Raw genomic sequence first — 57671 nt, forward strand, 5'->3', positions numbered from 1 at the left:
AGGCTCAAAACTCCACTCCTTTGTCTTCAATCCCTACTCCCTACCTTATGACTTCCGCAGAAAGAGATCCCAAATTTGAAAATCTGCTCATTTATCTCAGACAAAGCCGGGGATTTGATTTTACAGGCTATAAGCGCTCAACTTTGATGCGTCGAGTGTGCAAGCGGATGCAGTCATTGACCATCGAAAACTTTGAAGAGTATTTAGACTATCTAGAAGTTTATCCAGAAGAATTCAATTATCTTTTTAACACCATTCTAATTAACGTTACCGCTTTTTTTCGAGATTCATCAGCTTGGGAATACCTAGCGGGAGAAGTACTACCTAATCTGATTAAAAATAAAAAGAATTCTGGACAAATACGCATCTGGAGTGCTGGCTGTGCTTCTGGGGAAGAAGCTTACACTTTAGCAATGCTGATGGCTGAAATATTGGGAGCAGAGGAATTTCGCCAACGGGTAAAAATCTACGCCACAGATGTAGATGAAGAGGCTCTCAATCAAGCTCGTCATGCTGTGTATTCAGCAAAAGATGTCCAGGCATTATCAGATGAATTGCGGCAGAAATACTTTGAGGTTGTCGGAAATCGCTATGTCTTTCGTCAAGACTTGCGCCGCTCAGTAATTTTTGGTCGCCACGATCTGCTTCAAGATGCGCCCATTTCACGCTTAGATTTACTGGTCAGCCGCAATACATTAATGTACTTTAATTCTGAGACTCAAGGGCGAATTTTAGCCCGGTTTCATTTTGCCTTAAATGATAATGGCTATCTGTTTTTGGGGAAAGCAGAGATGTTATTGATGCATTCAAGTCTGTTTACCCCAATAGACTTAAAAAATCGGATATTTAATCGGGTATCTTCAGTGAATATCCGCGATCGCCTTTTAGTTATGGCAAATACAGCAGATGACGAATCTAGCAGCCGTTTGTCTCGACATCTGCGGCTGCGAGACTTGGGTTTTGACACATCACCAATTGCCCAAGTAGTCATTGATATCAATGGCGCTTTGGTAATGGTGAACGAACAGGCGCGGAATTTGTTCGCCCTTTCGCCTAGAGATTTAACTCGTCCCTTCCAGGATCTAGAACTTTCCTATCGCCCTATTGAATTGCGATCGCTAATTGAACGCGCTTATGCTGAACACCGCCCAATTACACTCACAAATGTAGAGCGCTATTTATCTAACACAGAAACCCAATATCTGGATGTGCGAATTACGCCTTTACAAGATACAGACACCAATTATTTAGGTATTAGTATCTCTTTTCATGATGTTACCCGTTATATTAAGCTCCAAGATGCTCTGCAACGTTCGCAACAGGAGTTAGAAACTACTAACGAAGAACTGCAATCTACTAATGAAGAATTAGAAACTACTAACGAAGAACTGCAATCTACCAATGAAGAATTAGAAACTACTAATGAAGAACTTCAATCTACTAATGAAGAATTGGAGACGATGAACGAAGAACTTCAATCTACCAATGAAGAATTACAGACAATTAATCACGAACTTAGCCAACGCACCACAGAACTTAATCGCACAAATATCTTCCTAATCTCTATTCTCAAAAGCCTCCAAACTGGAATAGTAGTAATTGACGGTAGCTTTAACATTTCAATTTGGAATTACATGCTAGAGGATTTATGGGGGCTACGAACTGATGAAGTTTTAGGAAAGTCTATTTTTAGCCTTGATATTGGGCTACCCCTTGAGCAGTTGCGATCGCCTATCCGCGATTCTCTAGCTGGTAAAAAACAATTTCAAGAAATGATCCTTGATGCTACCAATCGTCGAGGTAGGCAAATAAAATGTTACCTGGCAATCACCCCGTTGCTGGGCATGGATATACAGGGATCAGTTTTGATGATGGCAGATGTAGAGAGAATCAATAGTATGATTTCTAGTCAAGAAATGGAAGAACGGCGGCAGCAGGGATGAAAGGGGCAGGGGGCAAATTCCCCTTTAAATAAACCACTCCATAGCTTCCTGGGCGATCGCGTAAATTCTGACTTCTGAATTCTTCTTCAAACGTTTTCTGATACATTGACACCCATAACTTTAGCTGGGATAACAATGCTGTAATAGGCAGCATTGTTTAACCAGAATGATATTATTGCATTTCACAAAATACCTGATGCAGATACATCGGGGCGTACATCTGTAATATCCTATAGCTAATTTATCTGTTGCAAAGATTCTTAGAAATAGTATAGGACTAGTATTTGATTTATGAAAAAATCTAAGTATATGTAAGGTGTGTTAGGGCTTCCGTAACGCACCAGAATCTTCGGATGGTGCGTTAGCCTACGGCACAACTGAAATATTTTTAGAAATCAAATATGATTCCTATATACAGATATTCTGTAGGAGCGATTCATGAATCGCTCCTACAGAATATCAAGACTTTTATTATCTTTTCGCGCCAATTATAAGTTCATTGAAACGCTTGTTTTAGTTGCTCATCTGTCAGAGAATTAATTAAACTTAACGGTAGTGGTTGTTGACTAATCTTATTCGCATAATCTGAACTCAAATAAGAGAGATAACTTGGCTGTCCGGCGATATAACTTTCAAAAAAGGGAACACTTAAAGCCTTAACATAACGACGTGCCAAAGCTGGACTAGAACCAATTGCTTGTGTAGGAACAGGGACAGCCGCATTCGGTGATTCTGCAATAGTAGAAAAGTGTGTGCCGCCATTGATCAGTGCTAAATATTTATTTTGAGTTGTTAACCAAATAAAAGGCTGAATTTGCTCTGGTAAAGCAGGCGTAACAGTATCAGCACTGCCAGATACAATCATCACAGGGATTTTGATTTGGCTGAGGCTAGCTTGACCAAAAATACTACTATCAACAGGATTCATTGCAATTACTGCTTTTATCCTTGGTTCGGATAAGTTATTATAGCTACTACTTGGTAAATTGATGGCTAAACACTGAAGTAAAAGCGAAACATTTAATGTATTTTCAAAAGTCGGACAACTCGCTTGTAGTTTCTCAAAATTAATCTTTGCGCCTGCTAATGCTAATGCTGTATATCCACCAAACGATTGTCCTACTATACCAACTTGTTCTAAATTTAAACGCCCTCTAAATGTTGAGTTGGACTTTGATAACCGAGTCAGTTCATCTAGTAAATATTTGATATCCAAAGGTCTATCAATGAGTTCTCTAGGATTGGTAACTCTATCTGCTGTACCTGCCAATAAAGCTTCTATTTGTTTTGAATTACTGCCAGGATGTTCTGGAACAGCAACTACAAACCCATAAGAAGCGAGATGTTCAGCTAAATATGCAAAACTTGTTCTATCGGAACCCAGTCCATGCGAAATGATAATTATTGAACGAGGGTTTTGGGCAACAGGAAGGTAAATATCGACTGGAAAATTTCTGTTACGCGTTAAGTCATTGAGAACGATAGTTTGCTTAAAAAAGCGAAAACTTCCACTTTTTCCTAAGTCCATAAATGGAGACAGATTAACTGTAGAAGCAGTGTTTATTCCTTGTTGGGATTGTTGATTAATCAGTGCTACTGCATTTTGCGTTTGATTTGCCAAATTTTGCAATGCATTGACAATTTGTAAACTCTGACTTAAATTAATTGAAATTTCACTAGCAGGAAATTTATTTAAGACATTTAAAAGAGTAAAGTTATTTGAATCTGCGGCGGCTAAAATCAGTGCTGCTCGAATTGCATAAAACCCTGATAATCTAGATTCAGTCTGAATAACTTTACCTAATGTTTGTAATAAACGCTCGCCAGTCGGTGTATAAAGAAACTGCGAAACGGCTACTTCATTTAAGTTAATAGGAGTAATTAAGGTTTGACGTAGTTGAGTTAGTTGCTTTTTGTCTATATACTGACTGTATGCAGCCAACTGATCGTCCATTTTGCCAGTTTTGGCATAGGCTTCAAGCGAGCTAATAGGGATAGACCGTTCTAACGCACCGTAATTAAATCTTATCCGCTCTGCACCGAAAGCTGGATAAGCAGTTAACGCAGGTAGCAACCCTACGCTTAAAACCCTCAAAGCCAATTGCCAGATAGTTTGTCTACTTTTAATACGAGTCATTAAATACCACTTGAAATAGTACACCGAAGAAAAGCAGAGGGCAGGAGAAAAAAATATTTTTTGACTTTTGTTACTTTCTTTTAGAGCAAGTAAATTTATTTATGATGATTCCTCCTACCTTCTGCCTCCCCAAGCATAATTCATCAACGAATTAAAGCCATTATGCTTTTCCTGAACTCATTAATCTTAGCCATAAGAGCTTGGTTTATGACTCTACTAAAAGTTAAGTATTTGCTGAACCTGCTAATGCAGACACATCTGGAATAGAGTTATTATTTAAGATAGGTTGACGGGTTTTCAAATCAAATTTATAGCCACGTGGTAAGATATGAAGCTTTGCTCCACAAATCGCTAAAGGCTCATCCTTTAAAATTTGATCCATATTGTTATATGTAGCCTCTACATCAACAATTGTGACTGAACCTTCACCAATGATTTCAATTTGTTGATCGGTAACAACCATTGCGGTATTCTCATCAATACCAAATCCTAAATCAGCAGGCTCTTGTACCAAAGCTGAAATTAAACGTCCCAAGCGTCCACGTTGTAAAAAATGTTGGTCAATTACTACTCCTGGTAGAAAGCCTAAACCTGGGCCCATATTGACAATTTCCATCCGAGGGTTAGTTTGAGAATCACCTTCTACAATCATTTTATCTGGCATCACGGCGGCTCCTGCACTTGTGCCTGCAATAACTGCTCCTTCAGCAAAACGCTGATGAATAGCTGTGTCAAGATCGGTATCTTTAATAAAGCTTGTGATTCGAGCTTGATCTCCTCCGGTAAAGAATATCCCTGTAGCTTTGCTGACAGCTTCTAATGCCGTAGAAGAATATGCATCATCACGAGTTTCTGTATCAACAATCCGAGCATCTTCAGCCCCTAGCTTTTCAAATACTCTAATATAATTTTCTCCAACGTCTCTAGGTAGTTCTGTCGCTGCTGTCATAATTACTATTTTTGCCTTCGTACCTCCAGCGCGTCGGACAAACTCGCGCAGTATTTGGCAATCTTCCTTTTTATCTTCGGCTCCTCCAATAATTATGAGTTCTCGTTTGCTATTACTTTCCACAATAATGACTCCTGATATTAACTTAATTAATTTCACTTAACTATGGCAGCTAACATTATGCCATCAGCCTTCGGAGATATTGAAATACATCCTTTGAGACGTATTTTTTATTAAGATTGTTTAATTGAGAGGGATTAATCTAGAATCAAAATGACAATCACAAGATTTTAATAGCTCTTGCTGAATCATTTTATTTTATAAGTAAAATATGATTTATTAACAAGATAAATTTTTGCAAATCTAGTTTTAGGTATAGGGGAAATAGTTTGCTTGTAAATATTATTCAGTTGGTTATTGGCTCAAATATGTACTATCTCAATGATTAAAAAACCGCAGAGGTGCTGAGAGCGCGGAGGGAGAGGAAAGAAAATAAAAAGGTAGTAAAACTCTGATTTCAAAGCTGTCTGAAATTACGCATTGTTTAACTGGACATGACGCGAATTGTGGACAAAAGAAAACCGACAGCAATCTATTTGCTATCGGTCAATGTGAAATTAGGTAGTTAGGCTGAAAAAAGATCCCAAGCGTGTTTCGAGTTGATTGATTGTGTAGGGTGAATCATAAAAATCGCTTTTTTGCTAACAGCTTAATACAATCCTTTTAGGAGCAATTTATTCGTTTGTATTGAATACTTGCGCCGCCAGTAATGCCAAGGCTGCCGTGCCAGCGATCGCACCCCACTGAAGAACCGGATTTTTTTCTAGCCAGTCGGAAACACTAGGTATAACTAAGTTTCCATAATCGCCGTTAACTCTGTCATCTTCGGCAACAGATTGGTAAAAATTATTTGGTGCATCTTCAGATTTCGGCTCGGAACTATGCTGTAACTTGAAGCCAACGAGCAGTAACAGTGAATCTACTAATGGTGGTGAGATACGCTGTACCAAATCTAATATTTTAGCTACATCCCCAACCAAGTAATCACGAGTTGGATGTTCGGCTGTATAGAGGATTGCATCAGCTACAAGTTTAGGCTCGTAGTAAGGTGGTATCCCAGAAGGCTTTACGCCTAACTTCGTCCGGCCATTGTTCCAGAAGGGGGTATTAATCACTGCTGGTTTTACACTTGTGACACTGATAGGCCATTTTTCATGTTGCAACTCAACGCGCATCGCCTCGATAAAGCCCTCGACTCCGTGCTTGGCTGCCGAGTAAGCACTTTGGTAGGGGAGCGATCGCCTACCTTCCATTGAAGAGACATGGATCAATGCCCCCCGTCCCTCATGCTTTAGATGGGGTAAGGCCGCCATTGCACCATACACCTGTCCCATCAGATCGACATCAATAACATGCTTAAACTCTTCTGGTGTTGTATTGTCGAAGGTGGCAAAAACGCCGATCGCAGGGACATGCACCCATGTATCGAGTCGCCCGTAGACTTCCACAGTTTTATCTGCGATCGCTTTAACTTGATCAAATACTTCTACATCCGCCACAATATAAGTTGCCTCGCCGCCAAAGCTGCGAATCTCTTCTACTAAAGACTTTAGCTTCGACTCACCACGAGCGGAGACTACCACTTTTGCCCCGCGTCTAGCAAACTCAAGAGCTGTGATCCGTCCGATACCACTGGAAGCTCCAACGACGGAAACAACCTGCTGATTGATTGGCTTTAATTTCATAAGTGTTACTCCTTAAAAAAAATAATAATTCAGGATTAAAACAATTCTGGCGTTACATATTTGCGGGATGATTTAGCAACTTTCAAAAGTCCTCCTTTGGTTGCCGCAATTGTTTTTCCATATTTCTCATCACGTTGGTGAATTAAAAACTTAAATGAAAAAATAAATGCAGGTAATCTATTAAATAAATTACTATTTATAATCTTGCTAACAATTGGTTTTGATCGAATAATTTCTTTGTACAAAAAGAAAGTGTATCTAAGAAACAAAATTAATTTGCTTAACAATAATTTACAATACATTTTTTCCTAATAAATCAATCTTTAGAAGTAAATAATTGTATAGTCGTCTACCCAAGGAAAGGACATTATATTAAAACAATCTTGTATTTTATACCCTTTCTTTATGAAGCTGCCCCAAACAAATCTCTTAATTTCTTATTTCTTGGCGTACTTGGCGGTCTTGGCGGTTCGTTCTTTACTTATTGCACTATTAGGCACATCTTCATACAGAATTGGTATTAGAATACAAATATTTGAGAAAGCGAATGTTTATTTTATTCTCGCATTTTCAGCAAATCTGACCTTTAATTAATTTGTTTTCTTGATAGAATTCCTTGATAAACTTAGTAAATTTCAAGACTCAGAAAAATATGGCAGGGCTTTTGATAAACTCAAAGCACTACCATACATTTTGCTGAGGTTTGTATTACATTTGAAATTATTTAATGTCATCAAAAAAAGAAAATTTTTCTGCTTCAATAGATAGGACTAAAACCGAATAAGTCCGAAATAAGCAGTTGCAGCAACTAGGATAATTGTTATTACTCCCAGGCTTGTGCTAAGTATAAATTGGGTAGAGGTTTTTTGATTCAGAGCTTCTTTGCTTTCACCTTCAAGTGTTGTCCGTTCGGTATTGTTAGAAGTGCTTACGTTGTTACTTGTCATGATTATTATCCTGTTTGATTGTTTATTACAATTTCGCTTTTAATCCCACAAATTACATCTAGCTTTAGGATTAGCAAAAAAGGTAGAAATAATATGAACAAAGTGCTAATTTACCTCACCATTTGAAGGTTGTGGAGAATCATAAACGCCCCAATATTCAATACCGCGATCGCGTAATATTGGTTCAACGCCATGAATCTCTTCTTCTGAGCCTTCTAGGATGAGCAAATAATAACTCTGCTGGAGGCGATCGCTATAAACTCTGGCTCTCTCTTCGGGTATGCCTAAATCGCCTAATGCCTTGAGTAAATTCTGGTTTGCTGCGGCTCCGACAGCAACACCTGCAACGCTGCTGACTAATGCTACACCTACAGAACCTGCTGCTAGCACGGCTCCTAAGCCAGGAAGTGCCAGACTACTCAAACCAACTAACACGCTACCCCAAGTACTTGCTGCCAGTGTCTCTCTTACGGCTCCGCTTGTATTGGCATCTTGATCACCGATGCGATCACCGAAGGTGGGGCGTAGCCCATCGCTTATCTGCGCTTCACCTACGCGATCGCCCTCATCCGCATCTTTAGCAATGACAGAAACTTTCTCCATAGGAAAGTTTGCAGTTTTCAATTCATCAATTGCTTGCTCTATTCCTTGAGAATTAGCAAATACTCCTAACGCACGTATTGTATCTTTAGTTATCATATTTTCTCCTTCGCAATTGTATTAGTGCCTCCATCTATAACCTTGGCGTTAGACTTTACATCACCAGTAGGTTAAGTACTAAGAGGCTACTAAGTTGTTCTTTATTGATTTCCCCAAGGGATGATAAATCATCAGTGAAGAATTAGCGAACCAAGTGGAGTACGTCACGCACTAAACTATAGCCAGCTAAATCCCAAAGTACGTAAGAAATAAAGCCAATCATCGCTAAACGCCCATTCCACAACTCTTGTTGCGGATTCCAGCCAAAAATCCAAGCATTGCGATCGACACCGTTATAGGCTTTAGCTTCAGTAGATAATTCAATCGCTTTGTTAGTTTCAATTGCCATTGTAAATATTCCTTAATAACTCTCCTACACCCACATCTTAGTTACTATTACGGTTACAGTTCTCTGTCTATTGGGGAATCTGAAAGCGTCACAGGAAGTATCTGTAAGGATTTTATAGACTTTTGATCCTTTCGGCGAAGAAGTATCAGGAACTTGCTCAAAAAACCTCACAAAATTTGCCCAAAAACCTCACCCTGTCTTATAGGATATCCCTCTCTTTAATAAGGCTACCGTGTACACAAAAGTCTTTTAAAGCTGCTTTATACCTTAACCTGCAATGCTATTGCATCGACTCGTTATGCCATTGCATCGACTCGTTATGTCATTGCATCAACCCGTTATGCCATTGCATCGACCCGTTATGCCATTGCATCAACCCGTTATGCCATTGCATCGACCCGTTATGCTATTGCATCGACCCGTTATGCCATTGCATCAACCTGCAATGCCAATAAACTTGTAAAAATTAGTCTACTCTACGTTGTTACGTAGCAACTTTAAAAGTCTTGTGTCTACACCTTAGCTTTTTAAAAGGGAATAATCTTCTCAAAGTCCTCCTTTTTAAGGAGGATCTAAAATTTGTGATACATCACCCACCACTTTACAAACAGCTTCTTAATCCGATTCACTTCTCAAGACAGATGCAAACGCAGACTTAATTGAACCTCCCGCTTCCTTGATTTTCTGGGCGATGGGTTGCTCATTATGCAAAAACACACGCGCACAGTTGCGTCCCGGCAAACCGGAAATTGAACCACCCGGATGAGTTCCAGCACCAGTAAGATACAAGTTATCAATTGGTGTTTTGTAGTTAGCTAATTCCGGCAACGGACGGAAGCAAAGCATCTGCTCTAAGGTCATATCAATATGGTAATAATTACCTTTGTAAGTCCCTAACCGTTCTCCCAACTCAGCCGGACTTTCGACATGACGGGCGATGATTGAATGTTGCAGATTAGGCGAATACTGCGCGAGTTTATTAATCACCTTATCTGCAACTTTGTTTTTCAGTTCATCCGTCCAACCCGTACCTTTTAAACCTGTACCATCTGCACCAGCAATTTGATAAGGTGCAAAAAACTCTATCCATAATGTGTGTTTACCTTCCGGTGCCATCGATGGGTCGAGTCCGGTAGGCATTACTACATACATTGATGGATCTTCATCAGGAATTTTGCCCAGAGTAATCAGACTATGAGCTTGTTCTACATGATTGACGGAATCAGCAATCAGAATAGAACCCATCAGATAGTTATCTTGGTGATTGTGGTGGACAAAACGCAACGGTTCGGATAAAGCACAATCAATCTTGAGGATGGTTTCATTGTTGTTGACGATGCGGCGATCTAATCTTTCGCGCAAATTCTCATCCACATCACTACTATCCATCAGTTGCAAGAATAACCGCTTGGCATCAATACTTGAAATTACACCTTTATTCGCACAATATTCTTTGCCACCAGCAACTCGCACACCGACAGCTTTACCATCATCTACCAATACTTTTTCTACCCTTTGGTCAGTGAGAATCGTACCACCTCCACTTTGTACCATCTTCACCAAAGCTTCTACAAGTCCACCACTACCACCACGCGGTCTTGCCATACCGGGATTATGACGCAACATCATCATCATCGCCCCAAAGGACATAGCTTTTTGGGAAGGAGGGGAACTCAGTTCGGCTGAGAGTCTAGCCAGAGGTGCTTTGACAAACTCCGAATCGAAGTATTCGTTAATATTATCTGTGGCACTGCTGAGTAGGGTACGGAGTAAATCAAGGGTTGTGTTAGAGCCACCTAGAAGGGAAAATAAGTCTTGCAGACTATTGAGATTGTAATTACCAGCAATATCAACAATTGATTTGGGTGGTGCATTGAAGAAAGGTGCAATCCCTGTGATAAAGCGCTGCCAAAAATCGGCATACTCAGCATATTTTTCAGCATCACGCTGACTGTAACGGGCAATTTCCGCACAAGTCTTTTCCACCGATTTGTGAGCTAAGAAGTACTTCCCATCGGGATGGGGGCAAAAGGCAACCGGATCGCAGCTAAGATATTCCAAGCCGTACTTATGCAGTTCCAATTCTTGGATGACTGGCCCTAAGAAAATGAAGAGATGGTTAATCGCGCAAGGACTAAATTTAAACCCAGGTGCTTCATCAGGCATAAGTTCTTCAGTTGTAGAACCGCCGCCGGGGAGCGATCGCCCTTCTAATAACAGGACGCTGTAACCAGCTTTCAGCAGGTAGCCAGCACAAACTAAGCCATTATGACCAGCGCCAATAATTACAACGTCATACGATTCCATGAGTGCAATGTGGGGATTAAAGTATATTCCCTGATATTAGAAAGTACCGAAGATATCTAAATCTTTCGTGGGTTATAGAATATTTATATAGTTTATATAGTGGTTCTCAATCGAGTGAGTTGTGATTCTACTTCTCCTAAAAGGAGACAGTCCTGAAATTTTTCCCCACTTCCACTTCAGGCAGGGATTAGACCAGTTTTCAATAATAGTGAAGTACACAGGTAGGGGCACAGCAGTGCTCATTAGTGTCAACTTAACGTGAAACCCTTGTCAAAACGTGATGTTCAGTCCTCTGGCTTCCCATCACTATCCGCGTCACCCCACCCTAACCCTCCCCTTATAAAGGGGAGGGAACTAGATTTCTTTTTTCCCCCTTGACAAGGGGGGATTAAGGGGGGTAAAACGCCTGTGGAATAAGCATTTGAGCTTAAGTTGACACCAATGAGCAGTGTTGTGCCCCTAAGATCATCTGTACCTCACCAAGTTACAATCGGCTGTATTAGCTTACTTATTAAAGAATCCAGATTTTATCTTATTTGTCTTTAGTATCACTTTTTACTTCCATTGTGTTAACTATTTCTTCCAGTTCTTTAAGGTGTTCTGCATTTACCAATCCTTCCCTTTCTAAGCTAAATTTTCCTATAGAATATTGACTTTTTTGCTCTTTTAGAGTTTTGTTTTCATGATTAATTATTGCTAATGCCTTACCTTGATTAATTGCTTTTTTTAGCAACTCAAACCGTGATATTTCGTCAATCTGATGCAACAGCCTTAAGATAAAACGACTGATAATAAGTTCATCTCCAAAAGCAAGAATGTTATTAGAATCATCTTGACATAATGATAGTTGATCGCTGACATCAAACAAAGCTTCCACAACTGGGGGAATATAATTTATAGGAATTTCCTGTTCAGTAGAATTCTCTAGCTGTTCTATAAATAGCCTAGCTTGTGTTATGCCCCCTGGAAGTTTTTGTTTAGTAAGTTCTATCAGATGGTTTCTAAATTTTTCTGGATTTCCAATGAAGCTAAAAATTATTTTTCTCTGAATATTAGATAATTCACCTCCTGATAAGGACAAACGAAAGTAGATAGGAAATATTTTTAAACTACACACACGTAATTGTTTCCGCCATTCAATCTCGTCTTTTTCATCTACATAAGTATTACCCAAAATTGCTTTTAACTTGGGAAAAAGGCTCATAAGCAGATTTTTAACTGGCTGTTTGTCCTCATCTGTCAACTGAGCAATCCAGGTATTCAGAAGAATATTCAATTCCTCTATTGAAAGATTTAGTTCTCCAACGAAAACATGAGGATTTTGATGGATTATGCTATATATATTTGGGCTAAAGACCCGCAAAGACTCAATAGCAATATAATCAGCTGGGTTTACTTCATCTTTTACTGTTGGATAGGTCAAGGTTAAAGTGTTAATAAAACGAGCAACGTCACGGATGTGAGTAATAAAATGATCTATTCCTTGAAAGTAAATGTCATACCAGAGAGTTTGGTCAATTTGATGTTTTGGGGTTTCAAAAAATATATCACCAAGCTTTTTAAAGAGCAGCCTACGAAGTACGATTTTATCAGGAATAGGTAATTCAAAATTTACTTGAATAACTTTTTCCAAGTATGCGTCTCCAGATACTTCTTTAGTATCTACAATTTTTTTCAGGACAACTTCTTTATCAAAAACTAAAAGATAAACAACGTTAGCAAAATTCCGCATTGCTTTGAAAACGCGAAATAATTCCTTAATATCTTCAGCACCTAACCGATCAATATCGTCAATTGTTATGACTATTCGCCGTTGCTGTTGTACTAGGTTGTTTTCTACTTCTTCTTTTAATTGGGCAGCTTCCTTGTCTTTTTCATCTAATAATGCTGCTAATACCTTACCAGTCTGAGCATAAGGTAGAGGGATGTCTGAAATAATAGCGGCAAAATCAGCTAGTCTTTCTCTCAAGCCTTTTGGTACAGATGACTCTTTGCTTAAAAAGTTTTGTAATTGCTCAAAAAAGCGCCTTGTGATATTTTGGTGTCCAGACAATAACCAGGGATTAAAAGGAACGATGATTGGTTGCTCCTCCTCTGGCTTTTGCTGAAGATAGTGAACTACAAAATTTAATAGTGTGGATTTGCCAGAGTTCCAAGAACCATAAACTGCAATAACGAAGCCTTCAGGAAAGGTCATTTTGCAAATGCCGTCTGCTAGATACTTGGCGAAGTTGGCATATCCCAATAAGTCTTTTTCTGGATCAACTAAGGAGCTATCAGCCGAGATATCGTTAATTTCTGTCTGTGCCATAAAAGAGTTTTTACTTATGTTGCGATCACCTACAGTGGGCGCTTTGCGCCATCGCCTCTGGCGGGGCGTAGCCCATCGTGGCACATTTAGGAGGTTGAAAAATTATACCCCACGATAGAAATTTCCAGTTAAATAAGTTTACCAAGGCTTATGCAATTGATTCTAGATTAGTTATTCGAGATCGTCGAGATGAATAGGATAAGTACACAAATAGCATATCTTGTAAATCTTTCTCCACATCATCTAAAAGCATCACTCAAAGAAGTTAAACCGAACTTGAAGTTGTAACCGTTAGTTATATAAACAAATGCAGCACTATTTATATCTATGTGTACTAGTGAAAGCTAAATTTTAAAATTTTTATATGAAGGTATTACTTCTCAAGAATGATTTTGGAGGAAAATAAGATTTTTTGAACACAAAATATTAATTAGATGCTACAAATGTTTGTAAGTAAGAAAGCCTTTAGCCAAATCTTAATAGAGATTAACTTATATTAATTTACTTATTTGATAGAAGCTCAATCGTAGCTAAATCAGGTTAACACACCTGTGCCACCCTACGGAAATCTATAATGTTTCAAGATTTTCGGTAAATGCTATAAGCGATCGCAATGGCTTAGAAGTTCTTGATGGAATTTTATATAAGTTTTACTAGTTTTGTCTAATAGTTGCTATAACAATTTAACTCTTTAAATATTGACTAGATAATATGGTTCAGCCCCAAGAAGATGAGATTTCAGTAGAAGCTAGTTCTCTTCCTCCTGTCCCAATTCAAGAAATTTCAGATGATAGAACATTAACAGAGACGGTACTGTTCCCGACTCCAAACCTATTTATAAAAATTTCTAAGTTAGAAATTCGCAAAAGTTTGACAGCGCTAACTTATGAGAGTGTCTTTGCTGCGGTTTTTTATAGTATCATCGGTGGCGCGTTGCTCAGTAATTTCTTACTAGAGTTAGGTGCTGGCCCAGCAGAAATTGGTCTGCTTGCCGCTATCCCTCAGATGGTGAATCTACTCCAACCATTGGGAGCCTATTTAGTAAACCGGATTACCAGCTTTCGCTGGTATTTTATGTGTATTTTTATCCCATCTCGGCTGCTATGGTTGATTCTTCTACCTGCCATTATGTTTGTTGCTTCATCTCATATCGCTGGATACCAAGTAGTACAGTTGACATTAGCAATTCTCTTGGTAGCTAATATCATCGAAGCTTTTGGTCGTGCGCCTTGGCTTGGGTGGTCAGCTGTATTAGTACCTCAACGGTTGCGAGGGCGATATTTTGGCTTTCGCAATAGTATTCTTGGCTTGACTAACCTGATTTGTGTGCCCTTGCTAGGTTTAGCGGTATCAGCTTGGCCTGGTGGAAAACTTCAAGGTTATGGTGCAGTTTTGGTTTTAGGAATCATACTAGGGCTAATCAGTGTGGGCTGTCAGTTATGGATGACTGATATAAATCCACAGCATTTAAAAGTTACGGATGCAGACACATCGCAGCCGCAGGGGATAGATTTCAGCTTGTTTAAAGATACTAATTTTGTGAGGTTTGTGCTTTACCTGAGTATTTGGTGCTTTGCTGTTAACGTCAGCGCTCCCTTCTTCAACCTCTACCTGTTGGATAACCTGGATATTGATATTAGTGTAGTAACGATTTATCACGGTTTAGGAACTGGTGCGAATATGTTGATGCTGCTTTTGTGGGGGAAACTGGCTGACCGAATTGGGAATCGTCCGCTACTGTTATTAGTGGGAGTCTTGGTGGCGGTGACACCTCTGCTGTGGTTGGGAGTTGGAAGCGATCGCATTTCTTTTTGGATCTGGCTACCCTTGTTGCATATACTAGCTGGCGGAACGTGGGCAGCGATTGATTTGTGTACCAACAATATGATGATGGCAATAGCACCGTTACGTTATCAGTCGAATTATTTTGCGATCGCAGGAGCAATTGCTGGTATCACTGGAGCGATGGGTATTAGTGTCGGTAGCTTTCTAGCAACTTTGCCTGGTACTGCGGGTTTGCTGGGGCTGTTTGTTCTCTCAGGCTTACTACGCATTGCTGCACTTGTACCTTTAGTTTTTGTCCAAGAGAAACGCTCTATACCACTCGGAGAGCTAATGCAAGTTTTATTTCCAATCAAACAGTCACCTGATCTGATTGAAGTAGAATAATCGGTTTTGGTGTATTTCAACAATATCCCAGCAAACTATGTAGGGGAAATTTATGAATTGCCCTTACAGCGTAGGTCTATTTATCATCAAAAAACGATTAAGAAAAACCTAGAATTGCTTTATGAATTAGGCTTGAAGTGGATTGTTCTGAAGATAAAATATTGATAGTGGTACTGTTTAAAGGAGTAGTTGTAATCCCTTAGTTTGTAATTGCTGCTCGATATGCTGCATTTGTTCCATAGTTTCTCCAGTTGCGATCGCATAAAGCTCAGTGTAGATTTTTCCGTATTTGACTCTCTCTAAAGCCGATAGAATAATCAAGTCTTTGCGATCTAATTCTGGTTTCAGGGTTATGAGGATTGATTCTAATGTCCCTTCCATTCGGTAGCTACTGGAATATTTAGCTACTTCTTTTCCTAGTCCCAGTAGGGTATGGCGCTGTAAACACAATGGAGTTGAGCCATTAACCCGAAAATTGGCATCGATCGCATAAAATTGTCCGTCTTGGTCTTCTAGCACATCAAAGCCAATCACGCCGAAATATCCCTGTTTGTGAGCATACTCACCAACGTTGGCAATCATCTCAAAGAACTTGCTCATGTCAGTTTGGCGATAGTCAATCACTCCTCCTAAATAGTTACCTTCTGGAGTGACGAGTTGTCCGGTAGTGCCGATAAGGGTTATCTCTCCCGCTTTGTTGACATAGAACTGTACGCAGTAATTCTCCACCTCATTCTTGACGAACTCTGAAACAATAATCGTATCAAGCAACTTAATATCAAGATATTTCTTAATTTCTTCAAGGCAGTAGTTTAGATCGCTGGGACTTTTGATGATATAAGTGCCTTCTCCTGAAAGTCCGTGAGACGTTTTTATTAAGTAGGGAAATTCTGGTAACTGGATGTCTTTGACATTGACTTGGTGCAGATTGTAGCTCTTATATTTTGGACATTGCACCCCCAGTTGCTCTAGTGTTACTTTGCTGAGTAAGCGGTAATGAGTGTCTGGATCAACAGCATGTTTTTCGGGTTTGAGGTGATCAAAGGGAAATAAAGTAATGAGTTGATCAAAGCGTTGGCTGCGGCTGAGATCATCCAGATAAGTAGAGCAATCCATCATCTCAATATTGGAGTGTTTGAATCCGAAATGTTCTTGCCAGTATTCAAGGAGCGGCTTTGGCGGAGGATTAATCACAATTCCGGGAATGCGATCGCCTAAGACAGCCAAAATTTTCCAAGGTTCTTTCTGACAAATCTTGTCGAATGAGGTTTTGGTGGCTTCACTACTGCCATCTTGAATAAAATATTTTTGCCGATTGGGATAAGCAGCCCAACTCGCTGTTGCAGGGTAATTTAAGATAAAACCATAAGATGCATCTGTGATATCTTGAGCAAACAAATCAGACAGAGAGTTACCTTGAAAGTATTGAAAGTTATATTTTGAGTTCATTAATTCCTCACAAGTTTGACAAAAAAGCTACATATTTAGGGAGTATACCAGTAGTAGCGTTCGCCCTTGGCGTGCCGGAGGCATCATTCTATTCGCCCAATCTTTTCAAACAACCTCTAAATATTGCCATAAACTTTTTGCATAAAACTAACAATTTACAGTTTAGTTTTCAACTGTATATATTGTCATATTGGTCTTTTCTAATTTTGATTTAATCTACCAAGAGAAATAAGCAACCTAGCTAGATAATTACCTCAAAAGGAAGCCTTTATAAAATGCTTTATACACCCATGAAGTATCAACCATGAAACAGCCCCACCCGCAGGGCTTGCCGCAAGCTACCGCAGGGAACGCAGAGAGAAGGAAAAATATAGAGCAAATGCGCTAGTTATCTAGTATTTGCAGCAATTACACATTTGGGAATTGCACCCCCTTGGCATTTTCCCCAATACCACCTAGAAAAGATCGATGATTTTGCGATATAATCTTGTACCGCATCTGAATGAGAACCGCCATAAACGCCTATGCTATGTAAGTTAAAACTTTAAAGGGCGATGAAAATATGGTTTTTCATTACACGAATGCATTTGTCACCATAGCATCAATTAATTGCGAGGATTTAGTGAATTTCTACGCTAAATTGCTGGAACAAAAGCCAGTTTTTTTGGTTCCGAATGTCTATGCTGAGTTTAATTTGGATGGTATGCGATTAGGTATTTTTAAACCCAAGAACACAAACGAATCGGAATTTGAACCTGTCAGCAAGAGTAAGATCAGTTTGTGTTTAGAGGTGAGTAACTTGGAAGATGCGATCGCTCACCTAACAGCTTTAGGCTATTCCCCACCAGGAAAGATTTCCATCGCTTCCCACGGTAGAGAGATTTATGCTTATGACCCTGATGGCAATCGTCTGATTTTACATCAAGCTGTTAGGGGGAGTCATTAGTCATTGGTCATTGGTCATTAGTCATTGGTCATTGGTTTTGGACAAAGGACAACTGACAAAGGATAAAGGACAAATAACAAAGGACAAATAAAAAAATGGCTATAACTCAAAACTATAGATTAAATCTGATTCAATGGTATCCAGGTCACATTGCGAAAGCTGAAAAGAAGCTCAAAGAGCAGCTTAAGCGCGTGGATGTGGTATTTGAGGTACGAGACGCGCGGATTCCCTTAGCGACTCACCACCCCCAAATCGGTGAGTGGGTGGAGGGTAAAAAACGGGTGTTGATCCTGAATCGAGTAGATATGATTACGCCGCAAATGCGATCGCTGTGGATAGATTGGTTTAAACGTCAAGGGGAAGTCCCTTATTTTACCAACGCTCAACACGGTAAAGGTATAGCAGAAGTGGCACGGGCAGCGCAAGCCGCCGGAGTAGAACTTAATCAAAGAAGAAGCGATCGCGGAATGTTACCTCGTCCAGTGCGGGCTGTAGTAATTGGTTTTCCCAACGTCGGTAAATCAGCTTTGATTAACCGCCTTTTGGGACGGCGAGTAGTGGAAAGTGCAGCCCGTCCTGGGGTGACTCGCCAACTGCGCTGGGTACGAATTTCCGAACATTTGGAATTACTAGATGCTCCTGGTGTCATCCCTCTCAGGTTAGAAGACCAAGATGCAGCATTGAAATTAGCTATTTGTGATGATATCGGTGAAGCATCTTACGATAATCAGCTAGTAGCAGCAGCTCTAGTGGATTTATTCAACTATTTGGAAGCTGTAACTACAGATTTGTTACCGAAGAAACCATTACAGTCCCGTTACCAACTCGATTCGACATCAAGCACTGGAGATACTTATTTACACGCCTTGGCGGAGCATCGTTACAAAGGTGATGTAGAGCGGGCTGCAAGGCAATTGTTAACAGATTTTCGTAAGGGGTTGTTGGGTGAAATGAGTCTGGAATTACCTCCTAATTAAATTTAGGGCTTAAAGGCACAGAGAAGCTAGTGCGTTGCAGCAGTTTCCCCTGTTGTCACAACTGGCAAACCTACAGCAAAATAGCCTCATTCAATGTAACATCTGTCACATGCAGTTGTCGGAATGCAGTTAACAGTGTCATAAAGAAAAGGTGAAGGTTAACCTGTAGGGTATAACTTACCTGAGAGTTGCTTGCACCTCTAGCTTTGATGGATCACACTCATGACTGAACTCACGCTACGCCTACAAGAGGGAGATACGGAGACAACGATCGCAGTTGAGCAAGATATATTCACAATTGGGCGTTTGCCGGAATGTAACCTGTACTTACCTTTTGCTGGAGTATCCCGCAACCATGCACGCCTATTGAAAACGGCTGATGATGTGTGGATTATTGAGGATCTGGGTAGCAAAAACGGGACGCAAGTTAATAAATATCTTGTTAACTGCCGCCAGGAGTTACATCATGGCGATATCATCTGGCTAGGCAATGTTAGCCTGGTAGTGCTGCTTACAAGCCCTGTTGCACAATTAACACCTGGGTATCCTGGAAGTTCGGAAAATAATGACCAGAGAACAATCCTGCACAATGTCGAACAACTACAGCAGCAATGGATTGAAGCTGATAGCAAGGATGGCAACATCAGCAATAAGGACAAAACCATTGCTCGTCTCAAAGACTTAGTGGATATAGCGAAAAATCTCTGCGCGGCGGCATCTATAGAAGAGATTTTTTCTCAGGTGCAGGAAGTAGTTTTTCGTTACCTTGATAGTATTGAACGCTTGGCATTATTAATTGATGTTAATAGTTGCGGTCAATTAGAGTTAGTAAACGCTGCCACTAGAAATGTTTCCCAACAAAAACATCTCCCCTCAGATGGAAGTTGGATTAGCCGGAGTATCTGTCAAAAGGTATTTGATGAAAAAGTTGTGATTCAAACTGCCGATACTCATCAGGATGAGCGATTTGCTAGCGAACAAAGTATTTTGGTCAAAGGCATTCGTAGCGCGATGGCAGTGCCTTTATGGGATGAAAATAAGGTTGTGGGAGTACTTTATGCCGATGCCAATCTTTCTTCTTATCATTGGGCAAATGAGGGTGAGGAAGAACTTAGCTTCTTTTCAGCTTTAGCAAACCTCGTAGCTTCAAGTGTGCAGCGTTGGCTATTGGTAGAGAAACTTAAAACTGAAGAAATGATTCGTCACCGGTTAGAACGCTATCATTCTCCGGCTGTTGTGCAGCAGTTGATTTCTGTAGGCGGATTACCGGGTGGTCGTTTAGCGCCAGCAGAGAGCGAAATTAGTATTTTGTTTGCAGATTTGGTGGGCTTTACAGCAATTTCTGAACGGTTAACGCCAACTGCGATCGCAAAACTATTAAATAATTTATTTGAAGAAATGCTAAAAGAAGTGTTTGGTTGCGGCGGCACTTTAGATAAATACATTGGCGACTGTATTATGGCATTTTTTGGCGCTCCAGAACCGCAAGCAGATCACGCCGATCGCGCCGTTACTGCTGCTAAAGGAATGCTCACTCGTCTCGAACATCTGAATGCCAACGGTTTTTGGCACGAACCCCTGCAATTACGGATTGCGATTAATAGCGGTAAAGCTGTTGTGGGAGATGTCGGTAGTTCCCAAAGGGTAGATTATACGGCATTAGGCGCGACAATTAATCTTGCTGCTCGGATGGAAGCAGTTTGTCCCCCTAGTGAATGCGTAATTAGTCAAGCCACTCATAGGATGCTTTCACTACCTGAAGACTTTCAAGAAATGGGAGATTATCGTTTTAAAGGTATTGAGCGATTAGTTAAGGTTTATCAGACAAATTTGCAGCAAATGCCAACAATTATTGGTCATTAGATTTGGCATTTTGCCGCCCAGATCCCCGACTTCTTCAAGAAGTCGGGGATCTAAATCCATCACAACTTCACTAGTTTTGCGTTGATCCAATACTGAATAAATTAATTTAGTAATTACGAATTACGAATTACGAATTACGAATTACGAATTATTTTAGCTGAGTGTGCCAGCCTGAAAAATTTGCTCTGCGGTCAAATTCAACTGTGGAAAAGTTGGCGACTGGATACGGTCATCTCCACGAAATTTACTAACGCGATACTCACCTTCTTCTAAAGAGCAAACTAAAATAGTCGGTTGTTTGGGCTTGCCAATAAATTCTCTACCGCCCAATGCACCATAATCGACAATCCAGTATTCAGGAATTCCCATTTCTTCATAGTCAGCGTATTTTTTCAGATAATCATCACGCCAGTTTGTGCTTACCACCTCAATTACTAAAGGAATTGATGCTGCTTTAGTAACAGTTGATGTTTTTTTCCACAGAGGTTCATTAACTAAATTAGGCTGATTTAGGATCAGGACATCTGGAGAATAAGCAGATTCGTTCTCAACTGGTTTGACGAATACTGTTTTGGGGATGAAATAACGAAGATTTAAGCGACTATATTCTAAAGTAATTTTTGTGGCTAAAAATCCAATTACCTCTTCATGGTCGCCTGTCGGTGGTGGCATTTCAACTATTACTCCATCATATAGTTCATAACGTTGTCCTGTGTTATCTGGATATTTAGCAACGAATTCATCGAATGTAACTACTTTGCCTAAGACTTGAGTCATGGCTTAATTCCTCGATTGTGCAAATCATAACAACTTTAATTGGATTTAATTTCTCAATATTAATACTTACTGAGTAGTATAATTTAATTCAATTAAAGTTGCGAAATTGTAATATTGGGCAGCTAATTCTTAGCTAAAAGACTAGAATTTGGGTAGTAGCTTCCTAAATTTATATGTATAACATTAGGAAGCCTACTTCAAGCTATTTTTTAACGGGAGGTCAGGTAATGGCGATCGCCACCATTAATCCCGCCACTGGGGAAACGCTCAAAACCTTTGAGTCACTCAACGATGCAGAAATTACCGCTAAACTCGATTTAGCTAATCAGACTTTTGAAAAGTATCGTCAGACTAGTTTTTCTGAGCGATCGCAATGGCTAGAAAAAGCTGCTGATATTTTAGAGCAAGACAAAGCAGAATTTGCTAAGTTAATGACTCTAGAAATGGGTAAGCCATTTAAAGCTGCGATCGCAGAAGTCGAAAAATGCGCCGCCGTCTGTCGCTACTATGCTGAACACGCCCCAGCTTTTTTGGCTGATGTCAGTGTAAAAACTGATGCTAGGCAGAGTTTTGTCCGTTATCAACCAATGGGTGCAATTCTCGCGGTGATGCCGTGGAATTTCCCCTTCTGGCAAGTGTTCCGCTTTGCTGCACCAGCGCTAATGGCGGGGAATGTCGGCTTACTCAAACACGCTTCCAACGTGCCGCAGTGCGCCTTGGCAATTGAAGATATCATCCGACGGGCAGGTTTTCCTGAAGGTGCGTTTCAAACTCTATTGATAGGCGCTGCCAAAGTCGCCGATTTAATGGCTGATGACCGCGTAAAAGCTGCTACCTTGACCGGAAGTGAACCAGCAGGCGCATCCCTCGCCGTCGCCGCCGGCAAACAAATAAAAAAAACAGTTTTGGAATTAGGAGGAAGTGACCCGTTTATTGTGTTAGAAAGTGCTGACTTAGAGACAGCAGTTGTCACAGCTACTACAGCGCGGATGTTAAATAACGGGCAATCATGTATTGCAGCAAAACGTTTTATTGTCGCAGATGCGATCGCAGACAAATTTGAAAAATTGCTTTTAGAAAAATTTGAGGCATTAAAAGTAGGCGATCCCATGCAACCGGATACCGATTTAGGCCCCCTGGCAACCCCTGGTATTCTCCAGGATTTAGATCAACAAGTTCAAGCTGCTACCAAAAGCGGTGGTAAAGTCCTCACCGGCGGACATCCTTTATCAGATCGTCCTGGAAACTTTTATCCACCAACCATTGTCATAGGTATCCCGCCTGAAGCACCAATTGCCAAAGAAGAATTTTTTGGCCCGGTAGCCTTGTTATTCCGGGTTCCAGATATCGATGCTGCCATTAAACTCGCTAATGACAGCCCCTTTGGATTAGGTGCAAGTGCTTGGACAACCAACGACCAAGAATGCGATCGCTTGGTTGAGGAAATCGAAGCTGGTGCAGTGTTTATCAACAGTATGGTCAAATCCGATCCTCGGTTGCCCTTTGGTGGCATCAAGCGTTCTGGATATGGCAGAGAATTGAGTATCCAAGGTATACATGAGTTTGTCAATCTTAAAACCGTGTGGGTTAAATGATTAGTCATTAGTCATTGGTCATTGGTCATTGGTCATTAGTCAAAAGACAAAGGACTAATGACTAATGACAAAGAACAAAAGTCTTATTCGTTAATAGAGTTGTCGGAAAATAAAATGAATACAGCAGAATTATTGGTGCAGTGCCTAGAAAATGAAGGAGTGCAATATATTTTTGGACTCCCTGGCGAAGAAAATCTGCACGTTTTAGAAGCACTAAAACATTCTTCGATTAAATTTATTACAACTCGCCATGAACAGGGTGCAGCATTCATGGCCGATGTCTACGGACGCTTAACCGGGAAAGCCGGAGTATGTCTTTCTACTCTTGGCCCTGGGGCAACTAATTTGATGACTGGGGTAGCAGATGCTAACCTCGATGGTGCGCCCTTAGTGGCGATTACCGGTCAAGTGGGAACAGATAGAATGCACATCGAATCCCATCAATATTTAGATTTGGTGGCAATGTTTGCACCTGTTACCAAGTGGAATAAGCAGATTGTGCGACCGAGTATTACACCCGAAGTAGTGCGGAAAGCATTCAAGCGATCGCAATCCGAAAAACCCGGTGCAGTTCACATCGATTTGCCAGAAAATATTGCTGCCATGCCCGTCGAAGGCAAACCTTTGCGTAAGGATAATAGCGAAAAAACTTATGCATCTTTTGCTAGCATTCGGGCAGCTGCCGCCGCAATTTGCCAAGCTGTGAACCCATTAATCTTAGTCGGAAATGGGGCAATCCGCGCTCAAGCCAGTGATGCTGTGACGCAATTTGCAACCTTGCTAAATATACCCGTTGCCAATACCTTCATGGGTAAAGGCATTATTCCCTACACACATCAATTAGCTTTGTGGTCAGTAGGATTACAGCAGAGAGACTTCATTACCTGTGGCTTTGATAACACAGATTTAGTAATTGCGATCGGCTATGATTTGATTGAGTTTTCCCCCAAGAAATGGAATCGTAATGGTGAAATTCCGATTGTGCATATTGGGGTAAGTCCGGCGGAGATTGATAGTAGTTATATTCCCAACGCCGAAGTCGTGGGAGATATTTCAGACTCCCTCTATGAAATTTTAAAATTAGCAGACAGACAAGGTAAACCCGATCCTTTTGCTATTAGCTTAAAGTCAGAGATTCGGGCTGATTATGAACAGTACGCCCATGATGACGGATTTCCCATTAAGCCGCAAAAGTTAATTTACGACTTACGCCAAGTGATGGGGCCTGATGATATCGTCATCTCTGATGTTGGCGCACATAAGATGTGGATGGCGCGTCATTATCATTGCCATAGCCCTAATACTTGCATAATTTCCAACGGCTTCGCGGCTATGGGTATTGCCATTCCTGGCGCTTTAGCAGCAAAACTCGTTTATCCCAACCGCAAAGTCGTGGCTGTAACAGGCGATGGCGGCTTTATGATGAATTCTCAAGAATTAGAAACAGCCTTGCGTGTCGGTACGCCCTTTGTCACCATCATTTTTAATGATGGTGGCTACGGGTTAATTGAGTGGAAGCAAGAAAATCACTTTGGCAAAGGAAACTCATCTTTTGTACATTTCAGTAATCCTGATTTTGTTAAATACGCTGAAAGCATGGGTTTAAAAGGCTACCGAGTTGAATCGGCTTTAGATTTGATTCCCACTTTGAAAGAAGCTCTCGCTCAAGATGTACCCGCCGTGATAGATTGTCCCGTAGACTATCGGGAGAATCACCGCTTCAGTCAAAAAGCCGGCGAGTTGAGTTGCGCGGTGTAAAAAGTACAGACGCGATTAATCACCTCTGTACAAGAGTTAGGAGTTATTTATTCCTAACTCCTTTAGTGTTTTAGTAGGGTACGTTAGCCTTTGGCGTAACGTACCGCTTTACTTCACTTTATTTATAAATAATATTTTTCCTCTTTCTTTGTGTCCTCTGCGTCCTTTGCGGTTCGTTAAAAAAACCACGAGTATCAAAGACTCGTCCACGAGTATCAAAGACTCATCCACGAGTATCAAAGACTCATCCACGAGTATCAAAGACTCGTTTACAATAAATTAGAAGTTATTGATTCTAACTCATCACTGATTTTTACTCTTACTTAATCGTTGTCTGGTTGGAATTTGTGCTTTCCTGCTTTTGGGCAATATCTTCTACTGCTTTGCATTGTCTTTTGTCAATATCTGACTTAATAATGAGTCCCTTAGTATTGAGCGATATTTCAACTTGGTATTGACCATTCACCATATTAATCGCAGCGTAAGTTACTGTACCAAACATCATCACTCCGCAAAGTGATAAGATAATTTGCAGAATTCCCAATTCTCGTCTCATTTTTAAAGCCCTAATCTCTTATATTCATCATTAAAGTTTGGTGCGGTGTGAGAACGGAGTTGAGAAATAGTCAACCATTGACGAGTTGTTAGTTGATTATCGGTTAACTTCAGGATGACTATAATTTCTAGAGTGCAAGACATTATCCCTAAACAGCTTTGCTATTTAGCGAGTATAAAAACCTGATATACTCACAGCAGTTTCTCGATGAGGAATGATGGCGCGATCGCTCCGAGTAGCCCCAGAGTATATTGAAAAAGTAAAGTCAGCACCTCAGCGTAACGGCTATCCCAGCCAACAGTCTTTCGCTACTGATATAGGACTTTCTCTATCCACAGTCAAAAGCTTTCTCACTGGTAAACCTGTTGACTATCTGAATTTTGTCGAAATTACCGAAAAATTGGGGTTAGACTGGCAAGACATTGCATACAAAGAACCAGAAACTCAACCGTTTAAACCTCAGCCAACTAACGGGGAAGCATCACCCTTCATCACAGGCGCACCCATCACCCAGCCACGTTACTTCTTTGGACGCGAAAAAGAATTAAAACGTCTCTTCAACTTACTCAAACGCCATCCCCTGCAAAACGCCGCCATTATCGGAAAAAAGCGCAGTGGCAAAACATCCCTGCTGCACTACCTCAAAACTATCACCATCACCCCAGCAGAAAAACTGCGTCCTGAGCAAAAATCTGACTGGCTACCGCATCCAGAAAATTACTGTTGGATTTTTGTAGACTTGCAAGACGCACGAATGCAAAGCCGAGAAGGATTGCTAAAGTACATCCTAGAATCATTGAAAATGCAAGTGCCGACACCTTGCGATTTAGATCGTTTTATGCAGGTAGTCAGCGATAATTTGCATTTTCCCACAGTCATCTTATTGGATGAGATTAGTGTTGGATTGGAACGCTGTCCAGAATTAGATGATGGCTTTTGGGAATGTTTGCGGTCTTTGGCAACTAACGGCACAGGGGGGAATCTAGCATTTGTCTTGGCTACCCCCGAATCACCGATTGAAATGGCGCAAAACACAGGACACAGTTCACCCTTTTTCAATATTTTCGGCTACACCGCATATCTGGGAGCATTGGCTGAGACAGAAGCGCAGGAATTGATAGCAAGTTCGCCCATTCCCTTCACTAACGAAGATGTAGAGTGGATTTTGACAGAAAGTCGCTGCTGGCCACTGTTGTTGCAAATCCTGTGTAGTGAAAGATTATTTAACTTAGAAGAAGGAGAGAATAATGATAACTGGCGTGAGGAAGGTTTACGACAAATGAAACCATTTGCTCATTTATTAGATTCATAACTAGCAGAGTAACTATGAAAGCACACCGAATTGAAACAAAGTTAACTAAAAACGGAACCTTAATTCTTGAGGATTTACCGTTTCAGGCTGGCGAAGCAGTAGAAATTATTGTTTTAGAACGTTTTCCCCAACCTTCAGAATCTAATCCTTATCCTTTACGGGGAACGGTTATTCACTATGATGATCCTTTTGAGCCTCCAGTACCTCTGGAAGATTGGGAAGTCTTGCAATGATAAACCTAAATTGTCATTGCGAGGAGGAACGACGAAGCAATCGCAAGGTTTTAGAATTGCTTAACTTTGTAATCTAGTTCTTCTCCAAAGGAATACGCAATGACAAATGTCTGAGGACATGATATTACATATAATTTCGCGGTTACAAATATAATAAAAGTTTGTTATGACTGAGTTTCTATGCCAAATAAGGATTAGAAATGAACAAGCAATATTATTTATATATCATGACGAATAACTATAATACTGTGCTGTATACAGGAGTAACGAACAATTTACAAAGGAGAGTTTATGAACACAAAGAGAAAAACATAGAAGGATTTACCAAGAAATACAATATTAATAAATTAGTCTATTATGAAATATTTGAAGATGCCTATACAGCCATTAGTAGAGAAAAACAGATTAAGGCAGGTTCCAGACAAAAGAAAATTGATTTAGTGAATAGCACCAATCAAGAATGGAAAGACTTATATGATGGATTGTAAATTTTACTGGTGTGATTGCGATCGTAGCAGGTTAAAGCTGAGTAATCCTAACCTTTGCGATTGCTTCATTCCGCTAGCGCTACATTCGCAATGACATAATAATCTGTCATTGCCAGCGAAGCGAAGCAATCCCAGCCTTGCGATTTGATTGCGATCGCAGATGAGTAATCCTAGTCATTGCGATTGCTTCATTCCGTTAGCGCTACATTCGCAATGACATAATAATCTGTCATTGCCAGCGAAGCGAAGCAATCCCAGCCTTGCGATTTGATTGCGATCGCTTCATTCCGCTAGTGCTACATTCGCAATGACAGATTATGTCATTGCCAGGGAAGCGAAGCAATCCCAGCCTTGCGATTTGATTGCGATCGCAGCTGAGTAATCCTAGTCATTGCGATTGCTTCATTCCGCTAGCGCTGCATTCGCAATGACATATTAACAAACAGTTTGTCATTGCGAGCGGAACGAAGTGGAGCGAAGCAATCGCAATGACACAGAGTATTAAATAAGGAGTGCAAAAACGTTGACCTCACCACAACTACCCCCCAACGCCTACACCGATGCACCCCAGGAGCACCCCAACTTAATACTCGGTAGCTTACAACTGCTTTTCTGGCTGGTTTTCCGTCCTTCAGCTTGGCGTAACCATCTCAAGCGCATTGATCCCATTTTAAACACCGATTCCTCTTTGATTATATTGTTGAGACAAGGGCGATGGCGGAACCTTGCTCTGTGGCGGCTGTTCATCCAGGGATACTTTATCTTACCTATCCTGGCTAACGTACTGCTGGGCTTGGTGCTGTGGATGTTGGGTGAACCAATCGCAACCATACTTGCTCCCGTAGCGTTCGGCGTGACGGCAGGTGTGGCGGTAGGTGTGGTGGTAGGTGTGGCGGTAGGTGTGGCGGTAGGTGTGGCGTTTGTGACGTTTGGCGTGGCGGTAGATGTGGCAGGAAGCGTGGCAGGAAGCGTGGCAGGAAGCGTGGCAGGAAGCGTGGCAGGAAGCATTGCGATAGGCGTGGCGTTCGGCATGGCGTTTGGTCTAGCATTCGGTATAGGAGTAACTTTTAACTCCTGGCGACCTATTCTATACTTTCCATTTCTGCTTGTCTGGAATTACTTCCTTTATAGATTAGACAAAGGGCGTAACAGTAAAAGCCCTTGTTTATTGCGCTTTCATTCTGCTTTCTGGGATGAGTGGCAATGTTTACATCTGCCTGGTTTAGACAAGCATCTCTTCTTTGTAATTGAACATAACCCAGTCGAAGGAAAAGCCGCGCTGAAATACCTGAGTACTAGTCGCCAACGCTGGGCAGCTCAGGCAGTTCAAGCAGCCAAAATTGAACTGAATGCGCGCATTTTAGAACGTTATATAGTAGATGTGGAAGCTATCCGCCAGGCTCATCGCAATCTGATATCTAGCGAACTAGATAGCCCAGTTAGCACTCTGCTAAATATTTTCAATGAGATCAGCGAGGATGTGGATGCTGCCCTGAACCAGAGAAGTTTTTATAGCCAGAGTCAAGTACTCAGCGCTGTTGCAGAGCGTTTAGATGCGAACTTGCGGGAAATTAATAGTAGTCAAAACGAATACTCTTCTCGCTTCTACCCTATTGCTCAAAGTTGGCTTAATGTAATCACCAATCATATAGACGAACTGGTTAAAATCATAGAACTCCAACAAGAAATTGATAATCCCTACATTATTGGCGTACCGCTCAACGAGCAACTAGAAATTTTCACCGGACGCACCAGCATTGGCTTACGCATTGAGCAACTACTGCGCGATCGCCGTCGTCCACCTCTGCTACTATACGGTCAGAGACGTATGGGTAAAACTTCCCTCCTCAATAACATCGGAAAGTTACTACCTAGTAACATTATCCCCATGTTTGTAGACTTGCAAGGCGCACCTTCATCAGCAAGTGACCATGCAGGTTTTCTCTACAACCTCGCTAGAGAGATGGAGAAGTCAGCGAAAAAGCAAGGTGTAACTCTACCGTCCCTAGTCCGCGAAGTGTTAAAAGTTGACCCCTTCACCTATTTCTATGAATGGCTAGATAAAGTAGAACAGGCTCTAGAACAAAATACCGCCTTACTAGCGCTAGATGAATTCGAGGTGCTAGACAACGCCATAGCCAAAGGTCGCTTTGATGAACAGGATGTTTTGGGTATGCTACGTCACCTCATCCAACATCGTCCCCGCTTCAAGGTGTTACTGGCTGGTTCTCATACTATCGAAGAATATCAGCGCTGGGCGAGTTATCTGATTAATGTTCAAGTAGTGCATATCTCGTACCTCAAAGAAGCAGAAGCACGACAATTAATTGAACGTCCTGTCAAAGATTTTACTCTCCGCTATGAACCTAACGCCGTTGAGCGAGTATTGCAACTCACCCGTTGTCACCCGTTCTTAGTACAACTAATCTGTGCAGAAATTATCGTCCTTAAAAACGAGCAAGACCCCTCTATCCGGCGATTGGCAACTTTAGCGGATGTAGAAGCTGCGATACCAGAAGCTTTGCAAAGTGGTGGCTTTTTCTTTGCTGACATTCAAAACAACCAAGTTGATGCGACTGGACAAGCTATTCTACGTTTTATCGCTGCTCAAGGGGAAGGGACTATAGTTAGCCGCCAAACTCTATTGCAACAGTTCCCCGATGCTGATATTACTTTCCACTTGCTGTTGCAACGTGAGTTAATTGAGGAAGTTGACGACGGCTATCGCTTCCAAGTGGAGTTGATTCGTCGCTGGTTTGTTTGAATCATGTCCGGTAAATTAATTTATGATATGTCATTGTCAAGGAAGCGAAGCGATCGCAAGGATGTTAAAATTGCAACTCTAGGAGACGCTGCGCGATCGCTTTGCTCGCAATGACAAGTGTTTAGCCAGACATAATATCAAAGACTCATCTGAGCTTAACTCGTTGCCCAGTATTTTTATTTACCAAACCGACGTTCTATATCATCTGCTTGGGAACCGCCACGAACTGAGTTAATCCGTAACGAGGTCTTATCTTTAGAAATGTTATATGTTAAAGGCTTTGTCTTAGATATTCGCGCTTCACCCTCTTTAGCCAAAGTCTGGGGTGGATACTTAATAATTAAAGCTTTTATTGCCTCAATCCGTTTGGGTACTGCTGGATGAGTGGTATCAAATTCAGAACCAGGAGTTTGAGCCAAAACCTGCATGACTCTCAAACATCCTTCTGGTTCAAAACCTGCTTTCACAGAAGCCATGTAGCCAATTTCATCAGCTTCAAACTCTTGTTGTCGTCCTTGTTCTGCTAAACGCTGTTCTAACTCTTTTTTCTTTTTCTCGACAATCTCGTTAATGCGTTGCTGTGATTGTACTTGTCGTTGAGTGCCTTGATTACCAAGAACGGAACCCAGCAAACCACCAAAACTTCCCCCAACTACACGATTTACAACCGCACTACCAACACTAGCAGCTGTTGACTCTTGGTTTGCAGCTTCTCTTTCTCCTAGTACTTCTTTGGTCGCTTCTTCCTGAATTTTGGCAATCAACTCACTTTTTTGAGCTTCGCCAACAGCGATGTGACGCTTGAGGTGATGTCCCATTTCATGGGCAACTACACAAGCTAATGCTGAGGAATCACCAGCTAACTGGTCAAGTATACCATCGTAAATGGCAACCAAGTTAACGTCACTTGCATAGGCATTGACATCATATTTGGGAACAGCCACAACCCGCCAAGGACGATTATCTAATTCGTTGGCACGCGCTACTCTATCTATAACGCGATAGAGAGTATAAAAATCTTCAGGTAATTCTTTTTTAGCTTGCTGGTAAATTGTTGTAGTTGTAGCTGCTGGTTTCTTTGGTTGGACTGGTTTAGCCTGGACTGGCAGCATTGCAGTGAACAAAAGTAGACACAAAGAACTAGTAGTTATGAGTGTTCTGTCCCACTTAAGCATTATTGTTGATACTCCTGTAATATAAGGATGATTTTTATACAATAATGCAAAAAATATTTTCTGTAAATTTGAGATTTACAGAAATGCTACAAAAGAAAGTCCGCTCAAGCAGACTTTCTTTTGTAGCTATGAGTGACGGTAGCCATAAGGGACTTCCAAGAAATAAATTATCCAAATAAACGAACCACAGAGACAAGGCAGCGCGGTCTTGGGGAGCCAGTGCGTTGGGCGGCTTTGCCGACTTGAAGCATCTGGCGTGGTTTCCCCCATGAGCGACTGCCGCACAGAGAACACAGAGAGAGGAGGAATAGAGAGAGTTTTCGCATCAGTTTTGGAACATTTTTTTATTTGGAAGTCCCTAATTACTTGCGTAGGCAGGGGACAGGCAACAGACAAAAAGGAATAAAAGTTTAAGGAGTTTTGTTCAAAAATCAAATAGGAGTCCTATATAAGTTAAGTACATCTTTACAGTTTGTGCTGGCGTAATTGCTCTACTATATATTCTTCTAATTCTTGTTTTTCTCTATTACTAGCATTTCGTTGATAAGTTCTGCCTGTTTCTTGCATAAACCGACGTTTCTCGCTTGGAGAAGATTTGAGCTTACTTCCCGATGCTTGCAGCTTTTGCTGTAATTCTTCCCAAGTCTTCTCTCCTACACTTTCACCTAGTTTTACCAGTGCCTTGGGTAGTAATGTTTTTGCCTCTCTTTGAAAATCTTCTTCTGTCTCAAGGGAAGCGAAATCTATTTTGCTGAAGTCGATATCGAGGTGAAATTTACTCATAGAATTGGATTTGTTTTTTTAATGATTATTGCCACAATGGGAATCTGCGAAGATTACTTATCGACATTTTTGTTGTCAGACAATGAGTATCAGAATTGAAATATATCAAATTATCAGTCTGCAATCCACCAAAATCTTCAAAAGCACGATTTTTTCTTGGTGCGTCTTGGCTCAAATAATGGTTACATCTCAGATAACTATTGATTTTAACGATTTTTAAAGAATAATTTAAGGCTTTTATATCAAAAGGAATATATATCTAGTTAATACAAGCCTAAGCAGGTTAGGAGTATTAAAAATGCTATCTTAAAGGCAAAGGTCATTTGCTCAATTTTTCAGGAAAACGCTATGACTACAACGCTCAGAGAACCTAATTCTATTGAGTCATTGCTAGGTAAAGAGGCTGAAGACCTGCTGACCTACAAAGCAAAGGTTTCTCAAGATTTACTACATTTGCCGGGGCCAGATTTTGTAGATCGAATCTGGCTCAACAGCGATCGCAATCCTCAAGTATTGCGTAACATCCATTTACTTTACTCTACAGGTCGTCTGGCAAACACAGGTTATCTCTCAATTTTACCAGTAGACCAAGGGATTGAACACTCAGCAGGTGCGTCTTTTGCGCCCAATCCGATTTACTTTGACCCAGAAAATATTGTCAAATTAGCGATCGCCGCAGATTGCAATGCTGTTGCTACTACTTTGGGAACATTAGGCATCGTATCACGGAAATATGCCCACAAAATTCCCTTTATTGCCAAAATCAATCACAACGAATTGCTGACTTTCCCCAATCAATTTGACCAGATATTGTTTGCTGATGTCGAACAAGCTTGGAATTTAGGGGCGGCTGCCGTAGGTGCGACAATTTATTTTGGTTCAGAGCATTCTACCAGACAAATTCAGGAAATCAGCAAAGCTTTTAAACGCGCCCATGAATTAGGGATGGCGACTATTCTCTGGTGCTATCTGCGGAATAACGCCTTTAAACAAGATAAAGATTACCACGTTGCGGCTGACCTCACCGGACAGGCAAATCATTTGGGTGTAACCATTGAAGCCGACATCATCAAACAAAAGTTACCCGAAAATAATAATGGTTACGGTGCTATTGCCAAAGCTAGTGGTAAGAGTTACGGCAAAACCGATGAGCGGGTTTACACAGATTTGACAACCGATCACCCAATTGATTTAACTCGTTACCAAGTACTAAATTGTTACTCTGGGCGTGTGGGGTTGATTAATTCTGGTGGCGCGACTGGTAAAAATGATTTCGCTGAAGCAATACGCACCGCCGTAATCAACAAACGCGCTGGTGGTTCAGGATTAATTTCTGGGCGAAAAACCTTCCAACGTCCTTTTGAGGAAGGTGTGAAGCTATTTCATGCCATTCAAGATGTTTATTTGTCGCCGGATGTGACGATAGCTTAGAGAGTGGGGAAGACAAGGGGACAAGGGGACAAGGGGACAAGGGGACAAGGAGAATAAATAACCCAATGCCCAATGCCCCATGCCCCATGCCCCATTCCCAAGGAATTCAGAAAAGCAAATCTTGGTAGAGATTCTGGGATATCCTTAGATAAGTGAAAGATTTGCCAAAAAATAGTAAGAATGAAGCTGGCAGCAAGAATAAGTAAGGTAACACCTTCATTAACCTTAGCGATCGCAGCCAAGGCTAAGGCACTGAAGGCAGAAGGAATAGATGTTTGTAGTTTTAGCGCTGGAGAACCAGATTTTGATACCCCAGCGCATATTAAAGCCGCAGCAGTTAAAGCTTTGGATGAAGGCAAAACCAAATATGGTGCAGCAGCCGGAGAACCAAAGTTAAGGGAAGCGATCGCCCACAAGCTTAAAATTGATAACGGTCTTGATTACAAGTCCGAGAATGTCATCGTCACCAATGGCGGTAAGCATTCTCTGTACAACTTAATGGTGGCATTAATCGATCCAGGTGATGAGGTAATTATTCCTGCACCCTACTGGTTAAGTTATCCCGAAATGGTGACTTTGGTTGGCGGGGTTCCGGTGATTGTATCTACAGATGCCACGACGGGTTATAAAATTACTCCCGAAGAACTCCGTAAAGTAATCACCCCGAAGACGAAGTTATTTATCCTCAACTCCCCATCTAATCCCACAGGGATGGTGTACACGCCAGATGAAATCAAAGCACTGGCGCAGGTAGTAGTTGATGCAGATATCTTTGTTGTCTCTGATGAGATTTACGAAAAGATTCTCTACGACGGTGCAGAACATATCAGCATCGGTTCACTTGGGAAAGAAATTTTTGACCGAACTTTGATTAGTAATGGGTTTGCCAAAGCCTATTCTATGACTGGTTGGAGACTTGGTTATTTAGCGGGGCCAGTGGAAATTATTAAGGCAGCGAGTACCATTCAAGGACATAGTACATCTAACGTGTGTACCTTTGCCCAATATGGTGCGATCGCAGCTTTGGAAAGTCCTCAAGATTGTGTCGAAGAAATGCGCCAAGCCTTCGCCAAACGCAGACAGGTGATGTTAGATAGACTCAACGCCATTCCCGGATTGAGTACTGCAAAACCAGATGGCGCGTTTTATCTATTCCCTGATATCAGCAAAACCGGTCTAAAATCCCTAGAATTTTGTGACGCTTTGTTGGAAAAACATCAAGTTGCAGTCATTCCCGGAATTGCTTTTGGCGCTGATGACAACATTCGCCTTTCCTACGCCACCGATATGGCGACGATTGAAAAGGGAATGGATAGATTGGAAAAATTTGTCAAGTCGCGTATTTAATTAGTTGTCATTTGTCATTTGTGAGGAGAATTTACCAAATCTCCAAATTTTAACTCCACCTTTTCGACTCAGAACGGGTGGAGTTCATTTTTAAACCTGAAGTTCCGAGTTTCACACAGGGGAAATGCATCTTATTTTCTAACAAAAACTAGTCTCTCAATGCCATCAAAAAAGCTAGTAGGCATCACTCCAAAAAAAAGATTATTTGTGCAGTCGATGCATCAGAATAGTATCAAGGGGCGATCGTTCTCAATATCACCCCTTGGTATTGGCAAAAACAAGATACAAAAGCTCTTTACAAGATTTGCGATCGCACTAATGACCTCTATGAAAAATCTAGCTCTACTATCTGCTACAGCCCTCACCGCCACAACTGGATTGGTTTTTGGGACAATGCAAGCCGCCTCTGCTGCCACTTTGACCTGGCAATGGAATTATTCTGGTACTGGTATAACAGCAAATGGTAATTTCATCAGTAATGACACCCCCGACGATTTGGGTTTTTATCAGATTACGGGGATTACTGGTACACGAAATGGTGAGACAATTACTGGTCTGCAACCTGCTGGGACTCCAATACCGGGAAACGAACCTTTTAATGTTGACAATTTAATTAGTCTTAATAGTCAGCAGTTAACGGGTGACGGTTTTGGGTATTCCACCTCCGGGGGAAACTATTCTAGTCCATTTTTTGCTGATTTTTTGCCAACACCGGGTTATTTAGAGGTTTTTTCTGCGCCACCATTGACACCAGGTTTTGAAAATTTTGGGACGGAAGATAGTGAATTACCCATTAGTTTTTCTGCAACTATAGTCAGCGTCCCTGAACCCACCTCTATCCTGAGCTTACTCGCCCTCGGCACTCTCAGCACATATTTAGCATTTAAACGTAAGAAGCTATCCAAATTAACTGATAATAAGCAATCGCACGGGGTTCAAGCATAGGTACTACTGCCTCAAATATTTATTAAATCTATGTTGTCGGATTTTTTCTGTTTTTATAGGACTTACTATCATGTCCGGTTAAATAATTGTCATTGCGTACCGCCCTTGGCGTTCCCGCAGGGTACGAAGAGAAGCAATCCCAAAAGCCTTGCGATTGCTATCTCTACGAGACGCTACGCGAACATTCCACTTCGTTGCATTCGCAATGACATATTACAAGTAATTTGCCGGACATGATATTTATTACGCATACTCTACAAATTCTTGGCGTTCTTGGCGTCTTGGCGGTATGCCTGCGGCACGCTACGCGAACGATAAATTAAGCTTTTCGGCAATTTTTGCGTAAGTCCTGTATTCATTCATAAAATGTTGAATAATTTGGTACTGCCAAAAGTTTTGATTTCAACTTTTAGGTTTATATTTTTAGATTAGGTGACAATCGGGGAGAAGTCGGTTAGACAAATATTGAAGCTATATCTAAACTAATTTTTACTAATCAATTTCCTTATTCATTAAGTTTAATTTAAGTTTAACAACAGATTATTGTTTGTTTAATTATTTTTCAAATTTAACAAAATTGAGAAAATTTAAACCCATAGATACAAATTCGAGTTGTTTTTTTGTTGAAATAATATACCGCAAGAGACAAGAAATTTTTAATTAATACATTTAATATAATTCAGTCCGAGATATTGCATTAACCATTTGTCTAATCAGACATAAATGCTGCAAATTGGGAATTTTTAACGAATAAAAGAGAAAATTTGCCAATTCAAGAAGTTTTCAGGTTGAGATTTATTAGTTTTCTAATGTTTACGCTAATTTGGCTTTATTAATGGAGGTAGTTGATGACTTCCTCAACCAGTGATTCTCAAATGACAGCGCAAGAAGCGCGGTCTGGAACTGAAAAGGCGATCGACCAAAGCTTTCTTTGGGGGACGCGGATACTAGCAATAGGTGTGGCGGGAATTCTGCTATGGATAGCAGGGCAAGTTGCTTGGAATTCAATACCTGCTATTCAACAAGTTGGATTAGAATTTCTCACAACTTCTGCTTGGGATCCTGTAAAGGGCGTTTATGGCGTGCTTCCTATGGCTTATGGCACAGTCGTGAGTTCTCTGATTGCGCTGCTTATAGCTTTCCCGGTTGGTGTGGCATGTGCGATCGTCCTCAGCGAGAATTTTTTGCCGTTATCCATTCGGACTCCCCTCACTTTTCTGGTAGAACTGCTAGCAGCCATTCCTAGCGTCGTCTATGGATTGTGGGGCATTTTTGTCTTGATTCCGTTTCTGCAACCTATCGGTGGATGGTTGCACGATAACTTTGGTTATATACCGTTGTTTTCCACGCGATATATTGGCCCAGGTATGTTCCCGGCTGGCATCATCTTAGCGATTATGATTTTGCCCATTCTTGCAACGATCGCTCGTGATTCTCTTGCCGCTCTGCCTAGTGAGTTGCGCTGGGGAGCTTATGGTATTGGAGCTACGCGCTGGCAAGCAATTTTCAGCGTACTCATACCAGCAGCATTTTCTGGCATTATTGGTGGCACGATGTTGGCATTAGGCCGAGCGCTGGGAGAGACAATTGCTGTCACTTTGGTGATTGGTAATAGTAACGATCTAAATTTTTCAATCCTAGCGCCAGCAAATACAATTGCCTCTCTGTTAGCCAATCAATTTGCAGAAGCAGGTGGTTTGCAAAGAGCTTCTTTGTTCTATGCCGGATTAGTGCTATTTGCGATCACACTTATAGTTAACATCGGAGCATATTGGATTATTCAAAAAGTGAAAAAATACTAATTAGTAATTGGTAATTAGTCATTTGTAATTGGCGATTAACCTTGAATTAAAAGCAAACGATCGCTAATAAAGGAGAAGATTCTGCTATGACAGCTACTAACCAGAATGGGGACTATGATGAATTTCCTACTCCTAAAATGGAGCGCTCTTACTCTACTCCCAGAACAGCAATTGATTTAGCGCTGACGATATTAGCATTTTTACTGCTAGGTATTGCCTTACTGCCCTTATTTTTAGTAGTTGGCTATGTGATTATCAGGGGAGCCAATCGACTCGATCTCGAACTATTTACTGGGTCGATACCAGCAGCGCTGCAACAAGGAGGAGGTATTGCCCCGGCGATTGTGGGAACGCTGATTGTAGTGGGAATTGCTGCTGCTATTAGCATTCCCTTTGGCATTCTTGCAGCAGTCTATTTGTCAGAATTTAGCTCTGGTAGGATAGCTAAGTGGGTTCGTTTTGCCACCAATGTCTTAAGCGGTGTTCCTTCGATCATTGTTGGCATCTTTGCCTATGGAGTAATTGTTGCCACAACAGGTACTTACTCTGCGGTTGCGGGAGGATTTGCCCTTGCCATTCTCATGTTGCCTATTGTGGTACGAACGAGTGATGAATCTTTGCAACTAGTACCGCAAGAGGTGCGGTGGGCATCAGTAGGTGTAGGGTCTTCTAACTTTCAGACTGTGTTGCAGATAGTACTACCTGCTGCTATGGGAGCGATCGCAACAGGAGTGACTTTAGCGATCGCCCGGGCCGCGGGAGAAACTGCACCTCTGATTTTTACAGCTTTGTTTACCCAGTTCTGGCCTCGCGGTATCTGGGAGCCAGTTCCCACTCTATCGGTCTTGATCTACAACTTCGCTGGTTTACCTTATGAAAATCAGCAGGAACTTGCCTGGGCAGCTTCGCTCATTCTGGTGCTGATGATTTTGCTAACTAGTATTCTCTCTCGTTGGGTAGCTAGTAAAACCACATATTAAACCACTGGCGAAAAAACTTTTATGTATCCTTCCAACCTCCTCAATCGTTATGAATTCTAGAAATCAGAATGAAAATCACCAAAACAACAATCCTCCCACCAAGCCAAAGCACGCAGATTCGAGTGAAACGGTTTTACAGGCAAAAAAACTGAGCGTCTACTATGGCGAAACTTTGGCACTGCAAGAAGTTTCAATGGATATCCTGAAAAACAGCGTCACTGCCTTGATTGGCCCTTCTGGTTGCGGTAAAAGTACGCTAATTCGCTGTTTTAATCGGCTCAATGACCTAATTGATGGTTGTCGGGTAGAAGGTAAAGTGATTTACCGTGGGAAAGACCTGTATGGATCAAAAATCGATCCTGTGGCGGTGCGGCGACGGATTGGTATGGTATTCCAAAAGCCAAATCCTTTCCCGAAATCGATTTATGAAAACATTGCCTACGGGGCTAGAATTAATGGCTTCAAGGGCGATATGGATGAATTAGTGGAGCGATCGCTCCAGCGAGCAGCATTGTGGAATGAAGTCAAAGATAAACTAAAAACCAGTGGTTTGTCGCTCTCTGGCGGACAACAACAGCGTTTATGTATTGCGCGGGCGATCGCACTTAAACCAGAAGTTGTCTTAATGGATGAACCTGCTTCCTCTCTCGATCCAATATCTACCGAGAGCGTGGAAGAACTAATTCACGAACTGAAGCAAGACTACACTATTGTGATTGTGACTCACAATATGCAACAAGCCACGCGGATATCAGATTTCACTGCTTTTTTCAATGCAAAGGCAGGAAAAAATGGTAAGCGATTTGGTTACTTAGTTGAGTACGACAAAACAGAAGCTATTTTTGAAAGTCCTCATGAAGAATCTACCAAAAACTATGTAAGCGGTCGCTTTGGTTAAAGGATAACCGAGTGACCTTTTTTTAATTGGAGCAAAGCGACTTGAGATTACTGGAAAACCCAAAAGGAATATTATGCTAACTCAACCTTTTTTGATGCGACGAGCTTTTCTCTTACCCTTAATGGCCATCTCCTTGGGTACTAGTGCTTGTCAACCACCAACTGCTGAAGATCCCTCACCAAATGCTAGCCCTGCTGCAAACATCGGTGGTGATAATGTCTCCCTCGTTGGGGCTGGAGCAAGTTTTCCTGCTCCGTTTTACCAGCGCTGTTTTAATGAGTACAATCAGCAAAATCCTAATATAAGGGTTAGCTATCAATCCGTAGGTAGCGGTGCTGGCGTACAGCAGTTTACACAAGGAACAGTGGATTTTGGTGCTAGCGATGTGGCAATTACGCAAGAAGAAAGACAAAAAATTGAGCGCGGGGCGCTGACAATTCCCTTAACTGCGGGGGCGATTGTACTTGCATACAACTTACCTGGTGTAGAAAAGCCTATTAGATTGCCACGAGAAATCTACCCGGCAATCTTTACAGGAGAAATCAAAAATTGGAATAACCCACAAATTGCTCAAGCAAATCCCGGTGTGAATTTACCCGATTTACCGATTACAGTCGTGCATCGTTCTGATGGTAGCGGTACTACAGCCGTTTTCACGGAACACTTAAGCGAAATTAGCCCGCAATGGAAAAGTAAAGTTGGTGCAGGTAAAACTGTAAACTGGCCTGCGGGTGTTGGCTCTAAAGGTAATGAGGGAGTTACTGCCCAGATTCAACAGAGCCAAGGTGCAATCGGCTATGTAGAATACGGCTATGCCAAGCAGAATAAGATTCCTTTTGCTGCCTTAGAAAATAATTCTGGCAATTACGTTCTCGCTTCATCTGAGACATCTGCTAATGCGTTGGAGTCAATAGAATTACCAGCAAACTTAGTTTCTTTTGCTAGAGATCCAAAGGGAGAACAATCCTATCCGATTGTAACCTATACCTGGCTTCTAGCTTACGACCAGTACCAAGACCAACAAAAAGCTCAAACTCTGCAAAATGTTGTTGAATATGCATTGAATGAGTGTCAAAAATTCAGTGAAGAGTTAGGATATGTACCTCTGCCAAAACCAGTCGTAGATAAAATACAACCTACGGTACAGCGAATTACCAAGGGTTAGTATAGCGGTTCTCCTTTACATGAGGTACACCTGTAATGTCATTTGTGATTTGTCCTTTGTCCTTGGTAAACACAAAGGGAGCATCCACTTTTGGAAGAAATACTGGGCGATTGGAAATCGCGGCTACACAAACGAAGTCCGCCTTCGCGGACTCTCTGAAACCCGCGAAGGCGGGTTTAGTTTGTATAGCCCCAGACTTCTAGTCTGAGGGCAATCCGCCAAAAGTGGATGCTCCTAACACAAATGACTAATGACGGTCTACACGGGAATAAGCGCGTTAGCTTATTACTAATGCTCTCTCAAATCTACATCAACTTCATTTCCTGTAACCCCTGGCGTAGCCTCTTTGCCTCTTCGGGATTATACCTTTCATGAATAGCGATCGCTTTTTTAAATGCTGTTAAACTCTCTTGATGATTGCCAGCTTTGAGCAACACTACCGCTAAATTTTGATAGGCTTCGGCATAGTTGGGATTTAAGGCGATCGCATTTTGATAATATGCGATCGCATCTGTCAATAAACCCAAAGCTTTAAACGTCATCGCTAAATTATAATGACCAAAAACAAAAGTCGGGTCAATTTTTAAAGTTGTGGCGTAAGCTGTTTTCGCACCGTTGAAATCTCCGGCTGCTTTGAGTAAGTTACCCAAGTTGTTGTATGCTCCTAATTTGAGGATGGGATAAATAGGCAATTTGATTGCAGTTTTATAGTGAGAAATCGCCTGTGGAAATTTTTGCAAGCGACTGTAGGCAATGCCTAAATGATAGTGAAGTTCATATAAAATATCGTAATTGTCTTCAGCCGCGCTAATTCCTCGTCTCAACAACTCCATACCTTGGGTAATTTTTCCCGTTTCCACATACAATGCCCCTAATTTACTGCAAACATAGGGGTCATCGGGATGAGTAGCGAGAAACCCTTCCATCGCCGTAGCTGCTTTGCCATATTTGTTATTTTGAGCGATCGCACTTTTTTGATATCCTACGTGTGAAAGTGCCACTCCTGGTAAATAACCCACTTGCCAATGAGGTTCTTTAGTTAAAATTTCTGACACGCTATCATCCACTAAGGCATGATAAGGACGGTCAAAGCGAATATCTGGATGATTGCGGAACAGCCTGGAAACCAGAGAATAGGGAGATTGTTCTGCACCAACTTCATGGCGGACGAGGTTGATGAGCAAGTATTCGTCTCTTGCGATCGCTTCTCGTAACTGCGGTACAATTGCTGGAGTCAAAGTTTCATCAGCATCTAATACCAAAATCCAGTCACTAGTGACATATTTTAAAGCTGCATTACGGGCAGCACTGAAGTCATTACACCATTTAAAATGATGGACTTTTGCACCGAGTTGTTGGGCAATATTGGGAGTGCGATCGATTGAGCCTGTATCCAAGACTACCATTTCATCCACCACTTTTCTGACACTATTTAAGCATTTAGGCAGTGTGGCAGCTTCATTTTTTACAATCATGCACAGGCTCAAAGTCATAATTTAAAAATTGGGAATTGGGGATTGGGAATTGGGAACTGGGAATTGGGAATTGGGAATTGGAAATAGGGAATTGGGAATTGGGAATTGGGGATTGGGAATTGGGAATTGGGAATTGGGAATGGCTCAAGAATCAATCAATAGTTGTTCTTCCTCTGCTCCCCCTGCTCCCCCTGCTCCCCCTGCCCCCCCTGCTCCCTGCCCCCTTGCTTCTTCCCCATTCCCTATTCCCCATCTAAATTTTGTGTAAAAATCAAGATTAACAAAATCAGTGAGTGAGTCAATCCGGGAGAAGGGGTGAATTTAATGCAGGGTCAAACCATAGGTGGACGCTACCAAATTCTCACCCAACTGGGACAAGGAGGGTTTGGCACGACTTTCTTAGCTCAAGATATGCAAAGACCAGGGAATCCACAATGTGTTGTTAAGCATTTTAAACCACTCTCTACCGATGCATACACTTTACGAGAAGCTAAACGTTTGTTTAACCAGGAAGCATTAACCCTGGAAACATTAGGAAAGCATGACCAAATTCCTCAACTATTGGCTCACTTTGAAGAGAATCAAGAATTTTATTTAGTTCAAGAATTTATTCCAGGTCACGATCTTACCAAAGAAATACCTCCTGTACACAACCCATTGAGTGAGCCGGAGGTGATTAAACTACTCAAAGATATTTTGTTAGTTTTAGCATTTGTCCATCAGCATAATGTAATTCACCGGGATATTAAGCCGGCTAATATTCGGCGAAGAACATCAGATAACAAGATAGTACTAATTGACTTTGGGGCTGTCAAACAAATTAGTACTCAAATGGCTAATTCTCAAGGACAAGCAACTTTTACGGTAGCCATTGGTACTCATGGTTATATGCCGAGTGAACAAGCTAATCGCACTCCACAATTAAGCAGTGATATTTATGCAGTAGGAATTATTGCTATTCAAGCCTTAACAGGGATTAATCCTGCTGATTTTGGCGGTCAAGGACTACCAAAAAACCCTGATACTGGCGAAATTGATTGGCGCAACCAAATACAAGTAAGTCAGCAGTTAGCAGAAATTTTAGACACAATGGTGCGTTATGATTTCCGTCAGCGCTATTCGACAGCAGCATCAGCATTGCAAGCTTTAGAAATGCTGGAAAAAGTACCAGACACTAAAATTTATAAACCCCTACCATCTACACGGCCTAAAAAAGTTTTTATCAGTGTGGCAATAACCGCAGTAGTTGCTACCGTAAGTTTATGGTTATTACAATTGCAAGTTTCTACACGAAACTTTTTGACTTATGAAGATTCTAGTAATGGCATAAAGATAAAATATCCAAAAAGTTGGAAAATCCAAGAAGCACCAAACCTAATAACTAAAGAATTAGTGACATTTTTATCACCTAAGCAAAGTGATGCAGATAATTTTCAAGAGCTTTTGACTATAACTATTGAAGATTTTTCTGGTACATTAAGTGAATCACAAGATTTATTTATTAAAGAAGTTAAAGCCACTTTATCTGATGCAACTATTGTAAATACGAGTGAAACAATTTTAGCTAATAAACGGGCTAATCAATTGATTTATATCGGTAAAGATGGAAAAAAGAGTTTAAAAAATTTCCAAGTTTGGACTTTAAAGGGTAATCAAGCATACGTTATTACCTATTCAGCAGCAACAGAGGATTACGATCGCTTCTTGCCAACAGCAGAGAAAATGATTAAATCATTTGAAATTAAGTAATGCTTCTGTGATGATGGAAAGTGCGCTAGTGTTCTTGCAGCGATTAGAAATCACGGCTACACAAACGAAGTCTGCCTACGCGGACTCAAAGGAATTGAAACCCACGGAGGTGGGTTTTGTCTGTATAGCCGCATTCGCGTAGCGTGCCGGAGGCTGTATTCCATTCGCTAGGGCAAACGTGTTTTTACAAAAGTGAGATGCTCCCGCCACAACTATTGCTATTCAATAATCTAGTGTCTGGTTCTAAGACATAAATATTTGCCCACAAAGATCAAAAGCTCTTTGAGTAAGTAGGCATAATTAAATAATAAGATGTCATTGCGAGCGAAGCGAAGCAATGAAAGAACAATAAGTTATTATCCGAACATGATATCAAATCGTTATTTTCGTTACAAACATTAGAATTTTCGTTACAAAAAACCATTTTTGTTACTAAAATCATTATTTTTGTTACAAACATTATAAATTTTGTGATAAAAAAACCATTTTGGTTAGTAAAATCGTTATTTTCGTTACAAACATTAAAATTTTCGTTATTAAAATCGTTATTTTCATTATTAACGCTGTGCTTTAAGTTGTATTGAACCCAAATTTTAGTCAATAAACGCGCAAATCTTGGATTTCATTCCTCAACACAATCGCAATGATATTCCCGTGACTAATAACATCAAAGATTTTACTAATATTCCTAACTTACAATTAGAGAACTGGTTAGAAGATTAGACATAGATTAATTGTAACATTTTGAATATAAACCTTAGACAGACGCAGACGGGCGTAGATAAGTTTGATAATCATCTGTATCTATCCGTGTTTTTCCTATGAACGAAGAAGTCTCCAAAAAACTAGAGTTAATCAGGGAAACCTTGCGTGATGAAGTGCAAGGCGTGCGTTTGCGCGGTACAGACTGGTTTGCCTGGGCAACGGGTGGCGCTTCTAGCACCGTGCTGCTTACTGCTGAAACTGGCGTAGCAGAAGTATTAGTAACTACTCAAGATGCTTGGGTATTAGCGGATGAAATTGAAGCCCAGCGTCTTATTGATGAAGAACTGCCAGCTAATTTTAAGTTGCATATCAACCCTTGGGCTGATGCTGCTGCGCGTGAGTCTTTTGTTCGTGATGTAATTGGCGGCAAAAAAGTAATTAGCGATCGCCCCATCTCTAATTTAGAAAAGCCGTTACCCCCATCTCTGCAATCACATAAACGGGTAATGATGCCAAGTGAATTAGAGCGATATCGTCAAATTGGGCAAAAAGCTAGCGTTGCAATGACGGAGGTACTCAAAGCCGCCAAGCCAACTTGGACAGAATATCAGTTAGCGGGTGCGGGTGCAGAGGCGTTATGGGCGCAAGGCTTGCATCCAGCGCTGACACTGGTAGCAGGTGAGAGGCGTTTACCGTTATACCGTCATGCTACACCCACCGGAGAACAGATTGGGCGGCAAGCGATGTTGGTGTTTTGCGCTAGGGGTTATGGTTTGTATGCAAATCTAACTCGATTCGTTTGTTTTGGTGCGCTTTCAAACGAACAAGCCGAGTTACATTCCCACGTCCGCGAAATAGAAGCAGTAGTTTTGAATTTGTGCCAACCCGGAACCACTCTTGATGCAATTTATCACGCACTAGCTCAGGTTTATGAGCAGCATGGATTTCCCAATGCCATCCTTGAACATCACCAAGGAGGAACCACCGGATATTTAGCGCGAGAAATCGTAGCAAATCCAACTACTAGTGATACTTTGGCAGAAGGTATTGCTGTCGCCTGGAATCCTAGTTTACGAGGCGCAAAGGTTGAAGATACTTTTGTGATTCTGAAGGATGGAAAGCTGGAAAATCTGACTTTTGATCCAAATTTTCCTAGTGTTGAGGTAGAAGGAAGGTTACGCCCAGTACCTTTATACAATTAAAAATTATGAATTTTCAACAAGTATTCGGCCAACCACCTGAAACTAAAGCCAGTGCGCCAGGAAGAGTAAATTTACTAGGCGAACATACCGACTATAACGACGGCTTCGTTCTTCCGACTGCGATTCCTCAAAGCACGACGGTACAGTTAGGTTTAAGTAGCGATCGCCATCATCACTTTTACTCTGAAAATCTCGATGAGCAAGTGGATATTTTAGACCTCAATCATACCCCGTCTGGATTTGCCAGTTATATTTTTGGCTGTATTGAGGTTTTGCAAAAAGCCGGATCCACAATCCCATCGCTTTGTGTATACGTCCAATCATCGGTTCCGATGGGTTCGGGTTTGTCTAGCAGCGCCGCCTTAGAAGTAGCAACACTCCGGGCAATACGCCAACTTCTGAACCTTCCCATTGATGATGTTGAAATTGCTCAATTCGCCCAGCAAGCAGAAATTCACTATGCTGGCGTGCAATGCGGCATCATGGATCAAATGGCTTCTAGTTTGGCTGACACTGAACATATCTTGTTTTTAGATACTCGGACTTTAGAACGCCGGGTAATGCCTTTGCCTGACAAAACGGAAATTTTGGTAATTGATAGCGGTGTACCCCGCACACTTGCAAGTAGCGGTTATAACCAACGCCGGGCTGAATGCGAAGAGGCGGCGCGATCGCTAGGAGTTAAGGCGCTGCGAGATATCACTGATGTTAAAGTAACAGAAAAACTACCAGAACCCTTACAGCGTCGGGCCCGCCATGTGGTTACAGAAAATAACCGCGTCTTGGAAGTCTTACAGGGAGTAACATCTGAGCGCTTTGGCGAATTGATGAATGCTTCCCACGCTAGTTTGCGAGATGATTATGAAGTGTCTGTACCTGCGCTGGATACTCTAGTAGAACTGTTACAAAAAACTCCGCAAGTGTTGGGTGCTAGACTGACAGGTGCTGGTTTTGGCGGGGCAAGTGTAGCTTTGGTTACTTCAGGTGAGAGCAAAGCTATTGCAACTCATGTCCTTGAACAATACAATCAAGCAGGTTATAACGGACAAATTTTGGTTCCTTCTTTGGGATTAAGTGATGCAGCCTAAAGTTGTTTATGGAAACGCAGCCGTTGAAGGTGTAAATCGTTGGGGATGGTTCATGGGTCACTTTATCACCCCTGAAGACGATCCGCGTTCCACGGAAATGCTAGAGGTAAAATGGGCTGTCCACAAAGCAGGTGACAGTAGAACTGATTGGGCAGTAAATAACCAAGCCGCTACCCTTTCAATTCTCATTCATGGAGAATTTCGCCTGCAATTTGAAGATAGAGAAATTTTATTATCTCGTGAAGGTGATTATGTTCTTTGGTGTGCAGGTGTGACACATTGGTGGGTTGCTGAGTCTGACTGCACGATTCTCACTGTCAGATGGCCTTCAAAGCCAGGCGACAGTGTTGCATTGCCTGGAGTGTCAAAGAGTTAGTTTGCTATTCATTTAAAACTTTTATTCTCTCCCGAAGCGCGGATTAATTCAGCTATAAGAGCAGCGATCGCAGATACTGAAATCAACATCACACTCAAAGCGTTAATATCAGGCTTGACTCCTGTTCTAATGCGGCTAAAAATTTCCATCGGTAGGGTGTTAGAACCGCTACCGGCAGTAAAGCTGGAAATTAGAAAGTCATCTAAGCTGAGGACAAAAGCCAAGAGACAACCAGCTAAAATGCCAGGCATCAATTGAGGTAACAATACTTGCATGAAAGCTTGGATTGGTGTAGCGCCTAAATCTAGCGCTGCTTCTTCTAAGTGGGGATCTAAATTGGTGAGTCGGGAACTAACTACAAGTCCAACGTATGCCAGACAAAACACGATATGGGCTGCCACTATTGTCCACAAACTCAAGGGTATAGCAAAGGCAGCTAGGCATACTAGGGTAGCCACTGCGATCGCAATATCAGGAATAATCAATGGTAAGTAAGCAATACCCCGATACAATTTCTTACCAGGAAATTGGTAACGCGCCAACCCGACGGCCATCAAGGTTCCCAACACTGCTGAAACCCCGACTGCACAACCAGCAACGATCATACTGTTTTGCAAGGCTGATAAAATGCGATCGTCGCTGAACAACTTGCGATACCAATCGAGAGTAAATCCTTGCCAACCTGCACTGTAGGGCGACTGATTGAAGCTATAAAAGCCAAGTACCAGTATGGGCAGGTACATGAACACAAATATCAGTAGTGAGAAAACCGCCTGCCATGAGACACGCGGTTTTTTGAGAGATGAGGAGATATTCACGTTTATATAGATGATTTTTATTGATAGCAATACAAAATATCACGTTTTGCGTAATAAGTCAATTATTCAACTCTATTTTCTCCCTTTTGTCTACTAAAGAATCTAACTTATGGGAGTAGATAAATTAAATTATTGTAACTTCCTATTGTCTTTAAATTAGGATATAGCAGCCTTAAATCATTCGTGAACAATAAGATCCCCGACTTCTCAAAGAAGTCGGGGATCTTAGTCTCTCGATTTTCATAACTCATTTAGGATTGCTATAGATTGATTGCTACCTTTAAGAATTTGAATAGAACTTCTTATAATAAAAATTACTGTTTCTGATTTCAAACTACCTGCTTTACAAAAATCTATATTTTGGTCATTAAACGTTTTATTTTTTAATAAATATTTGTAATTTGAATAATTAACTCCCAACAAAAGAGATTTATCGCCTGATATCACTATTTAACTTAGATTTTGGCGATTTTAAGAAACTCCTGTTTATCAAAAAAGCTACATTAAAAATTGCGCTAAATTACCAAAAATTAAGAGATTGAAATATATTTACCTCTCTAGGAGTGGGTGATTTACATACCAGGATAGACGAGGAATATAGAAGAATAATCATAAAATTTGAAAATAATTGTAACAAACTTTAGTATCTGAAGTTATTTTCTAGTGTCAAGTGAATAAATTACAGCACTACAACAACACAAAGAAAAAACTTCTAATTCAATTCTGATTTATTAGGAGGTTTGTGATGCGAATAGCTCAAGTAGCTCCATTATGGGAGAGAGTTCCGCCTCCAGCTTATGGTGGTATAGAACTAGTAGTGGGGTTACTGACCGATGAATTAGTCCGACGCGGCCACGAAGTAACTTTATTTGCATCAGGAGATTCGATCAGCCTGGCAAAACTAGTGTCAGTTCATCCCCGTGCCATCAGACTCGATAGTAGTATTAAAGATTACAGCGTTTATGAAATGTTGAATCTAGCTTCGGTTTATGAACGCGCAGAAGAGTTTGATATTATTCACTCTCATGTAGGGTGTGGGGCACTGGCTTACGCAAATCTCGTCACAACCCCAACGGTTCACACCTTGCACTGGATTTTCACACCCGATAACGAAAAGATGTTTAGTTTTGGTAAAAAACAACCCTACGTCAGTATTTCCGATGCACAACGAGAATCAAGGTTAGGGTTGAACTATCTAACAACGGTTTACAACGGAATTGATGTCAGCAGTTATAACTTTCATGCCCAACCAGAAGATCCGCCCTACTTAGCATTTTTGGGTCGGATGTCTCCTGAGAAGGGAGGGCACTTAGCAATAGAAATTGCTAAACAAACTGGTTGGCGTTTGAAAATGGCAGGTAAAGTTGATGCAGTTGATGCAGAATACTTTGAGAGGGAAATCAAACCGCACATCGACGGGGAGCAAATTCAGTATCTAGGTGAAGCTAATCATGCTCAAAAAAATGCTCTCATGGGAGGTGCGTTTGCAACTCTATTTCCCATCACTTGGCGGGAACCCTTTGGATTGGTGATGGTTGAGTCAATGGCTTCGGGTACGCCAGTGATTGCGATGAACTTAGGATCTGCCGAGGAGGTAATTTCCCACGGGAAGACGGGTTTCCTCTGCAATAATATTCAAGAATGCGTCACTGCGCTCGATCGCGTAACAGAGCTAGACCGCTATAGTTGCCGCGAGTATGTCGAAAACCGTTTCAGCGTTAAACAAATGACTAATGGCTATGAGGCGGTTTATCAAAAAATAATAGCAGAACGATTTTCTCGGAATGGGCATTTACGCAGTTTGGTTGGTCTAACTAGCGATCGCATTTAATTTGTCTGCCCCAGATCCCCGACTTCTTTGAGAAGTCGGGGATCTTAAAGACTGCTACCAAATCAGGCGATCGCGCCATTTTTCCAATGTTTTCGCTTTAACTCCTGGAACTCTTTCTAAGTCTTGTAAAGATGTAAACTTCTGCTGTTGACGGCTAAGAATTATCCGTTGCGCTAACTTCTTACCCACACCGGGAAGAGTTTCTAATTCTTCCGAAGTTGCAGTATTAATATTTATTTGTTTAATTGCTTGTAGTTCACTTGATGAAGAACTTTTTATCTGGGGACACTGTGTTCGTTCTAATTTAATTTTTTCTTGAATTGCTGGTGGTAAGCCTGGTTTGACTTTGCTATAAAGACGAGCAAATTCCCGGACATAATGAGCAGCAACTAGAGGACTTTCAATTACTACAAGTGTCTCATCATTACCATAATTAGCAGCGTCTGACCAATTATGAGAACCTGCAATTACTTTTTGGCTATCAATTACACCAAATTTGTGATGTAACAAATCGCCTTTGGGTAACACAGGTACGCCTACGGTGGTAATTGGATTTTGCCAAGGATGATTATCAACTTCATATTTACATTTATTGCTAAGAGCAATCCCCATCATATCTAAGGCTTCACTGTAGGGGCGGTAGGCAAATTGTGGTTCAATTAAAGCGCGAATTTGCACACTTTGTTGATGGCGATTTTCTAAAATATTGGCAAGACGTTGATCAGAAAAGACAAATAACGCCAAATCGGTAGATTTAGTTGCCGAATCTAAAGTTTTACCAATTAAACCGTTACTACTATTACTCCAAGATTGAGTCGGAGAGGTAGGCGAAAATTGTACAGTAATTGTGCTTTGATTTAATGTAATTTGTTTAGGCGAACGCATCGGTTTTTGCAAACCAAATTTACTATCTGGTTTACCTCCCGGCCCATCTCCCCACATAATATTAAACTCTTCTGTAAATAAAGATGCTAATTCTGGGCTGTCAATTTGCAATAAGTTATTGGCATTACCTAAAGTATTAGAATTTGTGAAATCACCATAAGTATCACTTAAAGTAAAATTGGCCGAAGTGATAATTACAATCCGATTATCCACAATCACAAATTTGTGATGCATCAAGCTGCTACCAACTGAACCATCTGCTCGATCGTCTATCCAAGGAATTTGAGCATTCTGCAAAATGATCAAAGCATCTTTTTGATTGATTTCTGCTGGACTAAGTTGATTATCCTGGTTGATATCGATAAATTGGCGAAATTCGTTGTAGCGTTCCTGTTCCCTTTTATCTAACTTACCTACTTCAGCAGATGTTAAAGTACTCCAAGGTCGGCTGTAAGTATTTTCTAAAATTATCCTGACTTTTACCCCAGCCTTTTGTCTATCAACCAGTGCTTCGGCAACTTTAGGTAAACGTAATTCTTGCACCGCCACATCTACTGTAGATTTAGCTTGGGTAATCGTATTGACAATCTGTTTTTCTAAATCATCCCCAAGGCGAGTTTGCTGACGGTAAGCTTCCTTGTATTCTGAAGATTCAGAATGGTTAAAGTAAACTTGAACTAACGGATCTTGTGGTAAAGGTGCTGGACGCTGATTAGAAGACTGGACTCGTTGACAACCAGCGAGGGAGAATATCAGTAAAAAGATATATAAAAAATATCTTTGTCTAGAGATAAATTGCACTGTAATCTGTTAAAAGTGGATTGGAAGTGGATGGATTTATCATTCCCAAAATTTGGTGTTTTGAATTAAGTAGAGAAATGCTTTTCTAAACAAAGCGAAAAATCCACTCCTAGATACAGGATGACAAAGATTTTTTTCAGTATTTATCCACTGAAACTGTATATTCTGAAAAGATCGCCAGCTTATTACCAACGTGTGTTTTCACCATTATCGGCTATATGCAAATTTATCTAGATTACAGCGCCACTACTCCCACTCGAAAAGAAGCGATCGCAGTTATGCAAACAGTCCTCACTCAACAGTGGGGCAATCCCTCCAGCTTACATGAGTGGGGACAACGCGCTGCAACGGTTGTGGAACAAGCCAGAGTCCAAGTTGCTGGTTTAATTAACGCCGCCAGTCCTGAAGCGATCGTTTTTACCTCTGGTGGCACTGAGGCAAATAATCTAGCGATTATGGGTGTAGCTCGGTTGTATGCTGTTCCTCAACATATTATTATTTCCAGCGTCGAGCATTCCGCAATTTCTGAAACAGTAAAGTTGCTAGAAATGTGGGGTTGGGAAGTTACACGCTTGTCTGTAGATATTAAAGGTAGAGTTAATCCCGTAGATTTAAAGGCGGCATTGCGACACAACACAGTTTTAGTTTCTATAATTTACGGTCAAAGTGAAATTGGGACAGTGCAAGCGATCGCAGAACTGGGTAAGATTGTGCGATCGCACGGCGCTTTGTTCCACACAGATGCAGTGCAAGCTGCGGGACGTTTACCCATAGATGTGCAACAACTCCCCGTAGACTTAGTTAGCCTTTCGAGTCATAAAATATATGGCCCCCAAGGTGTAGGGGCGCTATATCTGCGTCCTGGTGTGGAATTGATGCCCTTACTGGGTGGTGGTGGGCAAGAAATGGGACTGCGTTCTGGTACGCAAGCAGTACCGATAATAGCGGGGTTTGGTGTAGCAGCAGAGTTAGCAGCCGAAGAATTGCCTACAGAAACACCACGATTGATTGAGTTACGCGATCGCGCCTTTGCCCAATTAGCTGAAATTCCTGGTTTAATCCCCACAGGACATCCGTATCACCGCTTACCTCACCATGTAAGTATGTGCTTAGAAAACGCCGATGGTAAAAAATTGAGCGGTAAAACCTTGGTACGACAGCTAAACCTTGCTGGCATCGGCATCAGCGCTGGTGCTGCTTGTCACAGTGGTAAACTTAGCCCAAGCCCGATATTGTTAGCGATGGGCTATTCTGAAAAAGCTGCCTTGGGCGGAATTCGCATCACATTGGGGCGTGATACCACTGAAGCTGATATAGATTGGACGGTAATGGTGTTGAAGCAAGTTTTGCAAAGGCTGACACCGGATTTATCTTTAGTTAAGCGTTAAATTAAATGTGACAAATCGCATACCTGTGGGAATACTAGCCGTATAAACTAGCTAAACACAGGTGCGCGATGAGAGAAATTGGGGTAGTGAAGTCATTTAAAGAAGTTGGCAAAATTAAATGGTTTGGTGGTTTCAACAATCAAACAGGTCAAATAAATGATTATGGATTTGTAGAATGTCAGGGAAAAGGTGATATATGGGTGCATAGAACAGAAATTTATTGTTCAGAATCTGATTTAAAAGAAGGAACACTAGTAAAGTTTGAATTAAGAATATATGGTAACGGATATAGAGCAAGCAATTTGCACTTACTTAATTTAAGTGAAGAAAAAGATTCCGATATCATTGAATGCTGCTTTAATCATAGCGATCCTAAATTTTGTGCGTTGGCATTTTGGGCATATCTCAATAATAACTCCATCGAAGAAGCTGTTTCTTTAGCCGATAAAAAGTTAAATATTTTTCTCCCCTGGCAAAAGAATCGTTTTTTAGATTACGTGCCAGAGACTATTCTGATGCACTATAAAGCTCGAAATATTCGACAATTATTGCCATATAATAAGCAGTTAAAATTATGCTTACAGCTTTTACCTGATGATTTAAGTATAGAAATAGATGCTGCTTTGCGAGAGGAAGTATTTAATATTATCTCAAATCTTCAAAATGAGAATTTGGAAAAATGTGATAAAATTATCGGCAAATTATATAAATTGTATGTCGATTATCCAGAAGCCCGTAAGCGCCTCAATATAAAATTACACGTAAAATGCTTGGTTGAACTGATAAGCAATTTAGAAAGTGTTTCTATTAGAGACATATTATTATCTGAATTGCGAAATATTTTAGTCCATTGCAAATTAGGCATTTTGTGGATAAATATACCTGATTGTATTATTCTGGAACAACAGATTTGGCCTATAGCATCAGGAGATAGACGTATTGGTATTCTTGTAAGTCAAATCAGTAGTCAACAAGATTTAAATTATCAAGATAATATTTTGAAAATTGCAGAGATACTTGAAGATTCAGCAGAAGAAGATATCACAAAACTAATTTCTATATTTCGACACAAGAATTTGGTTAAATCTCACGACGCAATTATAAAATTTTTACCTGCTGTTGAACAAATTACTATTCTGGGAGCAAGACTAAACGAAAATGTTAGTGAAAACAATAAAACTATATCACATATTGCAAAAATACTTGCTGAAAGTTCAAGTGAAAAAGTTCCAATTCTGCTGTCTAAACTGCCAGATAGCGTTAAAAAGAGGGATGAAATATTAGAGTTTTTGCTGCCAGAAGAAAAAATATTAATTCTATTATCAAAGCTTAAAGCAGAATATAAATTAGAAAATCAAGATATCATCCAAAAAATTGGAAATTTGATTAATGATGTTTCCAATGAAGAACGTATAAAATTAATTGACAAACTTCCAGAAGGAGTAAGATACAAAGAACCAATCCTTAAAATATTCCATTTTTTGCTTCCAGAAGATCAAATACGATTAGCGTGGAGTTTTATAGCAGATGGCTCCTTATTTATTTGGCATTATTTTTCAAGAGAAGCAAAAATACTATGTGTTTATCGCCTAGCAAAAGAAAATACAAATATTTCTCTATTTCTTACTGAGTTTCAACGTATTCATAACACTAACCCAGAAAACGATGATTTGATAAGATGTGTCTTGAAAATACTATGGGCTAAGGAACATCCAAATCGAAGCAATGAAGTTTTCCAGGAAGTACACAAAATATTAACAAATTATGTAATTCAATATGCTAAAAATTCTACTGAGCCTATAAATCTTGATCCGTTATTGCCTTACTGCAAACCTACAGAGGTGAAAGTTAAATACTGTGAGGGAAAACTATGGGAGAAGGAAAAAATTAAAACAACAGGTGAAACTGAAATAGTAATTAGTGCTTATTGCCCGCGTGCAAGAAATAACTGTAACTTATTTGAACTAAACAAAAGCTCAAATTCAAATTTTGGTTTGTATGGAGCGCGTTTATCTGCTGAATGCTCACAAGATTGGAAAAACTGGTCTTTACTAGAACTTTTTAAAGCAGTAGATATTGTGCCATCTATGCCTGATTTGAAAAAGGCGGAGGATTACTTACCAAAACTATCAGGGTGGATTAATCGCATTAACGAAATTCGCTCAAGACTCAAGTGTTCTGTATGTGAAGATATAATGCCACACAATATAGAATATTCTCAATTTAGTACCAGATTCAGGGTTACAGTTTTTTCTTGCAAACATGGAGAAGATCATGACCATAATATTTATTTGAACGAATGCTGGGGATGCAGTGCAATAGTTGACAGTAGGGAGAGTAAGTACCAATCAAAAGAAGATAAATATTATATTTGCATCCACTGCGGAAGTGGAACACAACACAGCAATACTTATACTCAAGGCGATATTTGCCCAAAATGCGGCACGATAGGAATGGAAGTTAGTCCGAATAACAAGCGTTACCGTAAGTGTCATTCTTGTAATCACTCAATCAAACTACCTGAAGAAAGAAAGATAACTGGTTCCAATTGTCCTCAATGTGGAACACGAGGGATGATGCTGACAGTTAATCAAAAGAATAAGAAAATTCGCGTATGCCATTCTGATTCCTGTAGATATTCAATATCAGCAACATAACCCATGTTTTGGTTTCTGTATTAATAATCCTTAAACACCACCATGAACACTGCTAAAGTCACCACTGATGGGACTCACCAAATCGTTATTTTACCCGAAGACTTTCAACTTACTGGGACTGAAGTTTATATCAAAAAAATTGGTAATGCCATTGTCCTCATTGCCAAAGATAATCCCTGGCAATCTCTAATAGAGAGTCTAGACAATTTCTCCGATGACTTCATGACCACCAGAGATCAGCCACTCCTCGACACCAGAGAAAGTTTTTATGCTCCTATTAGAAAACTGGGTTGAGTAGCTTGTGAATGAGTGAGGTGTGATGACATTGTGTTGCGAAGGTTTTCCTGCTCGTAATCATTTTGGGGCGTGATACGACGGAAGCTGATATAAATTGGACAGCAATCATGTTGAAGTAAGTTTTGGACAGGCTGACACCGGATTTATCTTTAGTTAAGCGTTAAAGACTGTACATTAAGTCAGCAAAACCATAGAGGCTAATGATCAGCAATAGTGATGCTGTCAGTTGGGTAATTCGCGTCTCGTGTGAGGGCGCGATCGCTTCCCGCACTAAGATAGAAATAGATGCCCCAACGACTAGGCTTAAGCCTAAGATTAAATAAGGTAGTCTGTTAGGTAAAATACTCGCTATTGCCAGCATAGCGATCGCTAATAAGAGCATCAATAATTCTACAAACCTGGGCGGGTTGTATTGGCTAGATAAAAAAAAGCTGTTGAACCAAAAAGACCAAAATCTCATAGTAAGTGTTGAGTGCTAAATATTGAGTTAGATTCTGCGAATTTTAGATTTTGGACTTTTCCTTTAATCCAAAATCCAAAATCTAAAATCCAAAATTAATTAGCTTCTAGCCCCTAATTTTTGACCTGTGCCATTTTTTTGTGCAGTATCACTTTCTGGTAGTTCTACGCCAAAGACGCGGCTAAAAACTTTGGCGACTTTGTAGCCAGAATCAATCGATTCTAAGGGGTCTTTCCGCAGTCTGTGACGCAAACATAGGGTAATCACGCGGCAGATATCATCAACTGTAACTTCAGTGCGTCCTTCATAAGCTGTTAAGGCTTTGGCGGCGCGGTTACTAACAATGTCACCCCGCAAACCATCCACATCCAATTCAGAGCAGACTTCAGAAATTTTTACCCGTAGCTCGTAGTCAAGTTTCACTTCTGGTAAAAGCTTTTGAGCATTGACAATTTGCTCTTGCAATGCTTCTTGCTGTGCTTTGCAGCTTTCGAGAAATACTAGAGGATTTTGGTCAAAATCCGCCCGTTGTTCCACGATTTGCACCCGCAAGGCTGGTTCTTTTACCGTGTGAATTTCTGCGTGCATCCCAAAGCGATCGAGCAGTTGGGGGCGCAGTTCGCCTTCTTCCGGGTTTCCAGAACCCACAAGAACAAAACGCGCTGGGTGACGAATAGAAATACCTTCCCGTTCTACAGTGTTCCATCCACTGGCGGCGGAATCGAGTAGCACGTCTACGAGGTGGTCATCTAATAAGTTGACTTCATCCACATAGAGAATGCCCCGGTTAGCCTTTGCCAGCAGTCCTGGTTCAAAAGCTTTAACACCTTCAGATAAAGCTTTCTCGATGTCGATTGTGCCACAAACTCGGTCTTCTGTGGCTCCTAGAGGTAGGTCTACCATTTGGACTTTTTTGTGAGTTACAGGAATTTCTGCCCCTTGTTCTAAAAGTTGGCGGACTTCATCGCTCATCAAGTCGGGGTCGCTAGGATCGCTACTGAAAGGGTCATTGGCAACCACAGAAATTTCTGGCAGCAGATCCGCCAGCGCCCGGATAGTTGTGGATTTACCGGTACCGCGATCGCCCATGATCATTACACCACCAATTTTGGGGTCAATCACGTTCAATAGGAGCGCCA

Annotated in this window: 47 protein-coding genes and 1 pseudogene (1 of these 48 only partly in view); 28 read left to right on the top strand and 20 right to left on the bottom strand. The window is 41.0% G+C overall.

The annotated features are described in order from the left end of the window. Positions 1-47: 47 nt before the first annotated feature. Positions 48-1943, top strand: a complete 1896-nt coding sequence (locus tag VB732_RS17370) for a CheR family methyltransferase (RefSeq protein WP_323232193.1) — start codon at positions 48-50, stop codon at positions 1941-1943. Between the two features lie 496 nt (positions 1944-2439). Here VB732_RS17370 and VB732_RS17375 read toward each other — a convergent pair whose 3' ends face one another. The 7 genes from VB732_RS17375 to VB732_RS17405 form a co-directional block, all read right to left on the bottom strand. Beyond that, positions 2440-4080, bottom strand: a complete 1641-nt coding sequence (locus VB732_RS17375) for an alpha/beta hydrolase (RefSeq protein ID WP_323232124.1) — start codon at positions 4078-4080, stop codon at positions 2440-2442. 223 nt (positions 4081-4303) lie between these two features. Beyond that, positions 4304-5155, bottom strand: a complete 852-nt coding sequence (locus VB732_RS17380; RefSeq protein WP_323232194.1) for a cyanophycinase — start codon at positions 5153-5155, stop codon at positions 4304-4306. 608 nt (positions 5156-5763) lie between these two features. Continuing rightward, positions 5764-6774, bottom strand: a complete 1011-nt coding sequence (locus VB732_RS17385; protein ID WP_323232125.1) for an SDR family oxidoreductase — start codon at positions 6772-6774, stop codon at positions 5764-5766. Between the two features lie 35 nt (positions 6775-6809). Continuing rightward, the gene (locus tag VB732_RS17390) at positions 6810-7019 is read right to left on the bottom strand and encodes a hypothetical protein (RefSeq protein WP_323232126.1); all 210 of its coding nucleotides are present in this window, start codon (positions 7017-7019) and stop codon (positions 6810-6812) included. Between the two features lie 525 nt (positions 7020-7544). Continuing rightward, on the bottom strand, positions 7545-7721 hold the full coding sequence (locus tag VB732_RS17395) for a hypothetical protein (protein WP_323232128.1): 177 nt from the start codon (positions 7719-7721) through the stop codon (positions 7545-7547). Between the two features lie 105 nt (positions 7722-7826). Further along, positions 7827-8420: a hypothetical protein gene (locus VB732_RS17400; protein WP_323232130.1), complete on the bottom strand. Its 594-nt coding sequence runs from the start codon at positions 8418-8420 to the stop codon at positions 7827-7829. A gap of 142 nt (positions 8421-8562) precedes the next feature. Further along, on the bottom strand, positions 8563-8769 hold the full coding sequence (locus VB732_RS17405; RefSeq protein WP_323232131.1) for a high light inducible protein: 207 nt from the start codon (positions 8767-8769) through the stop codon (positions 8563-8565). A 277-nt stretch (positions 8770-9046) separates the two neighbouring features. On the opposite strand from VB732_RS17405, the gene VB732_RS17410 reads away from it, so the two are divergent. Beyond that, entirely contained in the window at positions 9047-9232 is a 186-nt protein-coding gene (locus tag VB732_RS17410) for a hypothetical protein (RefSeq protein ID WP_323232133.1), read from the top strand. Between the two features lie 152 nt (positions 9233-9384). Here the strand turns inward: VB732_RS17410 and crtO are convergent, their stop codons facing one another. Further along, the gene (gene crtO, locus VB732_RS17415) at positions 9385-11076 is read right to left on the bottom strand and encodes a beta-carotene ketolase CrtO (protein WP_323232134.1); all 1692 of its coding nucleotides are present in this window, start codon (positions 11074-11076) and stop codon (positions 9385-9387) included. Between the two features lie 532 nt (positions 11077-11608). After that, a complete protein-coding gene (locus VB732_RS17420) occupies positions 11609-13387 on the bottom strand; it encodes a KAP family NTPase (RefSeq protein WP_323232137.1) in 1779 nt (592 codons plus the stop codon). A gap of 711 nt (positions 13388-14098) precedes the next feature. Here VB732_RS17420 and VB732_RS17425 point away from each other — a divergent pair. Continuing rightward, entirely contained in the window at positions 14099-15556 is a 1458-nt protein-coding gene (locus VB732_RS17425) for an MFS transporter (protein ID WP_323232139.1), read from the top strand. A 177-nt stretch (positions 15557-15733) separates the two neighbouring features. Here VB732_RS17425 and VB732_RS17430 read toward each other — a convergent pair whose 3' ends face one another. Further along, positions 15734-17005, bottom strand: coding sequence for an ATP-grasp domain-containing protein (locus VB732_RS17430; protein WP_323232141.1), 1272 nt, complete (start codon positions 17003-17005; stop codon positions 15734-15736). 562 nt (positions 17006-17567) lie between these two features. Between VB732_RS17430 and VB732_RS17435 the strand changes: the two genes are divergently transcribed. The 3 genes from VB732_RS17435 (at position 17568) to VB732_RS17445 (ending at position 20791) form a co-directional block, all read left to right on the top strand. Then, complete coding sequence (locus tag VB732_RS17435; protein ID WP_323232142.1) at positions 17568-17951, top strand: VOC family protein; 384 nt, start codon at positions 17568-17570, stop codon at positions 17949-17951. 95 nt (positions 17952-18046) lie between these two features. Beyond that, positions 18047-18928 (top strand): ribosome biogenesis GTPase YlqF, encoded by an 882-nt coding sequence (gene ylqF, locus VB732_RS17440; protein ID WP_323232144.1) that lies wholly within the window; start codon positions 18047-18049, stop codon positions 18926-18928. A 222-nt stretch (positions 18929-19150) separates the two neighbouring features. After that, positions 19151-20791 (top strand): adenylate/guanylate cyclase domain-containing protein, encoded by a 1641-nt coding sequence (locus VB732_RS17445; protein WP_323232146.1) that lies wholly within the window; start codon positions 19151-19153, stop codon positions 20789-20791. A 153-nt stretch (positions 20792-20944) separates the two neighbouring features. On the opposite strand, the gene VB732_RS17450 is transcribed toward VB732_RS17445, so the two are convergent. Further along, entirely contained in the window at positions 20945-21568 is a 624-nt protein-coding gene (locus VB732_RS17450) for a Uma2 family endonuclease (RefSeq protein ID WP_323232148.1), read from the bottom strand. A gap of 227 nt (positions 21569-21795) precedes the next feature. Between VB732_RS17450 and VB732_RS17455 the strand changes: the two genes are divergently transcribed. Beyond that, positions 21796-23163 (top strand): NAD-dependent succinate-semialdehyde dehydrogenase, encoded by a 1368-nt coding sequence (locus VB732_RS17455; RefSeq protein ID WP_323232195.1) that lies wholly within the window; start codon positions 21796-21798, stop codon positions 23161-23163. Between the two features lie 114 nt (positions 23164-23277). Then, on the top strand, positions 23278-24921 hold the full coding sequence (locus tag VB732_RS17460) for an acetolactate synthase large subunit (protein ID WP_323232196.1): 1644 nt from the start codon (positions 23278-23280) through the stop codon (positions 24919-24921). Between the two features lie 319 nt (positions 24922-25240). Here the strand turns inward: VB732_RS17460 and VB732_RS17465 are convergent, their stop codons facing one another. Beyond that, the gene (locus VB732_RS17465; RefSeq protein WP_323232150.1) at positions 25241-25477 is read right to left on the bottom strand and encodes a hypothetical protein; all 237 of its coding nucleotides are present in this window, start codon (positions 25475-25477) and stop codon (positions 25241-25243) included. 2 nt (positions 25478-25479) lie between these two features. Further along, positions 25480-25620 (bottom strand): hypothetical protein, encoded by a 141-nt coding sequence (locus VB732_RS17470; RefSeq protein WP_323232151.1) that lies wholly within the window; start codon positions 25618-25620, stop codon positions 25480-25482. 71 nt (positions 25621-25691) lie between these two features. Between VB732_RS17470 and VB732_RS17475 the strand changes: the two genes are divergently transcribed. From VB732_RS17475 to VB732_RS17490, 4 genes are all read left to right on the top strand, one after another. After that, complete coding sequence (locus tag VB732_RS17475; RefSeq protein ID WP_323232152.1) at positions 25692-26789, top strand: ATP-binding protein; 1098 nt, start codon at positions 25692-25694, stop codon at positions 26787-26789. A 14-nt stretch (positions 26790-26803) separates the two neighbouring features. Beyond that, positions 26804-27022: a hypothetical protein gene (locus tag VB732_RS17480; RefSeq protein ID WP_323232154.1), complete on the top strand. Its 219-nt coding sequence runs from the start codon at positions 26804-26806 to the stop codon at positions 27020-27022. Positions 27023-27222: 200 nt separating this feature from the next. Continuing rightward, a complete protein-coding gene (locus tag VB732_RS17485) occupies positions 27223-27510 on the top strand; it encodes a GIY-YIG nuclease family protein (protein ID WP_323232156.1) in 288 nt (95 codons plus the stop codon). A 523-nt stretch (positions 27511-28033) separates the two neighbouring features. Continuing rightward, a complete protein-coding gene (locus tag VB732_RS17490; protein WP_323232158.1) occupies positions 28034-30274 on the top strand; it encodes an AAA family ATPase in 2241 nt (746 codons plus the stop codon). 176 nt (positions 30275-30450) lie between these two features. Here the strand turns inward: VB732_RS17490 and VB732_RS17495 are convergent, their stop codons facing one another. Together VB732_RS17495 and VB732_RS17500 are read right to left on the bottom strand one after the other, a co-directional pair. After that, the gene (locus VB732_RS17495) at positions 30451-31449 is read right to left on the bottom strand and encodes a M48 family metallopeptidase (protein WP_323232160.1); all 999 of its coding nucleotides are present in this window, start codon (positions 31447-31449) and stop codon (positions 30451-30453) included. 465 nt (positions 31450-31914) lie between these two features. Further along, positions 31915-32232, bottom strand: coding sequence for a hypothetical protein (locus tag VB732_RS17500; RefSeq protein ID WP_323232162.1), 318 nt, complete (start codon positions 32230-32232; stop codon positions 31915-31917). Between the two features lie 348 nt (positions 32233-32580). Here VB732_RS17500 and VB732_RS17505 point away from each other — a divergent pair, with 348 nt between their 5' ends. The 7 genes from VB732_RS17505 to pstS all read left to right on the top strand — a co-directional run bounded on the left by VB732_RS17505 (position 32581) and on the right by pstS (position 40800). Continuing rightward, positions 32581-33663, top strand: coding sequence for a class I fructose-bisphosphate aldolase (locus VB732_RS17505; RefSeq protein ID WP_323232164.1), 1083 nt, complete (start codon positions 32581-32583; stop codon positions 33661-33663). A 180-nt stretch (positions 33664-33843) separates the two neighbouring features. Continuing rightward, on the top strand, positions 33844-35010 hold the full coding sequence (locus VB732_RS17510) for a pyridoxal phosphate-dependent aminotransferase (RefSeq protein ID WP_323232165.1): 1167 nt from the start codon (positions 33844-33846) through the stop codon (positions 35008-35010). 159 nt (positions 35011-35169) lie between these two features. After that, positions 35170-35955, top strand: coding sequence for a PEP-CTERM sorting domain-containing protein (locus tag VB732_RS17515; RefSeq protein WP_323232167.1), 786 nt, complete (start codon positions 35170-35172; stop codon positions 35953-35955). 848 nt (positions 35956-36803) lie between these two features. Beyond that, complete coding sequence (gene pstC / locus VB732_RS17520; RefSeq protein ID WP_323232169.1) at positions 36804-37757, top strand: phosphate ABC transporter permease subunit PstC; 954 nt, start codon at positions 36804-36806, stop codon at positions 37755-37757. 86 nt (positions 37758-37843) lie between these two features. Then, positions 37844-38737, top strand: a complete 894-nt coding sequence (gene pstA, locus VB732_RS17525; protein WP_416235756.1) for a phosphate ABC transporter permease PstA — start codon at positions 37844-37846, stop codon at positions 38735-38737. 43 nt (positions 38738-38780) lie between these two features. After that, entirely contained in the window at positions 38781-39635 is an 855-nt protein-coding gene (gene pstB, locus VB732_RS17530) for a phosphate ABC transporter ATP-binding protein PstB (protein WP_416235758.1), read from the top strand. A 73-nt stretch (positions 39636-39708) separates the two neighbouring features. Next, on the top strand, positions 39709-40800 hold the full coding sequence (gene pstS / locus VB732_RS17535) for a phosphate ABC transporter substrate-binding protein PstS (RefSeq protein WP_323232173.1): 1092 nt from the start codon (positions 39709-39711) through the stop codon (positions 40798-40800). Between the two features lie 305 nt (positions 40801-41105). On the opposite strand, the gene VB732_RS17540 is transcribed toward pstS, so the two are convergent. Next, a complete protein-coding gene (locus tag VB732_RS17540; protein ID WP_323232175.1) occupies positions 41106-42275 on the bottom strand; it encodes a tetratricopeptide repeat protein in 1170 nt (389 codons plus the stop codon). A gap of 324 nt (positions 42276-42599) precedes the next feature. Here VB732_RS17540 and VB732_RS17545 point away from each other — a divergent pair, with 324 nt between their 5' ends. The 5 genes and pseudogenes from VB732_RS17545 to VB732_RS17565 all read left to right on the top strand — a co-directional run bounded on the left by VB732_RS17545 (position 42600) and on the right by VB732_RS17565 (position 47395). Beyond that, positions 42600-44024: a protein kinase domain-containing protein gene (locus VB732_RS17545; RefSeq protein ID WP_323232198.1), complete on the top strand. Its 1425-nt coding sequence runs from the start codon at positions 42600-42602 to the stop codon at positions 44022-44024. Between the two features lie 636 nt (positions 44025-44660). Next, positions 44661-44747: pseudogene (locus VB732_RS17550) on the top strand (type II toxin-antitoxin system VapC family toxin); the annotation flags it as partial. Positions 44748-44845: 98 nt separating this feature from the next. Beyond that, a complete protein-coding gene (locus VB732_RS17555; protein ID WP_323232177.1) occupies positions 44846-45931 on the top strand; it encodes a M24 family metallopeptidase in 1086 nt (361 codons plus the stop codon). Between the two features lie 5 nt (positions 45932-45936). Continuing rightward, positions 45937-47019 carry a galactokinase gene (gene galK / locus VB732_RS17560; protein ID WP_323232179.1) on the top strand — a complete coding sequence of 361 codons (1083 nt, stop codon included), beginning with the start codon at positions 45937-45939 and terminating at the stop codon, positions 47017-47019. After that, entirely contained in the window at positions 47009-47395 is a 387-nt protein-coding gene (locus VB732_RS17565; RefSeq protein WP_323232180.1) for a signal peptidase I, read from the top strand. The genes galK and VB732_RS17565 overlap by 11 nt, the downstream gene beginning before the upstream one ends. Before the next feature lie 8 nt (positions 47396-47403). On the opposite strand, the gene VB732_RS17570 is transcribed toward VB732_RS17565, so the two are convergent. Next, positions 47404-48213, bottom strand: a complete 810-nt coding sequence (locus VB732_RS17570) for an ABC transporter permease (protein WP_323232181.1) — start codon at positions 48211-48213, stop codon at positions 47404-47406. Positions 48214-48958: 745 nt separating this feature from the next. On the opposite strand from VB732_RS17570, the gene VB732_RS17575 reads away from it, so the two are divergent. Then, positions 48959-50044 carry a glycosyltransferase family 4 protein gene (locus VB732_RS17575; protein WP_323232182.1) on the top strand — a complete coding sequence of 362 codons (1086 nt, stop codon included), beginning with the start codon at positions 48959-48961 and terminating at the stop codon, positions 50042-50044. 54 nt (positions 50045-50098) lie between these two features. On the opposite strand, the gene VB732_RS17580 is transcribed toward VB732_RS17575, so the two are convergent. Continuing rightward, complete coding sequence (locus tag VB732_RS17580) at positions 50099-51730, bottom strand: DUF655 domain-containing protein (RefSeq protein ID WP_323232183.1); 1632 nt, start codon at positions 51728-51730, stop codon at positions 50099-50101. Between the two features lie 218 nt (positions 51731-51948). Between VB732_RS17580 and VB732_RS17585 the strand changes: the two genes are divergently transcribed. From VB732_RS17585 to VB732_RS17595, 3 genes are all read left to right on the top strand, one after another. Beyond that, positions 51949-53118, top strand: a complete 1170-nt coding sequence (locus VB732_RS17585; RefSeq protein ID WP_323232184.1) for a cysteine desulfurase family protein — start codon at positions 51949-51951, stop codon at positions 53116-53118. 68 nt (positions 53119-53186) lie between these two features. Beyond that, a complete protein-coding gene (locus VB732_RS17590) occupies positions 53187-55775 on the top strand; it encodes a hypothetical protein (protein WP_323232185.1) in 2589 nt (862 codons plus the stop codon). Positions 55776-55817: 42 nt separating this feature from the next. Further along, complete coding sequence (locus VB732_RS17595; protein WP_323232186.1) at positions 55818-56069, top strand: type II toxin-antitoxin system VapB family antitoxin; 252 nt, start codon at positions 55818-55820, stop codon at positions 56067-56069. Between the two features lie 163 nt (positions 56070-56232). On the opposite strand, the gene VB732_RS17600 is transcribed toward VB732_RS17595, so the two are convergent. After that, positions 56233-56532 carry a hypothetical protein gene (locus VB732_RS17600; RefSeq protein ID WP_323232187.1) on the bottom strand — a complete coding sequence of 100 codons (300 nt, stop codon included), beginning with the start codon at positions 56530-56532 and terminating at the stop codon, positions 56233-56235. A gap of 99 nt (positions 56533-56631) precedes the next feature. After that, positions 56632-57671: the 3' portion of a magnesium chelatase ATPase subunit I gene (gene bchI, locus VB732_RS17605; RefSeq protein WP_323232188.1), read on the bottom strand. Its footprint extends 85 nt past the window's final position; only the last 1040 of its 1125 coding nucleotides appear in the window; its start codon lies beyond the right edge, outside the window; its stop codon occupies positions 56632-56634.

The sequence above is a fragment of the Nostoc sp. UHCC 0252 genome (genome assembly GCF_034931145.1).
GTDB lineage: Bacteria > Cyanobacteriota > Cyanobacteriia > Cyanobacteriales > Nostocaceae > Nostoc.

Coding starts and splice junctions, on each gene's coding strand:
- ylqF (WP_323232144.1), top strand. CDS start 18,047: ATGGCTATAACTCAAAACTATAGATTAAATCTGATTCAATGGTATCCA.
- VB732_RS17395 (WP_323232128.1), bottom strand. CDS start 7,721: ATGACAAGTAACAACGTAAGCACTTCTAACAATACCGAACGGACAACA.
- VB732_RS17405 (WP_323232131.1), bottom strand. CDS start 8,769: ATGGCAATTGAAACTAACAAAGCGATTGAATTATCTACTGAAGCTAAA.
- pstS (WP_323232173.1), top strand. CDS start 39,709: ATGCTAACTCAACCTTTTTTGATGCGACGAGCTTTTCTCTTACCCTTA.
- crtO (WP_323232134.1), bottom strand. CDS start 11,076: ATGGAATCGTATGACGTTGTAATTATTGGCGCTGGTCATAATGGCTTA.
- VB732_RS17485 (WP_323232156.1), top strand. CDS start 27,223: ATGAACAAGCAATATTATTTATATATCATGACGAATAACTATAATACT.
- pstA (WP_416235756.1), top strand. CDS start 37,844: ATGACAGCTACTAACCAGAATGGGGACTATGATGAATTTCCTACTCCT.
- VB732_RS17545 (WP_323232198.1), top strand. CDS start 42,600: ATGCAGGGTCAAACCATAGGTGGACGCTACCAAATTCTCACCCAACTG.
- VB732_RS17585 (WP_323232184.1), top strand. CDS start 51,949: ATGCAAATTTATCTAGATTACAGCGCCACTACTCCCACTCGAAAAGAA.
- VB732_RS17600 (WP_323232187.1), bottom strand. CDS start 56,532: ATGAGATTTTGGTCTTTTTGGTTCAACAGCTTTTTTTTATCTAGCCAA.
- VB732_RS17435 (WP_323232142.1), top strand. CDS start 17,568: ATGGTTTTTCATTACACGAATGCATTTGTCACCATAGCATCAATTAAT.
- pstC (WP_323232169.1), top strand. CDS start 36,804: ATGACTTCCTCAACCAGTGATTCTCAAATGACAGCGCAAGAAGCGCGG.
- VB732_RS17590 (WP_323232185.1), top strand. CDS start 53,187: ATGAGAGAAATTGGGGTAGTGAAGTCATTTAAAGAAGTTGGCAAAATT.
- VB732_RS17470 (WP_323232151.1), bottom strand. CDS start 25,620: ATGTCTTGCACTCTAGAAATTATAGTCATCCTGAAGTTAACCGATAAT.
- VB732_RS17420 (WP_323232137.1), bottom strand. CDS start 13,387: ATGGCACAGACAGAAATTAACGATATCTCGGCTGATAGCTCCTTAGTT.
- VB732_RS17565 (WP_323232180.1), top strand. CDS start 47,009: ATGCAGCCTAAAGTTGTTTATGGAAACGCAGCCGTTGAAGGTGTAAAT.
- VB732_RS17450 (WP_323232148.1), bottom strand. CDS start 21,568: ATGACTCAAGTCTTAGGCAAAGTAGTTACATTCGATGAATTCGTTGCT.
- VB732_RS17400 (WP_323232130.1), bottom strand. CDS start 8,420: ATGATAACTAAAGATACAATACGTGCGTTAGGAGTATTTGCTAATTCT.
- VB732_RS17540 (WP_323232175.1), bottom strand. CDS start 42,275: ATGATTGTAAAAAATGAAGCTGCCACACTGCCTAAATGCTTAAATAGT.
- VB732_RS17480 (WP_323232154.1), top strand. CDS start 26,804: ATGAAAGCACACCGAATTGAAACAAAGTTAACTAAAAACGGAACCTTA.
- VB732_RS17410 (WP_323232133.1), top strand. CDS start 9,047: ATGCTATTGCATCGACTCGTTATGCCATTGCATCGACTCGTTATGTCA.
- VB732_RS17495 (WP_323232160.1), bottom strand. CDS start 31,449: ATGCTTAAGTGGGACAGAACACTCATAACTACTAGTTCTTTGTGTCTA.
- VB732_RS17475 (WP_323232152.1), top strand. CDS start 25,692: ATGATGGCGCGATCGCTCCGAGTAGCCCCAGAGTATATTGAAAAAGTA.
- VB732_RS17510 (WP_323232165.1), top strand. CDS start 33,844: ATGAAGCTGGCAGCAAGAATAAGTAAGGTAACACCTTCATTAACCTTA.
- VB732_RS17505 (WP_323232164.1), top strand. CDS start 32,581: ATGACTACAACGCTCAGAGAACCTAATTCTATTGAGTCATTGCTAGGT.
- VB732_RS17460 (WP_323232196.1), top strand. CDS start 23,278: ATGAATACAGCAGAATTATTGGTGCAGTGCCTAGAAAATGAAGGAGTG.
- VB732_RS17575 (WP_323232182.1), top strand. CDS start 48,959: ATGCGAATAGCTCAAGTAGCTCCATTATGGGAGAGAGTTCCGCCTCCA.
- VB732_RS17515 (WP_323232167.1), top strand. CDS start 35,170: ATGCCATCAAAAAAGCTAGTAGGCATCACTCCAAAAAAAAGATTATTT.
- VB732_RS17430 (WP_323232141.1), bottom strand. CDS start 17,005: ATGAACTCAAAATATAACTTTCAATACTTTCAAGGTAACTCTCTGTCT.
- VB732_RS17370 (WP_323232193.1), top strand. CDS start 48: ATGACTTCCGCAGAAAGAGATCCCAAATTTGAAAATCTGCTCATTTAT.
- VB732_RS17555 (WP_323232177.1), top strand. CDS start 44,846: ATGAACGAAGAAGTCTCCAAAAAACTAGAGTTAATCAGGGAAACCTTG.
- galK (WP_323232179.1), top strand. CDS start 45,937: ATGAATTTTCAACAAGTATTCGGCCAACCACCTGAAACTAAAGCCAGT.
- VB732_RS17375 (WP_323232124.1), bottom strand. CDS start 4,080: ATGACTCGTATTAAAAGTAGACAAACTATCTGGCAATTGGCTTTGAGG.
- VB732_RS17455 (WP_323232195.1), top strand. CDS start 21,796: ATGGCGATCGCCACCATTAATCCCGCCACTGGGGAAACGCTCAAAACC.
- VB732_RS17425 (WP_323232139.1), top strand. CDS start 14,099: ATGGTTCAGCCCCAAGAAGATGAGATTTCAGTAGAAGCTAGTTCTCTT.
- VB732_RS17500 (WP_323232162.1), bottom strand. CDS start 32,232: ATGAGTAAATTTCACCTCGATATCGACTTCAGCAAAATAGATTTCGCT.
- VB732_RS17465 (WP_323232150.1), bottom strand. CDS start 25,477: ATGAGACGAGAATTGGGAATTCTGCAAATTATCTTATCACTTTGCGGA.
- VB732_RS17385 (WP_323232125.1), bottom strand. CDS start 6,774: ATGAAATTAAAGCCAATCAATCAGCAGGTTGTTTCCGTCGTTGGAGCT.
- VB732_RS17445 (WP_323232146.1), top strand. CDS start 19,151: ATGACTGAACTCACGCTACGCCTACAAGAGGGAGATACGGAGACAACG.
- VB732_RS17595 (WP_323232186.1), top strand. CDS start 55,818: ATGAACACTGCTAAAGTCACCACTGATGGGACTCACCAAATCGTTATT.